Annotated in this window: 46 protein-coding genes, 2 tRNA genes and 1 pseudogene (1 of these 49 running past the window's edge); 9 read left to right on the plus strand and 40 right to left on the minus strand. The window is 60.2% G+C overall.

Annotated features, from left to right (window positions below; all coding sequences use genetic code 11):
• Positions 1-64 precede the first annotated feature (64 nt).
• The 8 genes and pseudogenes from DW029_RS01340 to DW029_RS01365 form a co-directional block, all read right to left on the minus strand.
• Positions 65-268, minus strand: coding sequence for a hypothetical protein (locus tag DW029_RS01340; protein WP_117798641.1), 204 nt, complete (start codon positions 266-268; stop codon positions 65-67).
• Positions 269-484: 216 nt separating this feature from the next.
• A pseudogene (locus tag DW029_RS11215) lies at positions 485-688 on the minus strand (hypothetical protein); the annotation flags it as partial.
• 125 nt (positions 689-813) lie between these two features.
• Positions 814-2196: a 6-phospho-alpha-glucosidase gene (locus DW029_RS01345; protein ID WP_118345088.1), complete on the minus strand. Its 1383-nt coding sequence runs from the start codon at positions 2194-2196 to the stop codon at positions 814-816.
• Between the two features lie 3 nt (positions 2197-2199).
• Positions 2200-3816 (minus strand): PTS transporter subunit EIIC, encoded by a 1617-nt coding sequence (locus DW029_RS01350; protein WP_118345089.1) that lies wholly within the window; start codon positions 3814-3816, stop codon positions 2200-2202.
• Between the two features lie 99 nt (positions 3817-3915).
• The gene (locus DW029_RS01355) at positions 3916-4581 is read right to left on the minus strand and encodes a PRD domain-containing protein (RefSeq protein ID WP_199582439.1); all 666 of its coding nucleotides are present in this window, start codon (positions 4579-4581) and stop codon (positions 3916-3918) included.
• Between the two features lie 108 nt (positions 4582-4689).
• Positions 4690-4782, minus strand: coding sequence for a CAT RNA binding domain-containing protein (locus tag DW029_RS11840; RefSeq protein ID WP_370220030.1), 93 nt, complete (start codon positions 4780-4782; stop codon positions 4690-4692).
• Positions 4783-4788: 6 nt separating this feature from the next.
• The gene (locus DW029_RS01360; RefSeq protein WP_158572586.1) at positions 4789-5301 is read right to left on the minus strand and encodes a PTS glucose transporter subunit IIA; all 513 of its coding nucleotides are present in this window, start codon (positions 5299-5301) and stop codon (positions 4789-4791) included.
• A gap of 348 nt (positions 5302-5649) precedes the next feature.
• Positions 5650-7893 (minus strand): DEAD/DEAH box helicase, encoded by a 2244-nt coding sequence (locus DW029_RS01365; RefSeq protein ID WP_118345091.1) that lies wholly within the window; start codon positions 7891-7893, stop codon positions 5650-5652.
• A 600-nt stretch (positions 7894-8493) separates the two neighbouring features.
• Between DW029_RS01365 and DW029_RS01370 the strand changes: the two genes are divergently transcribed.
• The 6 genes from DW029_RS01370 (at position 8494) to DW029_RS01395 (ending at position 15859) form a co-directional block, all read left to right on the plus strand.
• On the plus strand, positions 8494-9456 hold the full coding sequence (locus DW029_RS01370) for an FHA domain-containing protein (protein WP_118345092.1): 963 nt from the start codon (positions 8494-8496) through the stop codon (positions 9454-9456).
• Between the two features lie 187 nt (positions 9457-9643).
• Entirely contained in the window at positions 9644-11719 is a 2076-nt protein-coding gene (locus DW029_RS01375) for a DUF6273 domain-containing protein (protein ID WP_118345093.1), read from the plus strand.
• 494 nt (positions 11720-12213) lie between these two features.
• Positions 12214-14556 (plus strand): cation-translocating P-type ATPase, encoded by a 2343-nt coding sequence (locus tag DW029_RS01380; protein ID WP_118345094.1) that lies wholly within the window; start codon positions 12214-12216, stop codon positions 14554-14556.
• Between the two features lie 147 nt (positions 14557-14703).
• The gene (locus DW029_RS01385) at positions 14704-14925 is read left to right on the plus strand and encodes a heavy-metal-associated domain-containing protein (RefSeq protein WP_117794748.1); all 222 of its coding nucleotides are present in this window, start codon (positions 14704-14706) and stop codon (positions 14923-14925) included.
• 41 nt (positions 14926-14966) lie between these two features.
• A complete protein-coding gene (locus tag DW029_RS01390) occupies positions 14967-15239 on the plus strand; it encodes a metal-sensing transcriptional repressor (RefSeq protein ID WP_117763176.1) in 273 nt (90 codons plus the stop codon).
• A gap of 146 nt (positions 15240-15385) precedes the next feature.
• Positions 15386-15859 (plus strand): hypothetical protein, encoded by a 474-nt coding sequence (locus tag DW029_RS01395; protein WP_117763177.1) that lies wholly within the window; start codon positions 15386-15388, stop codon positions 15857-15859.
• Positions 15860-15992: 133 nt separating this feature from the next.
• On the opposite strand, the gene DW029_RS01400 is transcribed toward DW029_RS01395, so the two are convergent.
• The 5 genes from DW029_RS01400 to gltB form a co-directional block, all read right to left on the minus strand.
• Entirely contained in the window at positions 15993-17363 is a 1371-nt protein-coding gene (locus DW029_RS01400) for an amidohydrolase family protein (RefSeq protein WP_233543760.1), read from the minus strand.
• 249 nt (positions 17364-17612) lie between these two features.
• Positions 17613-18674, minus strand: a complete 1062-nt coding sequence (locus DW029_RS01405) for a hypothetical protein (RefSeq protein ID WP_147351855.1) — start codon at positions 18672-18674, stop codon at positions 17613-17615.
• Positions 18675-19046: 372 nt separating this feature from the next.
• Positions 19047-19754, minus strand: coding sequence for a hypothetical protein (locus tag DW029_RS01410; RefSeq protein WP_118345097.1), 708 nt, complete (start codon positions 19752-19754; stop codon positions 19047-19049).
• Between the two features lie 415 nt (positions 19755-20169).
• The gene (locus DW029_RS01415; protein WP_118345098.1) at positions 20170-21651 is read right to left on the minus strand and encodes a glutamate synthase subunit beta; all 1482 of its coding nucleotides are present in this window, start codon (positions 21649-21651) and stop codon (positions 20170-20172) included.
• A 5-nt stretch (positions 21652-21656) separates the two neighbouring features.
• Positions 21657-26354, minus strand: coding sequence for a glutamate synthase large subunit (gene gltB / locus DW029_RS01420; RefSeq protein WP_118345099.1), 4698 nt, complete (start codon positions 26352-26354; stop codon positions 21657-21659).
• Positions 26355-26876: 522 nt separating this feature from the next.
• Here gltB and DW029_RS01425 point away from each other — a divergent pair.
• Together DW029_RS01425 and DW029_RS01430 are read left to right on the plus strand one after the other, a co-directional pair.
• Positions 26877-28133 carry an Nramp family divalent metal transporter gene (locus DW029_RS01425; protein ID WP_118345100.1) on the plus strand — a complete coding sequence of 419 codons (1257 nt, stop codon included), beginning with the start codon at positions 26877-26879 and terminating at the stop codon, positions 28131-28133.
• 267 nt (positions 28134-28400) lie between these two features.
• A complete protein-coding gene (locus DW029_RS01430; RefSeq protein ID WP_158553197.1) occupies positions 28401-29483 on the plus strand; it encodes an IS1595 family transposase in 1083 nt (360 codons plus the stop codon).
• A gap of 71 nt (positions 29484-29554) precedes the next feature.
• On the opposite strand, the gene DW029_RS01435 is transcribed toward DW029_RS01430, so the two are convergent.
• The 7 genes from DW029_RS01435 to DW029_RS01465 form a co-directional block, all read right to left on the minus strand.
• Positions 29555-30049: a nucleotidyltransferase domain-containing protein gene (locus DW029_RS01435; RefSeq protein ID WP_117635919.1), complete on the minus strand. Its 495-nt coding sequence runs from the start codon at positions 30047-30049 to the stop codon at positions 29555-29557.
• Positions 30050-30439: 390 nt separating this feature from the next.
• Positions 30440-30583 carry a rubredoxin-like domain-containing protein gene (locus DW029_RS01440; protein ID WP_035137395.1) on the minus strand — a complete coding sequence of 48 codons (144 nt, stop codon included), beginning with the start codon at positions 30581-30583 and terminating at the stop codon, positions 30440-30442.
• Positions 30584-30673: 90 nt separating this feature from the next.
• A complete protein-coding gene (locus DW029_RS01445) occupies positions 30674-31177 on the minus strand; it encodes a flavin reductase family protein (protein ID WP_117743517.1) in 504 nt (167 codons plus the stop codon).
• Positions 31178-31408: 231 nt separating this feature from the next.
• Positions 31409-31879, minus strand: coding sequence for an SsrA-binding protein SmpB (gene smpB, locus DW029_RS01450; RefSeq protein ID WP_006235325.1), 471 nt, complete (start codon positions 31877-31879; stop codon positions 31409-31411).
• Complete coding sequence (locus DW029_RS01455; RefSeq protein ID WP_118345101.1) at positions 31869-32786, minus strand: hypothetical protein; 918 nt, start codon at positions 32784-32786, stop codon at positions 31869-31871. Before DW029_RS01455 ends, smpB begins: the two co-directional genes overlap by 11 nt.
• Positions 32787-32883: 97 nt before the next feature.
• A tRNA-Glu gene (locus tag DW029_RS01460) sits at positions 32884-32960 on the minus strand.
• Between the two features lie 17 nt (positions 32961-32977).
• A tRNA-Gln gene (locus DW029_RS01465) sits at positions 32978-33051 on the minus strand.
• Positions 33052-33327: 276 nt separating this feature from the next.
• Here DW029_RS01465 and DW029_RS01470 point away from each other — a divergent pair.
• Complete coding sequence (locus DW029_RS01470) at positions 33328-33738, plus strand: hypothetical protein (protein ID WP_117734388.1); 411 nt, start codon at positions 33328-33330, stop codon at positions 33736-33738.
• Positions 33739-33810: 72 nt separating this feature from the next.
• Here DW029_RS01470 and DW029_RS01475 read toward each other — a convergent pair whose 3' ends face one another.
• The 20 genes from DW029_RS01475 to DW029_RS01580 all read right to left on the minus strand — a co-directional run.
• Positions 33811-34170 (minus strand): arsenate reductase family protein, encoded by a 360-nt coding sequence (locus DW029_RS01475; RefSeq protein ID WP_006235321.1) that lies wholly within the window; start codon positions 34168-34170, stop codon positions 33811-33813.
• A gap of 92 nt (positions 34171-34262) precedes the next feature.
• Positions 34263-35315, minus strand: coding sequence for a MupG family TIM beta-alpha barrel fold protein (locus tag DW029_RS01480; protein WP_117798610.1), 1053 nt, complete (start codon positions 35313-35315; stop codon positions 34263-34265).
• A 117-nt stretch (positions 35316-35432) separates the two neighbouring features.
• Positions 35433-36863 carry a PTS transporter subunit EIIC gene (locus DW029_RS01485; protein WP_035137407.1) on the minus strand — a complete coding sequence of 477 codons (1431 nt, stop codon included), beginning with the start codon at positions 36861-36863 and terminating at the stop codon, positions 35433-35435.
• 57 nt (positions 36864-36920) lie between these two features.
• Positions 36921-37844: an N-acetylmuramic acid 6-phosphate etherase gene (gene murQ / locus DW029_RS01490; protein WP_118345205.1), complete on the minus strand. Its 924-nt coding sequence runs from the start codon at positions 37842-37844 to the stop codon at positions 36921-36923.
• A 10-nt stretch (positions 37845-37854) separates the two neighbouring features.
• Positions 37855-38706 (minus strand): MurR/RpiR family transcriptional regulator, encoded by an 852-nt coding sequence (locus tag DW029_RS01495; protein ID WP_118345102.1) that lies wholly within the window; start codon positions 38704-38706, stop codon positions 37855-37857.
• 204 nt (positions 38707-38910) lie between these two features.
• Positions 38911-39492, minus strand: coding sequence for a VanZ family protein (locus tag DW029_RS01500; RefSeq protein WP_158572587.1), 582 nt, complete (start codon positions 39490-39492; stop codon positions 38911-38913).
• 104 nt (positions 39493-39596) lie between these two features.
• Positions 39597-40202 (minus strand): recombinase family protein, encoded by a 606-nt coding sequence (locus tag DW029_RS01505; RefSeq protein ID WP_117734384.1) that lies wholly within the window; start codon positions 40200-40202, stop codon positions 39597-39599.
• Between the two features lie 177 nt (positions 40203-40379).
• The gene (locus DW029_RS01510) at positions 40380-42515 is read right to left on the minus strand and encodes a ribonuclease R family protein (protein ID WP_118345104.1); all 2136 of its coding nucleotides are present in this window, start codon (positions 42513-42515) and stop codon (positions 40380-40382) included.
• 192 nt (positions 42516-42707) lie between these two features.
• On the minus strand, positions 42708-43628 hold the full coding sequence (gene ftsX, locus DW029_RS01515; RefSeq protein WP_117734382.1) for a permease-like cell division protein FtsX: 921 nt from the start codon (positions 43626-43628) through the stop codon (positions 42708-42710).
• On the minus strand, positions 43615-44835 hold the full coding sequence (ftsE, locus tag DW029_RS01520) for a cell division ATP-binding protein FtsE (protein ID WP_117734381.1): 1221 nt from the start codon (positions 44833-44835) through the stop codon (positions 43615-43617). The genes ftsX and ftsE overlap by 14 nt, the downstream gene beginning before the upstream one ends.
• A gap of 450 nt (positions 44836-45285) precedes the next feature.
• Complete coding sequence (locus DW029_RS01525) at positions 45286-46227, minus strand: transketolase family protein (RefSeq protein WP_117763190.1); 942 nt, start codon at positions 46225-46227, stop codon at positions 45286-45288.
• A 1-nt stretch (position 46228) separates the two neighbouring features.
• Positions 46229-47059 carry a transketolase gene (locus tag DW029_RS01530; RefSeq protein WP_117734379.1) on the minus strand — a complete coding sequence of 277 codons (831 nt, stop codon included), beginning with the start codon at positions 47057-47059 and terminating at the stop codon, positions 46229-46231.
• 207 nt (positions 47060-47266) lie between these two features.
• A complete protein-coding gene (locus DW029_RS01535; RefSeq protein WP_117743527.1) occupies positions 47267-48157 on the minus strand; it encodes a YitT family protein in 891 nt (296 codons plus the stop codon).
• A gap of 141 nt (positions 48158-48298) precedes the next feature.
• Entirely contained in the window at positions 48299-49447 is a 1149-nt protein-coding gene (gene prfB, locus DW029_RS01540) for a peptide chain release factor 2 (protein ID WP_117743528.1), read from the minus strand.
• Entirely contained in the window at positions 49447-52254 is a 2808-nt protein-coding gene (gene secA / locus DW029_RS01545) for a preprotein translocase subunit SecA (RefSeq protein ID WP_117743529.1), read from the minus strand. Before secA ends, prfB begins: the two co-directional genes overlap by 1 nt.
• Positions 52255-52596: 342 nt before the next feature.
• Positions 52597-53022, minus strand: a complete 426-nt coding sequence (gene rpmE, locus DW029_RS01550; RefSeq protein ID WP_006235303.1) for a 50S ribosomal protein L31 — start codon at positions 53020-53022, stop codon at positions 52597-52599.
• 674 nt (positions 53023-53696) lie between these two features.
• Positions 53697-54122, minus strand: a complete 426-nt coding sequence (locus tag DW029_RS01560) for a hypothetical protein (protein WP_117734375.1) — start codon at positions 54120-54122, stop codon at positions 53697-53699.
• 1 nt (position 54123) lies between these two features.
• A complete protein-coding gene (locus DW029_RS01565) occupies positions 54124-54783 on the minus strand; it encodes a hypothetical protein (RefSeq protein ID WP_117734374.1) in 660 nt (219 codons plus the stop codon).
• A gap of 433 nt (positions 54784-55216) precedes the next feature.
• Positions 55217-55966 carry an ATP-binding cassette domain-containing protein gene (locus tag DW029_RS01575; RefSeq protein ID WP_117743531.1) on the minus strand — a complete coding sequence of 250 codons (750 nt, stop codon included), beginning with the start codon at positions 55964-55966 and terminating at the stop codon, positions 55217-55219.
• Positions 55963-57671, minus strand: partial view of a hypothetical protein gene (locus DW029_RS01580; protein ID WP_117743532.1) — the 3' portion only. Its footprint extends 514 nt past the window's final position; the window shows 1709 of its 2223 coding nt (coding positions 515-2223); its start codon lies beyond the right edge, outside the window; it ends in the stop codon at positions 55963-55965. Before DW029_RS01580 ends, DW029_RS01575 begins: the two co-directional genes overlap by 4 nt.

The raw sequence follows: 57671 nt of genomic DNA on the forward strand, positions 1-57671 counted from the left end.
GCCTCTTGACAATGTCCTGCTCATATTAAAAGGAACGTCCCCAAGTGCCGGCAGTTTGGGACGGTCATTGTCGATGAGAATCGGGCGCAATGCCAAAGGCCCCGTTGGGCGAAATGTCGAACGGAAAGGTGCCGCAGCGATTAAACGCGGCGATAAACATGCGGATGGCGTTGGACGGCGTGGTACCTACGAGCTGAGTTGCCGCCGCGAAGGCCGCCTTTTCCTCGGGCAAGACCTTCGCGACAACCGGGGTCATGTGTTCTGCCATGGCGCTTCCTTTTTGAAACGACGGTGGTGCGGATAGATGCGGGCCACGCGGCTGGGCGACGGGTTGTGAAGGCAACCCGATTGGCCCGCATCTGGAGTTTGTTTCTACGGCGTTGGTATTACTTGGTATTCCTAAGTATTACCCCGCAGATAGAATACCATACCCGACCCCATGGGGACGGAGAAAAAACGGATCATTTTGTTGCTGAATAAGTATTTAGAGCGTGATGATATCCGAGATATTGAGGGCCTGAGCGTCGACGGCATCGTGCGTGGCAAGCAACAGGATGCGACCGTCGAGCAAGTCGAGCACGACCTCGGCGCATGCGTCGCGCGCAGCGGTATCTAGACCGGTAAAGGGCTCGTCCAGAATCACCGCGTCGCCTGGGCACAGCAGGGCTCGGGCAATCTCGATGCGACGGCGCTGCCCACCCCCATATCAACCCTTTGCGCAAAACGGCAATGCCCCGTCCGCGCAAACACGCGAACAGGGCATTGATCAAGTTTTACGGTCAGCGGCTCTTTTGTGCCAGAGACCTTCTGTCTTTAGCGAAGCTCGGGCCAGTAACCCTTGTTGGCCTCGATCATGTCGTCGAGAACCTCCTTGGCGACCTTCATCGAAGGAACGGTCTTGTTGAGCGTAAAGGCCTTGAGCGCCTTCTCGTACGAACCCTCGATCGTAGCCTCGACGATGAGCTTCTCGGAGTTCAGCTGCTGCATCATAAGACCCTGCTGGAACAGCGGGATGTTGTCGCGGCTGATGACCTCGGGGCCGCTCTTGCCAATGTAGGCAGGCAGCTCGACCATGGCGTCGTAGGGCATGTTGGGGATAGCGCCCTTGTTCTCGCAAATGACCAGGAAGCGTTGCTTGGTATCGTTCTTCAGAGCAACAGCCAGATCGGCAATCCAGTCGCCGTGGCTGCCCGCATAGAACGTGTTCTCGTCGATCTCGCCCGTCTTCTCGTAATGGTCAATGCCGTCAAAGAGGTTCTTCTCGCGCGTCTCCTCAACCTCGTTTGCACGGGTGCGCTCGGGGTTAGAATGCTCGACGAACTCCTTCTGCTGCAGGTAGTAGTTCAGATACGTGTTGGGCAGGTACTCCGGGAAGCACTCCATGATCTCGTACTCGCCCTTCCAGACGTAGTACCAGCTGCCCTTGGTGTGGCGGTTCTGCTCGGGATGCTCGTCGGTGGCCTCCTCGGGCTTCTTGGACATCAGCGAGCTCATGCCCTTGAGGTAAGAATCGGGCAGCAGAATCTCGTGCTCCTTGATGTACTCGCGCAGCTGCGGGAGCACCTCCTCGCCCTTGTGGCGGATCGAGGTGAACCAACCAAAGTGGTTGAGGCCAAAGTAATCGTACTCGACATCCTTCTTGTCGATATCGAGCGCGGCGCAAACCACGTCGATAATCGCGATCGGCATGTCGCAGATGTTGATAATGCGAGCGTTGGGGCGCAGGACGCGGCAGCCCTCGGAGACGATGGCGGCAGGGTTGGAGTAGTTAAGAATCCAGTAGTCCTTCTTGGCATACTTCTCAACGTCGTCAATCAGCTCGACCATGGGGAAGATGGTGCGCATGCCATAGGCAAGGCCGCCGCAACCGCAGGTCTCCTGCCCCACGCAGCCGTGACGCAGCGGAATCTTCTCGTCCTGCTCGCGCATGGCATAGCCGCCCACGCGCATCTGGGCAAACACGAAGCTCGCGTCCGTAAAGGCAGTCTCCTTGTCGGTGGTCACCGTGAGCTTGATGTCCAGACCAAGGTCCTCGTGCAAAATCCAGTCCACGAGCACGCCGATCTTGCGCTGGCGCTCCTCGTTGATGTCGTACAGACGAATCTCGTCAACGTCGAGCTCGTCCTTGCGCAAAGCGATGGACTTGACGATGCCGGGGGTAAAGGTGGATCCGCCACCACACAGAGTAATGATCATTGTTTACTGCTCCTTCTCAATTGCGTTTTCGACCTTGTCACGCATCTCGGCGACTTTCATGCCAAAGATGATCTGAATGTTGTTGCCGTTGCGGTTGATGCCGCTGTTGGGCACGTGGTTGATGAGGTTCTCATCGATGAGGTCCGGGTTCTTAACGTTCACGCGGAGACGCGTAAAGCAGTTCTCGAGCTCCTCGATGTTGTCCTTGCCGCCAAGACCTGCGACCAGATCGGCGATGCCCGCATCGACGCCCTCTGCGGGAGCCGCGGCAACAGCGCCCTGCTTCACCGCGACAGACGCGGCGGCCTCGCCCTCGGCAACGGACTCGGCGAGCTCGGACTCCTCCTCGCGACCAGGCGTGTGGAGGTTGAGCTTCTTGATAAGGAAGGTAAAGAGGAAGAAGTAAAGGGCGGCGTTGAGAACTCCAAGAACAAGCATGACCGGCCAGTTGGTCTTATCAACACCAAGGACCAGGTTGGAAACCACGATGTTGATGATGCCGCCTTGAGTCGAAGCGGGCACGGAGAGAACCTTGAGCAGGACCAGGAAGATGCCGGAAAGAACCGAGTGAACGACAAAGAGCACAGGGGCAGCAAAGACAAAGAGGAAGTCCATGGGCTCGGTCACGCAGGAAAGCACGGCGGTGATGATCAGCGGGATGATGACAGCCCTGGTCTTGTCCTTGTTCTGCTTGTAGGCGGTGAAGATAAAGGCGAGACCGATGCCGATGTAGGGCCACAGGTTGTTGAAGGCGTAGCTGTTGAAATACGTGCTATCGGAGAAGGGCTGGCCCGTCATTGCCATCTCGGCGACACGGATGGGATAGGCGCCGGCGATAACCTGATCGCCCAGCGTAAGGGTGCCACCCACATCGGAGAACTGGAACGGGGTGTAGATGAGGTGGTGCAGACCGGTGGGAACGAGCAGCTTGTTGAGCATGCCGTAGATAAACAGACCGATGTTGCCCGACTCATTAATGATGCCGGCAACGGAGGAGATGGCACCCTGAACCGGAGGCCAAACGATGCAGAAGCCAGCGCCCATGATCCAGGAAATGATGATCATGATCAGGAACGGAAAGCGAACGCCCGAGAACATCGAAAGGGCAATGGGGAACTGCTTGTTCGAGTACTTGTTGAACACGGCACCGGTGATGCAACCAAGAATGATGCCACCAAACACGCCGGTATCGAGCACCTGGATGCCCATAACGGTGCTCTGGCCGGTTCCGGTAAGGCCGAGCATGCCGCTCGTTTCGGCAAGAGAACCGGTGGCGTTGAGCACGATGTTATTGGCCTGAAGGAACAGGAAGAACGACATCAGGGCGATAAGCGAAGCATGGCCCTTGTTCTTCTTTGCCATGGCGCCGGCGATGCCCACGCAGAACAGAATCGAGAGGTTGTTGATGATAAACATCAGCGACTGATAGACAACGGTGCCCACAAGCTGGAACGGGCCGGAGCCCAGCACGGGGACCACGGCGCAGATGGTCTTGTTGGTCAGAATGATGCCCACGATGAGCAGGATGCCGGCAACCGAGAGATACATCATCGGCTGAACGATCGACTTCGCGAACACCTCCAACGGCGCTTTGAAATTGAACTTCTTTTTTGCGGTCATAGCGATACTCCCCTTTCTTTTCCGCAAATTAAGACAGGTGTGCCCTGGACAAGACCATGAGCCTTGTCTTATATCAATCGATGTGCGGGCACGTTATGCCTAGAGACCAGATTCTCCAAGCAGGTTAACAATGTGATATGCGAGATAACTCTTCTCGGCATTGGTAACGACAACGTTATAGGTAGACGCTAAGCGGTCGGCAATTGACTCCGCGCACGAGAACGCCCTCGGATACACCGTTTCATCGATACGGAACAGCGCGTCGCCATTGACCTGCCCCGCCGCGGGATCGAGCGCTCGCTGCGCAAAAAACTGCAGATGGCGAACGAAACGCTCGTACGGCAACGAGGCGACGTCAAGGGTCGTGGCATAGTGCTCGGAAACAATCGCGAGCACGTCGCGAACAAGCTGGACCGAAACAATCAGACGGTCAGAGCGCTGCGGCATGGTAGCGTTGACGATATGCAAGGTGATGAAGCCCTGCTCCTCCTCGCTCATCTCGATGCCCAGGTAATCCTTGATAATCTGAAGGGCACGGCCCGCAAGCGCATACTCCTTGCGATAGAACTGCTGGATCTCGAGCAGCAACGGGTTCTCGCACGGAATGCCCTTGCGCTCGCGATCAAGGGCGAGGCTAATATGATCTGCGAGAGCAATGAGAATCTTGTCATTGATATCAACATTGAGCTCTCGACGAAGCATCTGAACAATGTCCTCGGAAATCACGAGGTTAACGGTGGGGATGGACTCCAAAAGATGTGCCAAGCGGTCAATCGTACGAGAATCCTGGGAGGTACCCTCCTGCAGCGCATAGGTCTTTTCGACCGACGCCTCGTCGATGATATCACCGGCATGGCGGCCAAAGCAGAGGCCTCAGCCGATGACGATGAGCTCGGAGCCATCGTCCGAAGTGACCATTGCGACGTTATTGTTGAAAACTCGCTTGATAACCACGGTACCCACCACAAGAATTTACTCGGAAAGCCAGACGACAGGCTCTTTAACAGCAACAGGGCCGGAAGCATGCTCACGAAGAGTCGAGTTCTCCGAGTGCTCGCACACGATAACGAAGACCGTGGGGTCGAAGCCGGCGGCGCGAACCGCGTCGAAATCGACCTCGACGAGGGGCTGGCCCACGTCGACATGGTCACCCTGAGCAACGAGCGCATGGAAGCCCTTGCCCTCAAGTTTAACAGTGTCGATTCCGATATGCAGCATCACCTGAGCAGAGCTGTCGTCGGACATGATGCCCAGCGCGTGCTCAGTCGGAAACAACGCCGCGACGGTGCCGGAAACAGGAGCGCACACCGTTCCCTCTTGGGGAACCACGGCAACGCCATCGCCCACCGCGCGGCTGCTAAAAGCAGGGTCATTGGTATTTTCTAGATGAACAAGCTCGCCGGAAACGGGAGCGAGGATTTCGAGCTCGGAAGCTGCAGTCTTCTGCTCATCCGAACCGCCCATCAGGCGAGAAAAGAAACCCATGGCGGCATGTCCCTTCATAAATATAGCCCAACCAAAATCAAGCGAATGCATCCATAGACACACACCCGTTCAAAGACTTTGGTTAGGCCCACGTCCGAGGGACTCGGTAACCTTCCGCATTTCTTTTTACGAGAGCTATTGTAGACAAGCCCAAAGCCAGAATAATCATTATGACCGGTGAACGGTATTTATTCTCCGATAAACGGTAGCTATGCGGCACTTAGGGACGTTCCTTTTCTGCCGGCACCCAGGGACACTCCTTGCTCTGACCCCTTTGCACCAAAAAGGGCCCCGAGCGTAGTTGCTCGGGGCCCTTAGCTTGTCTCACGCTAGCGTGCGATGCGTATGTTATTTGCGCTTGCCGCCGCCGTCGCCGGGACGACGGGAGCTGCCGCCACGCTTGCCGCCACGGCTGTTGCCACAGCTGCCACGGTTATCGCGACCGCCGGCGCGGCCGCCACGGGAACCGGCCTGGTTGCCGCCGCGACCACCACGGTAGCCGCCGCGACGCTCCTCGCGGGTATCGTCGTAGTTGCGCCAGTCATCGCGACGATCGCGGCTGGCACGCGGATCGCGACGCTCGCGCGACTCACCGGAACGCCCAGCGCCGCTGCGCCCACCATTGCCGCGAGCGCCCTCGCGACGCTCGCCGCCGCGGCCACCGCGCTCTTCAAAGCGCTTGCCGCCACGGGACTCACCGCTGCGGGCGCCATGCTCACCGCGACCCTCGCCGCCACGGCGCTCATCGCGCCCGCCGCGCTCGTCATTGCGACCGGAACGACGACGATCGCCCGAGCCACGCTTGCCGCCGCGCGAGCCACGGCCCTCGTCCTCGCGCTCAACACGGCGACGACCGCCGCGGTCCTCGTCCTCGCGGCGACGGCGATGCGCCTCGCCCTGGAACTGCTTGGCACGGCGCTCGGCACGGTTGCCTCGCGGGACCTGCTCGGCAGCGCCAGCACGCTCCTCGGCAGCCACCTCGCGGGCCACGCTCTCAACAGCCTCGTCCACGCGAGCCTGAACGCCCTCGCGCACGCGGATCTTGCCGCCGCGCTTGGGACGGCTCGGACGCTCGCCGTCGCCGCGACGCTCGTCGCGACCGCGGTTGGAACGACCGGCCACATCGCCGTAGTCATCGCCGTTGCGCTTGCCGTCGCGACGTGCCTGCTCAAGCTTCTTCTTGCTCTTGGACTTGCCGCGCTTGGTCTTCTTCTTCACCTTAAAGGCCGCAGGGTCGCGCTCGGGATCGACGGCGGGCGGGTTGGGGCCCACATGCAGGTCGCCGGCCTCGTAGATGTCGGCCGTCTTGTCCATGAGCTTCTCGATCTCGTAGAACTCATCGACGTCCTGCTCGGTCACAAACGTGATGGCCCAGCCTAGCTCGCCGGCGCGGCCCGTGCGGCCGATGCGGTGGATGTAGTCGGTCGGCTCGGCCGGCACGTCAAAGTTCACGACGTAGCGCACGTCGCTAATGTCGATGCCGCGGGCGAGCACGTCGGTCGCCACCAGTACGTCAACGGTGCCGTCGCGGAAGGCAGAAAGCGCGCGCTCGCGCTGGGCCTGGCTGCGGTTGCCGTGAATCGCAGCGGCCTTGATGCCCTTGCGCTCCAGACGACGGCAGCAGCTGTCGGCGCGGTGCTTGGTGCGCATAAAGACGATGGTGCGCTCCGGGCCCTCCTTCTTGAGGAACTCGGGCAGCAGGTTGTTCTTGGCCTCGATGGACACCGGGAACACAAACTGGTCGACGGTGTCGGCGGTCGACGTGGCGGGCGCGATCTCCACGCGGGCCGGGTCGCTCACCAGGTCGGTAATCTCGCCCACGGCCTCCTCGTCGAGGGTCGCCGAGAACAGCAGCGTCTGGCGCTCGGCCGGCGTCTCGCGCACAATGCGGCGGACGGCGGGCAAAAAGCCCATGTCGAGCATGCGGTCGGCCTCGTCGAGCACCAGGACCTTAACCTCGTCCAGGTGGCAGGCGCCCTGCTCGATCAGATCGACCAGACGGCCCGGCGTGGCGACCAGGATGTCGCAGCCGTACTTGAGGGCAGCGGTCTGCGGCTTGTAGCTCACGCCGCCCACGACGGTCACGGCGACATGGCCGGTGACGTCGGCGATCTTGCTCGCGACCTCGTCGATCTGCTGTGCGAGCTCGCGCGTGGGGGTGATGACGAGCATCACGGGGCCACGGCCGTTGCCCTCGGGCTTTTTAGCACCGCGACGGCGGTTGCGACCGCCGCGCTCGTGCACAGGCTTGGGAGGAGCGATGTGCTCCAGATTATTCATGGTCGGCAGCAAGAAGGCGGCCGTCTTGCCGGTGCCGGTCTGAGCGGCGGCAAGCAGGTCGCGACCCTCGAGCACTACGGGAATCGAGCCAGCCTGAACAGGCGTCGGCGCCGTGTAGCCCAGGTTCTCGATGGCACGGAGCATCTCGTCGGAAAGTCCCAGCTCGTCAAAGGCGGGCAGGTTCTCGGTCGCGGACTCGACGGCCTGGGCAGCATTGGCCTCGTCGGCAGCATCGAAGGCAGCCTGGCTCATGGCCTCGCGGGCCTCGTCCAGGATCTCGGCGTCGGTGACGTCGGATACAGAATTACGCATATGTTGTTGTTCCTTATCTGCACGCGCAATGGGCACGGCATGCGGCCGCGCGGGCGTGCTTGGTAGTGCGCTAATACATACAAAAATAGGTGCGCACAGAGAGGACGTTGCTCAGCACGCTGGCGATCGCTTTGGCAGCCCTATCACGCGCCGTCCAGACGCAGCAGCCCTAAGCGATGGAGCAGATTCGCCGCCGGTAAGTATACCCGTGCTTCGCATGCCCCCACGTAAACCACAGATGACGGGGCGGACGAGACGGGCCCGAGGCGGGCCCGGCTGATTGTCTCAATCAGTAACATCTACAGGGCAAATCTTCCTCTACGTGTTACAGATCGAGACAAACGGTCGACACGGTTCAGAAACGTCTCAATCTGTAACAGTTACGCAGCAAAATCGGTCCCAATTGTTACAGATCAAGACAGAGGGGAATTTCCGTCCAGTCCAAACCAAATCTCTCAGTCTTCCTGCAATTTCGAACATGTGGCCTATAATGTTGCTTTGGTTACGCCATATATTGCGCAGCCATTTAATACGTGGCCCACCGGGGGGGCATTAATTCCTATCGCCATATTGGCTAGGAAGCAATCAAAGGAGGTATCCGTGGCAGCAGAGACGCCTTGCTCGGTCCTCTATAACGATATTCGCTCGTTCGGCGGTCTTAAGCATCTCGAAATCGCCCGAATGCTTATCAATGGAAACTCCTATCTCGGCAGCACCTTGCTCGAGAAATGCTCTTCCAACCGCTCGTATCTCACCCGTTACATCGTCCATCGCGAGCCCGACCAGTACGCACCCGCCATCTACAGCGACTTTACCGTCACCACGCTCAACATTTCCGCGGCAATCTGCAGCAAGCTCGGCGGCGGCGAGTCCGCCTATCAGGCAATCGCCGAGCACTATCGTGGTCCGGCAGCCAACGAAATGATGTCAGCTCTCGCCAGCTACAAGCTGGACAGCCGCCTATATGCAAATGCCCTCAATCACATCGATAACTTTGACGGCAATACCGTGCGCGAGAAGAGCACGCTTTACCTTATGCTCTTTGTGGCAACGGGGGCGCTCGCTGACCCCATCCAAGGCGTGGCCACCGTCGAGCGCTTTTGCGACAGCAAGACAGGCGGGCACTTTGGCACCACCGAAACTACCGTCGGACGTGGCTTTATGAGCAGCCTGGAGCAGCCGCGCACTGTCGCCCCCAACCTCGGTCTGCTCAGAACCCATGCCGACAACTGCGCCGACATGCAAATCCATCCCCTCACACGCGATCCGCGCGGCACGGTAATTGGGTCCTTGCCCAAAACCTCGCCCAGCATCACCGATGTAGGCGCTGATGCATCGCGCGAGCATCTCCGCATTTGGCTCGAGGGCGGGCACTGGTACGCCCAGGGCCTTGGGTCGACCAACGGCACAGTGCTCGAATCGGGCGCGGGCGACGGCGATATTGTGATTGAGCCGCCCCGCGACCAACGAGAGCCCGGCAAAGTCTATCCCCCGGTGGAAATCGAAAACAGCGACAGGCTCCATCTGGGCCTCTACACGACATTCCTTGTCATTGTGGACTAGCGCGGAAAGGCGGACGGCGACCAATCGTCCTCCGCCTTTCCGCCGTTTGCGTCGTGCTGCACGCAATAATTGCGACAATGAACATTCACTTTTCATCAGAGCCGTCTATCATAGGTTCTATCGATGTCCGTACTTTTAGTATGAGCATACGGCCAACCCCTATAAACAAAGGAACGTTGTGAACACTATGGATCCCGTTCGTGGCAGCAAACTCATCCGTCTCGACACATTCGACACCGCCGTGGCGGTCAATCCGAGCGCGGAAGACGATGCCAAGCGCCGTTTCATGACGCTTATCCTCCAAACGCCCTATCGCAGCGACGGCAATATCGGACAGGTACTGCGCGCGACCAACACGAGCGGCGAGGTCTTTGCCGTCAAGCTGCTCAAGGACAACGCCATCCTTTCCGACCAGATGCCCGATCGCTCCGCCGAGCAAGCAGCTGCGCACCTGGCCAACACCGCCGCGCTGTTCGAGGAGTACCGTCATCTGTGTACCGTCTCGCACCTGCGCGGATTTCCGCGCGTCTATGGCTATGGATCGTGCGAGGACGACCCGCTCATCCTCATGGAGTGGGTCGAGGGCACCTCGCTCAAGCAGGCGCTGCCTTTGCTTCCGCACGATGCCTCGGGCGGGCTAACCACCCAGATGGTGGCTGCCGTTGGAAACGCCGTGCTTCGCGCACTCCTGATGACCCAAGGGCTCGTTACCCCGGTCGTCCATCGCGACCTGTCGCCCGCCAATATCATGTTCCGCACCACCAGTCGAACGCTCGAGCAACAGATCGCCGATTGCTCCTTTGACCCCTGTCTCATCGACATGGGCTCCGCGACCATGGCCCTCGGCGACGACACGATCACCCGGCGCGCCGACATCTGGCGCTTTGCCACGCCCGCATACGCCGCGCCCGAGATGCTCACGCAGGATATCGAAGGCATCGCGGCCCTTCGCCGCTCGCCGGCGATTGACGTCTATGCGCTATCGAGCATTCTGTACCAGCTCTACAGCGGTCGCAAGCCGTTCGATGTCGAGTCGACGGGTGCCGCGGCAACCGGCTCGTTCTACCTCATAAAGACCAAGACCAAGCCAGCGCCGCTCGAGCCGCGATGCAATGACGACGAAGCGCTCGTCCAGATCATCATGAAAGGCATCTCAGTCGAGCAGTGCGATCGTCCCACCGAGCAGCAGATGCTCGAGGTGCTCTCGTCCTACCTCCCCACCGCCGAATCCAAAGACAGCGAAGGCATGGGCAACGAGACCGCGGTCGATATCGATACCGGCACCCATCTTACAGTCGACGTCGCCGCTGAACGCGCACAAGAAATCCTGGAGCAGGCTCAACGCGACACCATGACCCGCCGGCGCTTTATCATCGGCGGCGTTGCCGCTGCCGTCGCGGGACTCGGCGTCATCGGCGCCGCCACTCATGGCTTTGGCATTCCCGACTACCTCGACGGCATCCGCAGCTCACTTGACGACTACACCTGGGATCAGCTGCAGGAGATTTCGCTCAAGATTAAGGCAGCGGAGTCCCGTAGCGAGGCACGCGAGATTGCCAAGCGCTATCATCTGCTCGACGACGACGGGCATATCCCCTATCCGTGTACCAAGCGTGTCACGCTCACCAACGGACTGCAGGTTGGCGCGCAGCTTGTGGGCATCCGCCACGATGAGCTTCTGGACGGGACGGGCAAGGCCGGGTTAACGTTTATGTTCGACGCAGGTATTGCCGAGCGCGATGCCGCAACGCAGGCATTGAACGCCGGCTGGGCAGATTGCGAACTGCGAGAATGGCTCGACAGCGACGGCCTCAAGCTGCTGCCAAGCGAGCTGCGCGCACTTATTAAAGAGGTTAAGAAGATCTCGAACAACGTCGGCGCCGCCAACAGTGCATCGTGTCTGAGCGAGTTGCCCGCAACCCTTTGGCTGCCCGCCATGGTCGAGCTCTACGGCAATCAGCCACCCGAGTCATTTACCGAGGACTTTCACTACCTGGCAGATATCTACAACGGCGAGGGCAAGGAATACCAACTCTTCCGCGAGCTCAAGGTAAGTCCGTATACCACGAACGAGACGATGGTCCGCCAGTGGAAGGGCAAGGACACCTGTTGGTGGGAGCGCACGGTGAGCCCCGACACATCGGAGAGCGAAGGCACACTCTATATGAACCGCGTGGGGCACGACGGCGACGTCTTTACGTACGCAACGCCTGCGGAAAAGCCAAACAAGCGAACCTGCGTGATTCCCGGATTCTGTATCTAGGGAGCGGGCGTCTTGCCGTGACGGGACCCCTCCCCGGCAATTGTCTCGATCTGTAACATTAGCTCGGCAGATACAGGTCTAGATGTTACAGAACGAGACAAACCCCAGCCCCGCGAGACAACATCTCAATCTGTAACAGTAAGGGGTCAAAAACCTCTCTTGATGTTACAGGTCAAGACATTTGAGTTGGCCGCGGGCGATCTGTCTCGATCTGTAACATCTATCAGGAAAAACGGTCCTTAGGTGTTACAGATTGAGACGTTAAGTTGTGGCTCGATGCAATGTCTCGATCTGTAACAGTTACTCGACAAAAACGGGTCTAGTTGTTACAGATTGAGACATTAGACCGGCTACGGTCCGCCGACCTGGCTATCACCTCGACCAATAATCAGAATGTCATACATTTCAATCTCCACTGGACACCCCCAGGGGGTATGGGTGTATAGTATCAGCTGGTTAACATTTCCGACGCTACGTCACAGAAAGGAGAAGCCATGGCTCAAGATAAGTTCGACGTGGGCGGCATGACATGCGCCGCCTGCCAGGCGCACGTGGACCGCGCCGTGAGCAAGCTCGACGGCATCCAGAGCGTCGCGGTCAATCTGCTCGCCGGCTCCATGTTGGTCGACTACGACCCCGCGCAGGTCACCCCCGACGATATCTGCACCGCTGTCGATCGCGCAGGGTACTCTGCCTCGCCCATCGATGCGGGCACCGGTGCCGTCGGCTTAAACGGCAGCGCGCAAGCCCAATCCGGCGCCACCCATATGGAGCCGCCCACCAAAAAGCTGGAGGCCGCCGCCTCCGCCATGCGCACCCGCCTCATCGCCTCGATCGTCTTCCTCATCCCATTGTTCTATATAGGCATGGGGCATATGCTCGGCTGGCCGCTGCCTGGCGTCTTCACCGACCACACCCACAGCATGACGCTCGCGCTCACCGAGCTCGTCCTGCTCATCCCCATCGTCTACGTCAACGACGCATACTTTATCAACGGGTTTAAATCGCTCGCGCACGGCGCGCCAACCATGGATGCCCTTATCGCCGTTGGCGCCACCGCGGCCATCGCCTGGTCGCTCTACGCCATGTTCATCATGGCCGACCAACTAGCCGCGGGGCAGGTCCACGAGGCCATGATGACGGGCATGGACAACCTGTATTTTGAGAGTGCGGGCACAATCCTATCGCTCGTCACCGTGGGTAAATACCTCGAGACGCGCAGCAAATCCAAAACCGGCGGCGCCATCGAGGCACTCATCGACTTGGCGCCCAAAACCGCGACTGTCGTTGCCGATGACGGCACCGAAACCACCGTCGACGTCGACAGCATCCTTCCCGGCCAGGTCCTGCGCGTGCGCCCCGGCGAGTCCATCCCCATCGACGGCGTGGTGCTCGAGGGCAGCTCGGCCGTGGACGAGAGCGCGCTCACCGGCGAGTCCATCCCCGTGGAGAAGACCGCCGGCGACACCGTCAACGCCGCCACCGTCAACCGCACGGGCTCGTTTACCTTCCGCGCCACGCGTGTGGGCGCCGACACGTCGCTCGCCAAGATCATCAAGCTCGTCGAGGACGCCAATGCCACCAAGGCGCCCATCGCCCGCATGGCCGATAAGGTCGCTGGCGTGTTCGTGCCCGTGGTGTTTGTGATCTCGGCAGCGACCTTTGCGGCGTGGATGGCACTGACCGGCAGTATGAACGAAGCGCTCACCTCCGCCGTGGCCGTGCTGGTGATCAGCTGTCCGTGCGCACTGGGTCTGGCCACGCCCGTCGCCATTATGGTGGGCACCGGCAAGGGCGCTGAAATGGGCATTCTATTTAAGAGCGCCGAGGCACTGGAGAACCTGCGCAGCGTGGGCACCGTCGTGCTCGACAAGACAGGCACCGTCACCCGCGGCAAACCTTGCGTGACGGACATTGTGGTGGCGACGCGCGCCGACGGCTCTCCCACGATGAGCGAGAAGGCGCTACTGAAGCTTGCCGCTGCGCTGGAACGCCAGAGCGAGCACCCGCTGGCAGAGTCGATTATGGCCGAGTGCGAGACACGCGGCATTGTCGCTCGCGCGGTTGAGGACTTTACCGCTGCGCCCGGTCGCGGCGTTACGGCACGCGAGGGGCAAAACGCCATCGCCGCCGGCAACGCGCGCCTGATGGACGAGCTGGGCGTGGAGGTGCCCGCTGACCTTGCCGAGCAGTTCGCTGCCGAGGGCAAAACGCCGTTGTTCTTTGCCAAAAACGGCGAGCTTGTCGGTACCATTGCCGTGGCGGACGAGGTCAAAGAAACGAGTGCCGAGGCCATCGCCGCGCTCCGCAAGCTCGGCGTCGACGTGCGCATGCTCACCGGCGACAACCGCGTGACGGCCGAGGCCATCGCCCGCCGCGTGGGGCTGAGCAGCGAACAGGTCATCGCCGACATCCTTCCCGCCGACAAGGAGCGCCATGTGCGCGAGTTGCAGGACGCAGGCAGCATGGTGGCCATGGTGGGCGACGGCATCAACGACTCCCCCGCCCTGGCGCGCGCCGACGTGGGCCTTGCCATCGGCACCGGTGCCGACATCGCCAAGGAGGGCGCCGACGTGGTACTCATGCGCAGCGACCTCATGGACGTCGCCCGTGCCATCGAGCTTTCGCGCGCCACGATCCGCAACATCAAGCAGGACCTGTTCTGGGCACTGTTCTACAACGGCATCGGCATTCCGCTGGCGGCGGGCGTGTTCTTCCCGCTCACCGGGTGGCAGCTCTCGCCGATGTTTGGCGCCGCGGCCATGAGCCTGTCGAGCGTATGTGTCGTAAGCAACGCCCTGCGTCTAAAATCCTTTAAGCCCAAAGTGGCAAAATAGGATCACTATTACGTCCATTTAGAACGGGTTTTCCGGGTGCCCGAGATTGACCTGAAAGAGGAGCGACGCGTACTTTGGTACGCGAGCGACGGCTTGAAGGTCAAGGTCGGGTGCCTGGGAAAGCCGACACAACAGAGAGGAATATCCATGCGTTACAAAATTAAGACTTCCGGCCTCATGTGCGGCCACTGCGATGCTACTGTCGAGACGGCACTGCTCAACGTGGCAGGCGTGACCGACGCCGACGCCGACCACGAGACTCAGACCGTACAGGTGGAGTGCGCCGACACCGTGACCGCCGAGCAGCTCGCTGCCGCCGTCGAGGGCGCCGGCGAGAAGTTCCACGCCCTTTCGGTGACCGCCGCGTAACGACCCGCACGTACCCCCCCGACCAGAAACGAGGACCCGCCATGATGGCAGACCATAAATCGGTGACCCGCATGCTCAAGACGGCGCGCGGCCAGATTGATGGCATCCTGCGGATGGTCGAGGAGGACCGCTATTGCGTCGATATCTCCACGCAGCTCATGGCCACACAGGCGCTCCTCGCGCGCATTAACGCCGACGTGCTCAAGGCGCATATTGAGGGCTGCGTGACTTCGGCAATCGAATCGGGCGACGAAGACCTCAAAGCCGCTAAGCTCGCCGAGATCGAACGCGTCGTCGACAAGCTCGCCAAGTAACTGATGCAAAGGGGACAGGTTGCATTACACCATCATGGTGCATCAGGGACGGGTACGTCTACGCCACATTGGCGCAGATTAACCTGTCCCCCTTGCTCTAAATCGGGTATAAAGGCGTGCAGCATATCGAACGAAAGGCAATTTACATGAATGACTTTATGAAGGGTCGCAATGGTGCTGACGAGCTCACCATCGTGATGGGTTTTGCCGGCATCGTCATCGCGATGATCGGATCGATGGCCCGCATCCAGTGGCTCAGCTGGATCGCCATCGCCGTGATCGTGCTCGGCGTGCTGCGCGGCCTGTCCAAAAACATCGACGCGCGCCGCAAGGAGAACGCGGCCTTTGTCGCCGTGACCGCAAACGTCCCCGGCCTAGGCAAGTTCGTCGCCAGTTTGGGCGGCGGCACCTCAGCGACAGGCGCCTCGCGTGCAGCCGGAACGAGCAAGGAAGACTTTGAGCGCGCCAAGCGCACGGCCAAGAAGATGTGGAAGGGTCGCAAGACCACGGCATACCTCAAGTGCCCCAACTGCGGCCAGATGCTCTCCGTCCCCAAGGGCAAGGGCAAAATCCGCGTCACCTGCCCCAAGTGCCACGCCAAGATGGAAACGCGCTCCTAGCGCCCGCACGCGGGACAAATTAATCAGGTTTGTTTGTCCCAAATCTTAAGTATTTGTTCGATAAAAAAGCCGAGGCCTCGTGTTGAGACCTCGGCTTTTTGCATGCGGTAATGGAGTCGTCCCTTTGTCACATCTACGCCACGCCGTCGCGAGTCAACTCCTCGGCCAGCGCCTCGGCCGGCATGGCCATAATCGCGTCGAGCTCGGCATCCACCTCGGGGATGCGCTTCACCTTCAGCTTGCGCACCAGATCGCCGCGGCACATTACGTGTACCGGCTCACGCAAGGCACACGGATCATCCAGAGGATTCTCGCGCGTCACCAGGATATCGGCGGCCTTGCCGCACTCGATCGTACCGGTCTCGCCGCCCAGCCCCAGCAGCTCGGCATTGACCTGCGTGGCCGTATGCAACGCAAAGGCATTGCTCACGCCGACATACTTGGCAAAATAGGCCACCTCACGCCACATGTCGTACTGCGTCACAAACGGGCAGCTCGAGTCCGTGCCCAGGCCTACCTTGATACCGGCCGCCAGCGCCGCACGAGCGCTCTCGATAATACCCGAGCACACGATATCGCCGTTCTTCTTTTGCGTATCGGTCGAATGGGTCTTCTCCGGGTCGAGCAGCACAAACGGCAGCGCCGGGCTGATAGTGCAGGTGACGCTGGGTGCACGATCCTCAAGCTGTGTGCCCGCGGCGCCGCGGTATAGTTCCAAGATCTCGGGCGTCATCGGGGCACCGTGCTCGATCGTATCGACCCCGGCCTGAAGCGCAGCCTTCACGCCCTCGGTGCTCTCGACATGAGCCATAACCGGCAGGCCCACCTCGTGCGCCGCCTTGCACGCCGCCGCGGCAACCTCGACCGGCATGCGCAGCACGCCAGGCTCGCCCACCTCGGTAGCGTCGAACACGCCGCCCGTCACGAACAGCTTGATGACATCGGCACCGCGCGCATACAGGTCTCGCACCTGCTCGGCTGCCTCGACGGGGCTGTTGGCCACCTGCGCGAACAAGCCCGCACCGTGGCCGCCCGGCACCGTGACGCCCGTTCCCGGCGCTACCAGGCGCGGACCCTGATATCTGCCGGCGTCGATAGCGTCGCGCACGGCGAGATCGGCAAACAACGGATCGCCCGCGCCGCGCACCGTGGTCACGCCGCTTGCCAGCTGCTGCTGGGAACTGCCCTTGAGGATGCGGCGGACGATGGCACGGCCCACGGGATTATCGAGTTTCTTCATCAGCGCTCCCGCATCGCCGGCCGAGACAGGCTTGCCCGAACCGCACAGGTGCACGTGCATATTGATGAGACCGGGCATGAGATACGCACCACCCAGGTCGATGACCTCGGCACCCGCGGGCGCCTGCGCCACAGCACTCGGCCCCATCCAGGTGATGACGCCGCGCTCAACAGTCACGGCCATATCGGGTTGCGACTCCATATGTTCCGAACCATCCAGGACGGTCGCATTGATAAACAACGTGGAACGATCGGCAGACGCCATATCGAGCTCCTCCCTCACGATTAACTTGAACATTTGTCCATTATCGCCCAAGGCGACGGAGATGCAGTCGATGTATCGGTTAACGGAGAAAAGGGAGGATGCGAGGATAGAGAGGCCAGCGCGGCGATGTCCCAGCCGTGTGTGCCGAACGTCTCGATCTGCAACAGTAAACCCGGTTTTTGGGCCACTAGATGTTACAGATCGAGACAAACTCGGCAGGAACAACCACATTCGCGTCAGTTGCACCCCTTAGCACCCATACCACTGGCGTCTCCATTCCTCAGCCAGATCGGCCCGCTGTTGAATTCCCGCCAGTCTCATCTTTTCATCCAGTTTCCCCGGGTTCTTGAGTTCATCAAACGTAAACCGAAGCACCTTGTGCCCGAGCATCGTCAGATGAGACTCTCGCTGACGTTCTGCCACGAATGGGTCGACCGACTCCCGATCCCCACCATCCTGCAGGGTATACTTTCCCTTCCCGTCGAGCTCGCCGATGACACATGTCCCGTCCTCGAGCTTCCAGAAATAATCAACCCGAAACACCTGGCTCGGATCGAGCGGGTCGCGAAACTCCACCTGCAGCTCCGGAACCGGAAAGCCGTACGCAATAAAGAACGCTCGGAACCGCGACTCGCCGCCGTTTTCGGACAGCCCATCCGCATACGACGCGATCACCTGTGCCCTGCGATACCCTCGCCTGCCCTCGCAATCGGCGCGGAGGCGCTCGCACAAATCCCCACGTGATACACCTTTCGCCCGCAGTGCAGAATCGGCAATCGCCAACCCGTAGGAGAACGGCGCACGCAGCAAGCAATCCTCCACCGTGCTCCAAAACGACGTCACCCGCACGCCATCAACACGCTCGAGCGTGCCCGCCACCTGTGGACGCAACAACCTGCACCCGCTGCTCAACGTCACCGAGCAACCCGTCTTAACAAGATATCGTGGCCCAAGCAGATCATTCGGCACCTCCAAACCCCACAAAAGTGCCGCGTCATAACCCCAAAACGCCCAATCGGGATGAAACTCTGCAAACCCTTTGATGGTACGCAGCGCTCGCTCCGCCGGTGTCAACGTATCCCAATCATGTTGAAAACAGAACAGATACGACTCGGGCTCCGCGATATCGTCGGTTCCAACATGGCGTCGCAGCCACATGAGCTCGGCATTGTCATGCGTTGCGAGCAGTGCACCTTGCTCGGTCGCCTCCGTGAGCCGCGCGAGCATCCTGTTCCGTGCCAACGTGTTGCGAGTCGTATGCTTGTGTTTGAAAACGGTATTAGACACTTCCATCACCACCACGTCAGACAAATGGACCATTGTCACCGTTGCCTCCGCTGACAAATGTCTTGATCTGTAACAGGAAGACAGTCTTTGAGCCTCTAGTTGTTACAGATCGAGATTTTCAGTCGTGCGTCCAGCCTTTGTCTCAATCTGTAACAGTAAGGTCGACTTTCAGCCTGTAGATGTTACAGATTGAGACATTCCCCCAACCAGGTGCCAAACGTCTCGATCTGTAACAGTTAGACGTTCTCCAGGCCCCTAAACGTTACAGATTTAGACAAATCAGCAGCGCCCAAGCATTCGTCTCGATCTGTAACAGGTAGACCGGTTTTTTGTCCCTAAACGTTACTGATCGAGACATAAAGACAGAGGGCAAGGCAGGCGACAGCTGCCCATCCCCTACTCCCACTCTTGCTCGTAGATGTTGAGGGACTTTACGTACCGCCCCTGGGCGCCCATGACGTCGCGGACCAGACGCAAGAAGAAGCTGATGAACGAGGTGTCAAAGCCGTCCTGCAGATCCTCGGGATGCACCGCACCCGGCCCGTCGACCGCCGTGTCGTTCAGGCGCGCGATGTCATATAGGTAGAGCTGTCCCACCGCAAGCCAGACATCGTCAACGCACGCGATGCGCACCGCGATCGCGCCGTCATTCCAATGCTCCTTTTGCACGATATGGGGATTGTAGACATCAAAGCGATGATCGGTGCGTGTGTCCTTCAGCGCGACCATGCCGGACGCAGGATCCTTATCCAAAATGCCAAAGCGAGAGAAGTACTGCGTGTCGCGCACCTGCTCGAGCCGCTTGAGCGAGGCTGGCAAAATCGATGCTGGCGGCTCATCCACATATAGCTCGAGCAGCGTCTCGCCATGGCGATAGGGGCGCTCAAACAGCAGCCAATCGGTAAACGCCATGTTGTAGGCCATGATTTCGTTTTGAGAAGGTTCGGTGCAATAGCTGAGCCACGGATCGACAATGATCTCGAACTGTTCGCGCGCCGACTCCAAAAACTGAAACTTCCGCAGCATCCAAAAGTGAGCCATGTCGGCAATATCGTTGCCGACGGCTTCGGCCAGCTCTGCTCGGTCAAAAACTTGGTCAGTCATGGCATCCTCCTCAAACTGATGGACCTCAATTTGAGCTTACGAGGAGGGCGAGCAACCGAGGCAAGCGCGGGCAAAATAGGCCTCCGGCTGCAAACCAGATGCTGACCAAACACTTGACGAAAAGATTGACCGAATGAGCGCACCGCAAAGAAACCGCAGGTAGACATAGACAGCCAACTCGCCCTTTTGAGCCAGATGCCCGCAGCCACCACAGAAACAACAGGTGACCACAGCCCAAAAAGTCGACAAATGAACACCCGTACGTCGACAAACGAGCAAATCGCTCGCAAATCCGCAAGGAGTGTCCCCGAATGCCGACAGAAAAGGAACGTCCCCAACTGTCGGCACTTAGGGACGTTCCTTTTGTGCCGGCAGTTGGGGACAGCCCTTGTTGATTCGATTGTGGGCGACTACCTTACAGCTCCAGCGCGTCTGCGACTTCGGTAGCACAGGCCAGGGCGTCGGCCATGGCGTTCACCACGAGCGAGCTGCCGTTGCGGGCGTCGCCGGCAACAAACACCGGCGCGGCATCCGCAGCAACGCCATCCACGCGAGCTGCACGATGCGAACCCTCGGCAACCATTACGGGCAGAGGTCGCCCGGCCGTGGCAACAGGCACGCCGACAGCTTCGAACACGCTGTGCTCCGGACCCGTAAAGCCGCAGGCGATGAGCACCAGCTGCGCCGGCACCTCGTGCTCGGAGCCCGCGATGTGCTCGGGCTTTCCCGCCGACCAATCCAGATCGACCACGCGCAGGCCCGCAGCCGCACCCTTCTTGTCCAGCAGCACCTCGAGCGTATCCACGCCCCAGGCACGCATCTCGCCACCCATCGCAGCGATAGCCTCCTGCTGGCCGTAGTCGGTCTTCTTAACGTTGGGCCACTGCGGCCAGGGGTTGCTCGCCGCGCGCTTATCGGGCGCGGCCGGCAAAAACTCAAACTGGCGCACACTGCGCGCACCCTGGCGCACGGCGGTACCCACGCAGTCGTTGCCGGTATCGCCGCCGCCAATGACCACGACGTCCAGGCCGCGAGCGTCCACCGCGAGCTCGCCACCATCGAGCAGCGAGACGGTCGAAGCCGTCAGGTAGTCCACGGCATACACCACGCCGGGCGCTTCGATGTTCGCAGCCGAAAGCCCGCGCGGGGCACGAGCACCAGCAGCCACCACGACAGCGTCAAAGCCATCGAGCTTGGCTGCCACCGCAGGGTCCGTCACATCGGCGCTCAGCTCAAACACAATGCCCAACTCACGCATGAGCGCCACGCGACGCTCGACCACGGACTTCTCGAGCTTCATGTTGGGAATGCCATACATGAGCAGACCGCCCGGGCGGTCATCGCGCTCAAACACCGTCACACGGGCGCCGCGACGCGCAAGCTCCCATGCAGCCACCAGACCAGCCGGTCCAGAACCAACCACGGCGACCGTGGGCGCATCCTCCCCCGCCGGCTCAAAGCGGCGCGGACCGCCGTTGGCCCACTCATGGTCGCTAATCGCGCGCTCGTTATCGTGAATCGTCGTGGGCTGGCCGTCGACCGAACCCAGGTTGCACGCGGCCTCGCACAGCGCCGGACACACGCGGCTCGTAAACTCGGGCATGGGCGAGGTGAGCGACAGGCGCTCGGCCGCCTCGTCCCAGCGGCCGCGGTACACCAGCTCGTTCCACTCGGGAATCAGGTTATGCAGCGGGCAGCCGCTCGGGCGTGCCTTGCCAAAGCTCGCGCCCATCTGGCAAAACGCCACACCGCACATCATGCAGCGGCTCGCTTGGGCGCGACGCGCATCGTCGTCGAGCTCCACGTACAGCGGATCGAAATCATGGCTGCGCTCCTCCACGGGGCGAAGCTCATGGGTCACGCGATCGATATCAAGAAAAGCACCGGGCTTACCCATGGCACTTACGCCTCCTTCTTGGTCGAAGCAACAGAGCTGGCAGCCACGGACGCAGCGCCCGCAGCATCGCCCGCAGCATCGAAGCGAGCAACATCCGCGGCACTCGCGCGACCGGTCACGATGTCAAACGCCAGCTCCTCGGCCTGAGCATGCGTCTTCCCGGCAGCCTCGCCCGCGGCGACAATCGCCAGCACGCGCTCGTACTCGGTCGGAATGACCTTCACAAAGTGCTTGCTCATCGTCTCAAAGCTGTAGAGCAGCTTGATGCCGCGCGGACTCTGCGTCGCGTCCACGTGCTCCTGGATGAGCGCACGAATCTGCGCCAGTTCGTCGGCCGTCGGGGCCTTGAGCTCAACGCTCTCGTGGTTCACACGGGCATCGAGTGTGCCGTACTGGTCAAAGACATAGGCCACGCCACCTGTCATGCCGGCGGCGAAGTTCTGCCCGACCTCGCCCAGGATGAGCGCCAGGCCGCCCGTCATGTACTCGCAGCCGTGGTTGCCGCAACCCTCGACCACCACGGTAGCACCGGAGTTGCGCACGCCAAAGCGCTGGCCGGCCAGACCGTTAATGAAGCCGCGGCCGCTCGTAGCGCCAAAGAACGCAACGTTGCCCACGATGATGTTCTCGTCGAACTTGAAGGTCGCATGCGGGTTGGGGCGCACCGACACCTCACCGCCCGAAAGGCCCTTGCCAAAGTAGTCATTGGCGTCACCGCACACGTTGAGCGTAATGCCGCGCGGCAGGAACGCGCCAAAGCTCTGACCAGCCGATCCATCGCAATCGATGGTGATGGAGCCGGCGGGCAGGCCCTCGGGATGCGCCTTGGTCACCGCGTTGCCCAGAATGGTGCCAACGCAGCGGTTGACGTTTGCGATATCGGCGCGGAAGCGAATCGGACGCAGGTGCGCACGAGCATCGGCCGTGTAGGGCACAAACAGCGTGGAGTCGAGCGTCTTGTCGAGCTCACTGTCGGCAGCCATCTGCGGCAGGAAGTGACGACCGTCGGCACCCGGAATGTGGGCACCGAACTCGCAGGTCGCGCTCGCCAGCACGGGCGACAGATCGAGCAGGTTGGCCTTGCGGTTGCCCGGGACCTCGATCTGGCGCAGGCACTCGGGATGGCCGACCATCTCGTCGACGGTGCGGAAGCCCAGGCTCGCCATGACCTCGCGCAGCTGCTCGGCAACAAAGAGCATAAAGTGCTCGACGTGCTCGGGCTTGCCGCGGAAGCCACGACGCAGGCGGCAGTTTTGCGTGGCGATGCCGGCCGGGCAGGTATCCTGCTGGCAGTCGCGCTGCATGAGGCAGCCCATCGAGATGAGCGGCATGGTCGCAAAACCAAACTCCTCGGCACCCAGCAAGCAGGCGACGGCGACATCGGTGCCGTCCATGAGTTTGCCGTCGGCCTCGAGCACCACGCGCGAGCGCAGGCCGTTTTGCAGCAGCGTCTGCTGGGCCTCGGCAAGGCCGAGCTCCAGCGGCAGACCCGCATGCCAGATAGAGTCGCGCGCAGCGGCACCCGAGCCGCCATTGTGGCCGCTGATCAAGATCTTGTCGGCAGCACCCTTGGCCACACCGGTGGCGATGGTACCGACGCCGGCCTCGCTGACCAGCTTGACCGACACGCGCGCGCCGGGGTTGGCGTTCTTAAGGTCAAAGATCAGCTCTGCCAGATCCTCGATGGAGTAAATATCGTGGTGTGGCGGAGGCGAGATCAGGCCGATGCCGGGCGTGGACTGACGGACCTCGGCGATCCAGGGGTAGACCTTCTTACCGGGCAGGTGGCCACCCTCGCCGGGCTTGGCGCCCTGGGCCATCTTGATCTGAATCTCGAAGGCGCTGCACAGGTAACGGCTCGTCACGCCAAAGCGCGCGCTTGCCACCTGCTTGATGGCGGAGTTCTTGGAGTCGCCGTTGGCCAGCGGGGTCTCGCGACGCGGGTCCTCGCCGCCCTCACCCGAGTTGGAACGTCCATGCAGGCGATTCATGGCGATGGCCATGCACTCGTGCGCCTCTTTGCTGATGGAGCCGTACGACATGGCGCCGGTGTTAAAGCGGCGGACGATGTTGAGCGCGGGCTCGACCTCGTCGAGTGCCACCGGAGTGCGGCCGCTGGCATTAAAGTCCAGCAGGTCGCGCAGGCGCACGGCACGACCGGTGCGGTGCAGGCGGGCGCTGTACTCCTTAAAGGTGTCGTAGCTGTCCTCGCGACAGGCAGTCTGCAGCAGGTAGACAGTCTGGGGGTCGATCAGGTGATCCTCGCCGCCGAGCGGGCGCCACTTGGTCAGGCCCAGTGTGGGCAGCTGATCGGGAGCCGGGCTCTTAAGGATAGCGAGCGCGGCGTCGTATCGCTCGTTTTGCTCGCGCTCAACGTCCTCGACACCCATACCGCCCACACGGCTCACCGTGCCGGCAAAGTACGCGTTGACGAACTCCGGCGTAAAGCCCACGGCCTCGAAGATTTGCGCGGAATGATAGCTCTGCACCGTGGAGATGCCCATCTTGGACATGATGGAGACGATGCCGGCGGTCGCAGCCTTGTTGTAATTGGCGATGCCCTGCTCGGCCGTCACGTCCAGATCGCCGCGCGCAGCCAGATCTCGGATGCACGCATGCGCGTTATACGGATAGATGCCGCTCGCGGAGTAGCCCACCAGTGCCGCAAAGTCGTGCGAGGACACCGCGTCGCCGCACTCCACCACGATATCGGCAAAGGTGCGCACACCGGCGCGGATCAGATGGTTGTGCACACAGCCCACGGCAAGCAGCGAGGGCACGGGCACCTCGCCCGCTCCGGCGCGGTCGCTCAGCACCACGATGTTCACGCCGTCGCGGACCGCAGCCTCAACGTCCTCGGCAAGCTGCTTGAGCGCAGCCTGCAGCGCGCCCTCGCCGGCATCGCGGCGGTAGACGGCACGGAAACGACGGGTCTTAAAGCCAACACGGTCGATGGCACAGATGTGGTCGAGCTCTTCCTCGTTGAGCAACGGGCGCTCCAAGCGCACCAGCTGACAGGCCGTGCGGGAATCCTCGAGCAGGTTGCCGTGGTTACCCAGGTAGAGCGTGGTCGAGGTGACCATGTGCTCGCGCAGGGCATCGATCGGCGGATTCGTGACCTGGGCGAATAACTGATAGAAGTAGTCAAAGAACGAACGCGTCTTCTTGGACAGGCAGGCCAGCGGCGCATCGATACCCATCGAGGCGAGCGGGGGCTTGCCCTGCTGGGCCATGGGGCGCACGACCTCGTCAACATCATCCCAGTGATAGCCAAGCTTGGCCATACGCACGGCGGCAGGTACCTCGGCGTCCTCGGCGGGTGTTGCCGCAACGGGCTCATCGAGCGCGTCGACGGTCAGCGTCTCCTCGGCAATCCAATCACGGTAGGGCTTTTCCTTGGCGTAACGGGCGCGCAGCTCGTCGTTGTAGATCACGCGGCCGCGGGCAAAATCGACCTCGAGCATCTGACCCGGTCCCAGGCAGCCGCTCGTCAGGATGTTCTCGGGGCGCACCTCGATGGTGCCCACCTCGCTCGCCAGCATAAAGCGGCCGTCGCGCGTCACGTAGTAGCGAGCCGGGCGCAGGCCGTTACGGTCGAGGGCGGCACCCAGGGTACGGCCGTCGGTAAAGGCGATGGCCGCCGGACCATCCCAAGGCTCCATGAGCATAGACTGGTAGGCGTCGTAGGCGCGACGCTCCTCACTCAGACTATCGTTGTGGTCCCACGGCTCGGGCAGCAGCATGGATGCGGCACGCGTAAGCGGACGACCGTTCATAACCAAAAACTCGAGAACGTTGTCCAGAATCGCGGAGTCGGAACCCTCGCGGTTGATGATGGGCATCACGCGCTCAAGATCGTGCTGCAGCACGGGACTGTACAGGTTGGGCTCGCGGGCGCGAATCCAGTTGACGTTGCCCTTAAGGGTGTTGATCTCGCCGTTGTGAATGATAAAACGGTTGGGGTGCGCACGCTCCCAGCTGGGCGTGGTGTTGGTGGAGTAGCGCGAGTGGACGAGCGCCACAGCCGTCTTGACGGCGGCGTCGTTAAGATCAATGAAGAAGCGGCGCATCTGCGTGGCGACCAGCATGCCCTTGTACACGATGGTGCGCGAGCTCATGGAGCACACGTAGAAGATCTTGTCACGCAGAGCGAACTCAGCGTCGGCCTTCTTCTCGATGGTACGGCGGCACACGTACAGGCGGCGCTCGAAGGCATCACCGGCGGGCGTGTCGTCCGGACGGCCCAGGAAGGCCTGCAAGATAGTAGGCATGCAGGCGCGGGCCGTCTCGCCCAGGTCGTGCGGATCGACCGGCACCTCGCGCCAAAAGAGCAGCGGCACGCCGGCCTCGGCGCAGCCTTCCTCAAACACGCGACGGGCATCCTCTACGCCCTTATCGTCCTGCGGAAAGAACAGCATGGCCACGCCATAGTCGCCCTCCGCCGGCAGAATCTGACCGCACTTTTGAGCCTCTTTTCGAAAAAAGTGATGCGGAACCTGGAACAGGATGCCGGCACCGTCGCCGGTGTTCTTCTCGAGTCCCGTGCCGCCGCGGTGCTCCAAGTTAACCAAAATGGACAGCGCGTCGTCCAGAATCTGGTGATGGCGCTCGCCGTTGATATCGGCAAGCGCGCCGATGCCACATGCATCGTGGTCGAATTCGGGGCGATAAAGGCCCTGCTGCTGAGCGGAATCTGCCTGCATCGCGATCCTCCCCTAGATATAAGACAGTCAGTTGAATAGGCATACTAGGAGCATCGCCGGCCCGCTGTGTTTCCCGCCCGTTTCGAAACAATCGCGTAACGCACGCTCTACGAGTGGACACCGCCGACCTCAAGGGCGACAACAAGGGCCCCAAGTTCGGCCTGTAAGCTCACCGCTTCAAACATCTCAATCTGTAACAGGAAGACCCAATTTCGACGACTTACTGTTACAGATTGAGATGTTTTCGAGAGACAATTCCGAATGTCTCAATCTGTAACACGAAGGGCCGGCTTTGGCGGTCAGCTGTTACAGAACGAGATTTTCCATAGGACCATTTCTTCCTGTCTCGATCTGTAACACCTAGGCCCAATTTCCATCCCCAGTTGTTACAGATCAAGACATTTCGGCAGCCCCCTTTCACCATCCCATTCAAATACGGCAATTTTATTAGTCTTGGTTAACTTTCGAGCCTAAAACGGGTATCCTTTGTGGCGTCAAACAAACGGCACGCAGGAGCGCGCCATGATCAACCATCTCAAACATCACTTTGACTCCCCGCGCACCGGTGGTCACGGAGGCCTAGACATTGCGCGGCATATCGGTCCCGGGCTGCTCGTCACCGTCGGCTTTATCGACCCGGGCAACTGGGCCTCCAATATGGCCGCGGGCTCGCAGTTTGGCTACGCGCTGCTGTGGATCGTCACGCTGTCCACGATTATGCTCATTGTGCTGCAGCACAACGCGGCACACCTGGGTATCGCCACGGGCGCCTGTCTTGCCGAGGCCACGACACGCTACCTCCCCCGCATCGTGGGACGCGCGGTGCTCGGCAGCGCCTACCTCGCGACCATCGCCACCGCCATGGCCGAGGTCCTGGGCGGTGCGATCGCACTTCAAATGCTCTTTGGCCTGCCCGTACGTGCCGGCTGCATCATCGTGGCGGCGGCATCGATTGCCATGCTCATGACAAGCTCCTACAAACGCGCCGAACGCTGGATCATCGCCTTCGTGGGCGTGGTGGGACTTTCGTTTTTAGCCGAGCTTGCGCTGGTCAAGGTCGACTGGCCGCAAGCCGCCACAAGCTGGATTACACCCAGTATGCCCACCGGCTCAGTCGCGATTATCGTAAGTGTCCTAGGCGCGGTCGTTATGCCCCACAATCTCTTCCTGCACTCCGAGGTCATCCAATCCATGCACTTCGAAGGCCAAGGCGAGCAGGTTATCGAAGAACGCCTGCGCTACGAGCTCTTCGACACGCTCTTTTCGATGGGTGTGGGCTGGGCAATCAACTCGGCCATGGTCATCCTGGCCGCAACGACCTTCTTTGCGCACGGCATTGTCGTAGACGACCTCGCCGTCGCAGCGGCCACGCTCTCCCCCATTCTGGGCCCGGCAAGCTCGACCATCTTTGCGGTGGCACTGCTGTTTGCGGGCATATCGAGTAGCGTGACGGCGGGCATGGCGGCGGGCACCATCACCGCGGGCATATTCGACGAGGAATACGACATCCACGACCGACATTCCTCGATCGGAGTGGCGGCCTGTTTCGTCGGCGCAGTGGCGGCGTGCCTGGTCGTCCCGAATCCTTTTGAGGGTCTCATTTGGAGTCAGGCACTGTTGTCGCTTCAGCTGCCGATTACGGTCTTTGTGCTCATACGACTCACCAGCTCGCCCCGCGTCATGGGCAAATACGCCAACTCGCGCCCGCTCAACGCGTTGCTCGTAGGGATCGGTGTCATCGTGACGATTCTCGACATCGTGCTGCTAACGGGGATGTAATGGGATGGCGTGACTGTCCAGATAAAACGTCTCAATCTGTAACAAGTGAGGCCGCTTGGAGCCCTTAGATGTTACAGATTGAGATTTTCTGAGAGATAGTTTCAGTTTGTCTCGATCTGTAACAAGTGGACCCAATTTCCTCGCCCAGATGTTACAGATCGAGATATTTCGTTGTGTTAGACCACTTTGGATAAGTGTCCTGCACGCAGTACACGCGACGGGGCCCCGGTTGTGACAATTCCATCATCAGGAGAGATGGAGGTTGCAATGGAAGACGTGCTCACCCAGCTGACGAGGCAGTTCCTCCCGCAGATGACGGCTGCCGAGAAGAGCAGGGTCCTGAGATCGCTCAAGGCGCTGATAGACGCGGAGCTTTTCGAACTCGCGGCAAGCGAGGGGGCGGAAGACGATCCCGACAGAGCCTGCCCCTGGTGCGGCTCCCCGCATTACGTGAAGAGGGGGCGAGACGGGCGCGGCCGTCAGCGGTTCCTCTGCCGAGGGTGCGCCAGGACCTTCACCGACGCCACCATGCGCATCTTCTCCACCACCAAGCTCGACAGGTCGGCCTGGATGAGGTTCGCGGAGTGCCACGTGGACATGCTCCCGCTGCGCGAGTCGGCGGAAAAGTGCGGCGTGTGCCTCAAGACGGCGTTCTTCATGCGCCACAGGCTGCTCGAGGCCATGGCCAAGCGCATGCCCGCCTTCCGCGTGGAGGCCGGCGGCGGGGCCGAGCTCGACGAGTGCTTCTTCAGGGAGAGCTTCAAGGGAAACCGCTCCAGGTCGGAGTCCGGCATGCCCAGGAAGCCCCGCACAAGGTCGCAGGGAACCGACGGGCACGAGAAGATATGCGTGCTCACCGGCATCAACGACGCCGGCGACATCTTCTACGAGATCGCGGGGAGGGGCGGCCTCGACGAGGCGGCAGCCAGGGAGCTGCTCGCCGACAAGCTCGCGGTCGGCGCGATAATCTCGACGGACCGTGCGCACGTGTACCGCCGCGTCCTGCCCGCCCTCGGCGTCGGCGCGCACATCGCCAGCAAGAGGGAGGAGCACGCCATCAACAGGGTGAACAGCCTCCACTCCCAGATGAGGCACTTCATCGGCAGGTTCCGGGGTGTCTCCACGAGACGCCTCGAGAACTACCTCGCCTGGTTCAAGTGGACATGGTGCTTCAAGGTCCGCAGGAGCGCGGACGAGCTCGCCGAGCTCATAGTGAGGCAGGCAGCCCGCGGCACGTACGAGAAGACCTGGCGCCAGTACAAGGTGACCCCCTATCCGTTCTACGAGTACTGGATCAAGCAGGCGAAATGGGACTCGCGTGCGCGGAGGGCCATATACGGCGTGGCGTGATGTCCAGGGCGGTCTGGCGCAGCGCATCTGCGGCAAGCGCTGAAGTCGTGCCCCGATGCAAATAGCAACAGCTAGCGATATTCTTCGGGAACGTCGAAACCGTACTCACGGCATAGGAGCATGACATCGTGGGCGTCGTGCTCGTCATGCTGATAGCCCAAGTGAAACAACAGCTGGCTTTCGGGGTCGATGCACGACACCTCCACCTCGCCGATGCGCCCCCTCCCCGAAAAGACCTCCCCGGGAAAACGATCTCCCTGATACAGAATATCGCCATTCTCGGCGAAATCGAAGCAATGCAGGTCGACGATGCGCCCCGCCTCGTCTTGCCACACCGTGTGATCTTCGGTGGTGAAAGATGCAGCCACCTCGGAAAACCCCTCATCAGCAATTAGATCCACGAACCTTTGGTAATCCCCGCGCTGAACGAACAGGTCGATGTCGTTATGAGCCCTGGTCTCACGCCCGACAAGCGCATCGACGCCCCAGCCGCCATCAAGGTATACGCCAATGCCCGCACCTGCGGAAAGGCCGATTATCCAACACGCATCATCCTTGGTGACCATAGGAGCTCCTTCGCTTTCGCCTGCTATCTAAGCAAGAAAGATTATAGGAAAAGTCCCAGTATCCAAAGCGGTCTAACACAACGAGATATTTCTTCAGCCCCAACCTTTTGTCTCGATCTGTAACAAGTAGAGGGGGTTTACGTGCCTAAATGTTATAGATTGAGATTTTGAGAATGATGGTTTTGGTTTGTCTCGTTCTGTAACAGGAAGACCCGTTTTGAGCCGTTAGATGTTGCAGGTTAAGACAAAAGGTCGGCCGGACTCACAACAGACAGGATCGGCTATAGCAGCCGTGATCCCTTGGGGACGGAGGAAAAGGGCCCCGGCCGGGATATCCGACCGGGGCCCTTGGACAGAGCTATATGTTGCTGCAAGTCGTGTGTCTACGAGCTACTCCTCGACGAGCTCAAACTGATCGGGACCGACGCCACACACCGGGCACACGTAATCCTCGGGCAGTTCGGGCGTGTCGACCTCTACCTCGTAACCGCAAACGGTGCACACGAACTTGTACGTCTTCTTTTCCTCGGCCATGATGTTCTCCTCTCGAACGTGGCTGCTGATGTACTTTGCTTAATTAGTATATATTCTTAATAATATAATGCAAGAAGTTTTACCGCATTTCTACCCTTGGTACGAAGACGCCTTGGGCGGCGTCTTGCCCTTCAGGACCTTATGGTAGTAATCGTAGGTGAGCGGCGTCTCGTCGCTCAGGCGCTCGGCATCCTCGACCTCGCCGATAAACAGTAGATGCGTGCCCACATCCACTGTGTCGATCAAACGGCAGCTAAACAAGGCTGCCGCATGCTCGGGAACATAGGGCATGCCCAGTGCGGTCTCGCGCGTCTCGTACTTGGCAAATTTGTCATAGTTGCTGCTGGTACGGAATCCAAAGTTACCAATGTAGGGCATATCGGCCGTCTGATCGATCACGGTCAGCGCAAAGGCCTTGGCAGACGAGATAACGCTAGACGTGACATTTTCCTTGTTCACGGCAACCGAAATGCGCGGCGGCGTGGACGTCACCTGCACCGCGGTGTTGATAATGCAGCCGGCGCGCGACCCATCTGCCGCGGCACTCACCACATACAGCCCGCACGGCATCGTAAAGAACGCAGTTTTATCCAAAACGACCACTCCCCTAACTCGGAATTGAGCCTTGCAGATGTATATACCCCCAATGAGACATATGTGTCAGAACGGTAAGAAAAATGAGACACACGCAGCTGCGGTGAAAAGTCCCTGTTTAAGCCTGGATACCCAACAAACAGGAACTATTCCACCGCAACTTGCGAGGAGCAGACCGGGAGTACGACAACAGTGATGGATGAATATCCCTCCCCGCCCGGATATCAACTCTTAGCGATTACGCTCCTTAAGCGCGCGATCGATTTCGCGCTGAACGTCACGTTTGGCCATGTCCTCGCGTTTGTCGTAGAGCTTTTTGCCACGGCCCAGGCCCAACAGCAGCTTAACGCGACCATCGGTATTAAAGTAGAGCTCGAGCGGCACCAGTGCATAACCGCGGTTGCGTAGTTTGCCGTCAAGAAAATCAATCTCCTTGCGATGCAGCAGCAGACGGCGCCGGCGATCGGGATCACGGTTCCACACGCCACCGTGACTATAGGGATGGATGTGCAAACCCACCAGCCAGCACTCGCCGCCGCGAATCAGCGCAAAAGTATCGGTAATCTGACAGGCGCGCTCGCGAATCGACTTGACCTCGGTACCGCTCAACTCAATGCCGCATTCGAACGTCTCGTCGATAAAGTATTCGTGATGCGCCGAACGATTCTTGGAGATGAGCTTGCGCTCGCGCTTACTGGGCATCGCCGGCCTCCTCGGCGTCATCGGCTTTCCCGCTCGCGGCCTCGCGTTTGGCCTTGCGCTCGGCGTTGAGCTCGGCATCGCTTTCGCGCACCAGCTTAATGATCGCCGCACATGCCTCCTCGCCCACCAGGTCGCGGGCACGGACCGTCAGGCGCGTAGCCTCCTGCTTGTCACCGTCGCTCGCAGCGTCGGTCGCACACATAATCAGACAAATGGCAATCTCGGCCGAAGGCGAGGTCGGTACGCCCTGCAGGGCGAGCTCACCCATCACGTGGTCGTCGCTCTCATCGGCGGCATCCGGATAGGTGGTATGGATCTTATTGAGCAGGCGCGTCGTATGCGCATCATTGGGCGCCAGGCGCAGCGCCAGACGCGCGCAGCCCACGGCAGCCGAAATGTTCTCGGTCTCGGGCTCCAAGAAGTACTGACCCAAGTTGGTGTAGGCGCGTGCGGCGCACTTACCGTCGCTCGCGCGCTCCAGCACCGAGAACGAGAGCGATGCCCACTCCTGCTTGTCCTCGAGCGCACGGAACAGCTCGGCCAAGTCCAAGCGATAGTTGCAGTTCATGGGATCCCAACGCACGGCCTGCATCAGGGCATTCCGAGCACTCACATAATCCTGCTGGCGGATGTAGGCAAACGCCATGTCGGAGTACAGGCGGTCAAAGGGAACCTCGACCTGCACCAGCTCGCGCGGATCCTTCTCCACGCGGCGATAGGCCAGACGCTCAAACTTACTATCGAAGCTAAAGTACTGGCGCTTCTCCTCCGTCTTGCACTCAGCGTCGATATACTCCTCGGCGAGCTCAACCAGACGCTCCAGCAGCGGCGTCGCCGTAGCCAGGTCGCCCTGCGCCAGATAGTTCTCGGCATACGTGATGTCTTCCAAGCTGATAGGCAGGTCCATGACAACTCCTCGGTCCGGGCGGCAGACTCAACGCGCGCCTTAAATATCGGTCAATACGCAAAACCCGGGTCTCTTACGAGGCCCGGGCGTTCAATTTTGGTAGCCCGTACCAGATTCGAACTGGTGATCTCCGCCTTGAGAGGGCGGCGTCCTAAACCGCTAGACGAACGGGCCATATGTAGCAAATGCAATGGCTGGGATGGAGGGAGTCGAACCCCCATTGACGGAACCAGAATCCGCTGTCCTGCCATTAGACGACATCCCAATGACTGCATCGCTGCGCTCGGCTGTGCCTTTGCGCAAGAAAGAAATATACGGGAAGTACCGCCGTGACGCAAGCCCCAATTTTGACTTTTTTGAAATTCAGTCAAATTGGCCTAATTTAGTCCAGCCCGTGAAGGACCTGTGAAGCCGACCGCTGCACACGAAGGGCAAAACGCCGCGAGCGGTAGCCGTCAACCGTTGGCAGATTCTACCGCGAAAACGATAGCACCAGGCAACACAATCGAAGTATCAATGATCGCGTAGATATCGAGGCGCCGTGGACGAAGAGCTTGATTACCTATGGGAGACCCTGGGCCTCGAGATCACTGCTGACCTTTGGCCCGAACGGGACAAGATCCATCCCACACTGCGCCCCGCCATCACGGTGATGCAGGCAAACTACCGCCGCGCCTCATTTTTGATCATGCGGATGTCATGGCACGCGGGACTCCCCGACCTTAAGCGAATCCAGGCAAGCCTCGTCGAGCTGTCCGGTATGCCGACCGTCATATCCGAGGCGCACCTGGAGCAGCGCCAGCGCGAGCGACTGCAACAGCAGCGGATTCCCTTTATCTGCCCCGGCGTTCAGGCATATCTGCCCTTTATGGACGAGGAGTACTGGAGCGGCAAGCCCAACAAGCACGTAAAGGTCTACGATCCGCACGAATGGACACAGCTCGAGGATTGAGCCGAGCGAGCCCGCCGATGGAAAACACGTCCCGCCCCGAGCGCTCAAAACGGGTCGCACTTTCCGCAGCCGCTACAGCAACGCCTCGGCCCAAGCCGCTTCCCTAAAGCCGGGAATCGCAAAGTCGTCGCCCACCAGCAGCGGACGCTTGACCAGCATGCCGTCGGTCGCCAGCAGCTCGTAGCACTCCCGATCCGTCATGCCCGCATCCAGACGCGCCTTCAGGCCCAGCTCTCGATATTTCATGCCCGACGAATTAAAGAAGCGCCGCACCGGCAGCCCCGAACGAGCAATCCAGGTCGCAAGCTCATCAGCCGTGGGATTGTCCAAAACGATATCGCGGTCGATATACTCTACCCCGTGTTCGTCCAGCCATGCCTTAGCCTTCTTACAGGTCGAGCACTTGGGATATTCAACAAACAGTACAGTCATGGGAATCCTCCGAATATAGATCGGCCAACGCAGGCACACGCCACACGAGGCGCCTTCGCACGATGGCCCAATTGTAGCCCACGGGTCACACGCTAAACGAACCGTACCCCGAATCCGCGTTTGATGAACGGCAGCAGTTCCATTGCCTCGGGCGTGATATGGCCCGCAACGTTCATGCGCTCGTCACCGGGAAGATCGACCCGAGCAATCTCAAGCTCGCCTTCGTAGCGCCCATAGCCGCTATTGCTCACAGCGATCGACCCCGCCTTTCGCGGCAGGCCGGCTCCGGCATCCGTCGGCACGGAATCCGGCTTATGCGTCGTGCGCGACTCCTGAGACCTAAAGATGAGGACGCTCGAATCGGGCCGGTCGTGATGAATCTGCCCACGTACGTAGGCATAACTGGACTCAAGCTCGCATTGCAAGTCCACGTATCCGGCGGAAACTTGAGCAAACTGCGCCCAGCCCGCATCGGAAAGATCGGGGTCGCCGACCAACACAATGTCGCAATCGGCGCCATGTGCGAGCTCAAGCATGTTGAGGGCAACCTTTGACGCGCGACCGCGCTGCGTCTCAACCGTCGGCAGCCCCTCGAATACCGGCCCGCGAACGTTAGCATCACCCGGCACAAAAGCCATGATTTCGAATCCAAGCGCCGCAAGACGAAGATTCACCCGAGCAATGTCCTCCAGAGCTAAGCCGGTATAAGGCTTGGGGTAAAAATTGTGGCAGGCGGCAAAACGAGTCACATCGGCACCGGCCTCACGCCACGATGCGATTTCATCAGAACTCACCGTCGATGCATTGACCACAATGCGAAATACACCGGACAGCTCCGCGACCCGCTGGGCGCTAAAGCCATAGTCCAAACGAAGGTATTCCAACCCCAGATCGCGCAGGTCCTCGATGCGCTCAAGCCCGAGCAAATCGCACGTGCGCGGCCCCACATCGGCAATGAGCGCAATGCCGCGGGCGGAAAGCAGCGACAGCACATGACGGACCTTATCGGCATACGCCGCTCCCCCATCCTCGGGAATATGCAGTGAGGTAAACGCATAGCGCGCACCCGCCGCAGCACCGCGCTCAATCGTCCGCTCAATATCCTGCAGAGGGCTGGAAAGATAAATCGAAATACCCGTTTTCACGCTTCAACGCTCCTTTAAAAAAGGCCGGCGGAGCAGTTAGCCCCGCCGGCACAACCATAGCATCAAGAAATCTGCCGCGCGCCGCGAGCTCTGAGCAACACGGCTCGCGATATCAAACTACTCGCCAAAGAACTCGTTGATCTTCTGCTCGTCGACGCCAAAGAACCACGTCAGGACAAAGCCGGCGGCATAGGCAAGCAGCATAGCGGCAACGTAGCCGAGCTGCTGGCCCGGAACGACGATCAGCAGGCCAAACAGACCGGAAACGCCCTGAGAAACCGTGCCGATGTGAAGCAGCGCCGCGAGCGCGCCACCAAATCCGGCACCCAGGCAGGCCGTCACAAACGGGCGAACGAGCGGCAGCGTAACAGCATACATCAGAGGCTCGCCCACACCCAGGATTCCAACGGGAATGGACTCGGCGACGTACTTCTTGAGTTTGGCGTTCTTGGTCTTAAAGTACAGCGCCAGACCGGCACCGACCTGGCCGCCGCCAGCCATCATAAGGATGGGCAGCAGGTAATTGATACCCTTGGTAGCGCCGTCGGGATCGTTGAGCATAGCGTGGATCGGCGTGAGCGCCTGATGCAGGCCGACGGACACCAGCGGCAAGAAACCCGCCGACAGGATATAGCCGCCCAGGACGCCCAGCTTCTCGAAGATAAAGGTCAAAACGCTAAAGATGGCAGTCGTCAGCCATGCGCCAACCGGCTGGATGACGAGCATCAGAGCAAAGGCGCCGATGATGAGCACCAGCAACGGGGACAGGAACGTGTCGAGTGCGTTGGGCATAACCTTGCGAATCTGACGCTCCATCCAGGCAAAAAATGCACCAGCGATGAGAGCCGCGATCATGCCGCCCGCTGCGGGGTTGTACTGCGCATTGGTAAGCGGCAGCAGAATGGCAGTGGCAGGATCAGCCGCGCCAGGCGCAAGCAGGGGCATGGCACTGTTGGCGATACACATCATGCCGGCGATGCCGCCCAGCGCAGCGGAGCCACCAAACTCACGTGCCGCGTTATAGCCCACCAAGATGGGCAGATAGGCAAACAGGGCCCAGCCCATGGAACGAATGCCCTGGTACCACCACTCGCCTGCAAGCGCGCCTGCCGTCGAGACGTTAATGACGTTGCAGATACCGTTGATGAGACCAGCCGCAATGATGCCGGGAAGCAGGGCGACGAAGACATTGGAAATCTTCTTGAGGAAGGCCTGAACCGGCTTGGACTCGTACTTGGCCTTCTGCGCGGCCTTGTTTGTGGCCGCAGCGTCAACCACGCTCTCGTCAGCAACGCCTTTCGCAAGGCCGGTGAGCTTGGAGAACTCCTCGAGCACCTTATTCACCTTGCCCGGACCCAGCACGATCTGCATCGTGTCGTCCTCGACCAGGCCCATCACGCCGTCGAGTGCCTTAATACCCTCCGTGTCGACGTTGCCCGTGTCTTTGACGGTCACGCGCAGGCGCGTCATGCACGCCGCGTTTGCGAGCACGTTGTCTTTACCGCCCAAAAGGTCCAGCAGCTTTTGAGCCAGCTCTTTGTTCGTCATAACTCCTCCTTGTATTGGGTATCTCGTTTGGATGTCATATCAGCTCACGCCGCGCACCTATTGGGCATCGGCATTGCTCTTCTCATGGCCACTCACCGCAGCACGGACATTGCCGCGCGCCCGCTCAAGAGCTACCGCAGCCTGCTCGGCATCGCAGTCCAGCAGTACCGAGACAATAGCGGTTTTTACGTGGCCGTCGGCATCTGCAAGCGCCTGAACAGCGCGCTCGCGCGTGCAGCCGGTCGCCTCCATCACGATGTTCTGTCCGCGCACCACCAACTTCTCGTTCGTCTGCTGCACGTCGACCATCAGGTTTTGGTATACCTTGCCGATCTTGACCATGGCACCGGTCGAAATCATGTTGAGGATGAGCTTTTGAACCGTTCCCGCCTTGAGCCTCGTTGAGCCGGTCAGCACCTCGGGACCAGGCACGGGCTCAATGGCAAGATCTGCGCTCTCCCCGATCTTCGACCCTTGGTTGCAGGCAATTGCAATGGTCTTGCACCCAATTGCCTTGGCGTACACAAGGCCGCCCACCACATAAGGAGTACGGCCGCTTGCTGCCAGGCCAACGACAAAATCCTTGTCCGAGAGTCCACGCTCTCGCAGGTCGTTCGCGCCAAGCTCCTCGCTGTCTTCGGCACCTTCGACAGCCTTGATAAACGCCGTCTCGCCTCCGGCAATGAGCCCGACAATCAGATCGGGTGACACGCCAAACGTGGGTGGACACTCCGAAGCGTCGAGTACGCCCAGACGACCGCTGGTGCCTGCGCCCATGTAAAAGACGCGCCCGCCGCGCTCGAGCGCCTCGGCAGCCCAGTCGATTGCCGTGGCAACCTGGGGCAGCACTTTCGTGACTGACTGGACGGCACGAAGATCCTCATCGTTCATCGTCGTGACGATTTGCAGCGATGTCATCGTATCGAGGTCCATTGACCTTTGATTACGCTGTTCGGTCGTGAATTTTGTTAAATCGAGCATTTCATTCACCTCATCTTTCCTGTTTCTCGATGTAGTTTTGCTTAATGACATGCGTCGCCCGTTCGTAGTCGCTGGCAACGTAAGCAGCGTACAGGGCATCGACAACCATAAGCTGGGCCATACGCGAAGCCATGGCACCGCTGCGGACCAAGGGTTCACTCGCAGCGACGCCGAGCACGGCATCGGCCATGGTGGCAAGCTTGGATGATCCATCTACTTTGGTAACGGCCACAACGGGACAGTTGTGGCGTTGAGCCTCGGCGGTGCAGTCCAGCACCTCTTGCGTCAAGCCCGAGTAGCTAAAGGCGATTGCCATATCGCCCTCATGCATGTTCTTGGCACATAAGAGCTGATCATGCCAGTCGTCGTACAGATGGCACTCTTTGTCGACACGCATGAGCTTTTGCGCCAGGTCGTGCGCGACCAAACGAGAGGCACCAATACCGAACAGATTGACCGCGCGTGCCCGCTTAAGACGGGCCGCGCATCGCTCCAAGACGGTGTAATCGAGCGTTCGCGCCGTCGCCTCGATCGTGCGCACGTTGCTTTTCATCACCTTCCCCACGATACGTTCGACGCTGTCATCCATGGAGATGTCCTCGAGGGCTATGTCTTTCTTGTCACCTAAGAGCGCCAGCTCGGCAATCAGTTCGCGCTGGAGCTCCTTGTAGCCCGCAAAACCCAAACGCTTGCAAAAGCGCAAAATGCTCGAGGGCGAGGAGAACGTGACATCGGCAAGACCGCGGACGGACAGCCCGACCACCTCGTGCGGATGAGCGCTTACATATGCGATGACATTGCGTTCCGCCGGGCTCGCGCTGAGCTCACGCTCGCGAAGCCGCAAAAGCAATCCGTTTGCCATCTCAAACACCTCCGTTGAGAAGAATTAAAGACCAACGAACGATTCGTACCGGATACAAACAGCTTTTGCGGTACATTGTGCCGCATCGTGGCGCACAAAGGGCGAGCGTTCTACCGCTCGCCCCTCAAATCCGACCGCTCGGAAATACGCGCGACACAAAATAATTCAACGAGGTTGCATTATCAGAAACGGGTTTGTTACCGGCTAGCGCCTCGCATGGGCGCCGATCGGCCGAGTCGCATGGCGCACCAACGCCGCTGCCAGCAATACCAACAGCATGGCGGTGACATAGCCCGCAGCATCGAATCCTAAATCGATAACGTCGAAATGCCTGCCGGGAACAAAGATCTTATGCACCTGATCGCCAACGGAGCAGGCGGCGCAAAAGAGCAATACGGGCACGCAACGGGAGCATACGCTCCACGGACGCCTGGAAAGACAAACCACGACCACGGAGGCGAATAATCCGACGAAGAAAAACTCTACGGTATGGGCAACGCGACGGACGTTTGTGCCCACCCACATGCGAATGGAAGCAAGTCGGCCAGACCGGACATTCGAGGCAGCCGAATCGGAGCGCCCGGTCATTCCGTTCTCTGTCTGGGCTTCACCCGTGGCATCGGCAGCCTGAACGCCCGTAGCCTGACCCTCCACCACACGCGCGGTGGACTCGCTCAGCAACGACGTCTCCACCGCATTTTGCTCCGTCAGCACCCAGATGCCCGCCAGCGTTGCAACGAACAGAACAATCGCGGTCCATCCGATTATTTGTTTTACGCGCGCCAAGGGCCAACCTCCTTTTTTGAATATCAGCGAGTGTAGCCCCAAATGGCATCGTCACCGTATCAAAATTTGAATCGCAACAGGAAGCGACAAAGCGACGCAAACCCCTACCCCGACTCGCGCATCCAGCGATCGAACGTCCCCACGCACACGCCCAGGCGCTTTGCCGCCTGGCTGCGGGTAATATCGCCTGCCTCATAGCTATCGCGCACCAGCTCAAACTGAGGAGGGCACGGCTTGCGAGGTCGACCGAAACGGACCCCTCGCGCCCGCGCCGCTGCAATTCCCTCCGCCTGGCGCCGATGGATATTCTCGCGCTCCACCTGCGCCACGTAGCTCAGCAGTTGCAGCACTATATCGGCAATCAGGGTGTTGGTCACATCCGGCGCGCCGCTGGCCCTGGCGCGCGTGTCAAGCAATGGCATGTCCAACACCACAATGGCAACTCCGAGCTCCTTGGTAATGCGTCGCCATTCCTCAAGAATCTCGGAGTAATTACGACCAAGTCGGTCGATAGAAAGCACCACCAGCACGTCCCCGTCTCCCAGGACGTGCAGCAGCTCGCGATAACGCGGTCGATCGAAGTCCTTGCCGCTCGCATGGTCGGCATAAATATTCGCCGAGCCCACGCCATAGGCGCCCAGCGCATCCAGCTGCCGATTAAGATTCTGATCGCGCGAACTCACCCGCGCATAACCGTACACCGTCGCCATCTCATCCCCGCTTTCTTGTAAACCTGCCAAAAAGGGACAGGTTTATTTTGGTAGGTTTTACCTCTCAAATAGCAGGTAAGCGGGCGGCCGAGCAGACGGCAAGGTAGCCACGATTCAAATGCGGAGGGCGGCCCCGAAAGACCGCCCTCCACTCTCCCGCCACGAGTCGGGATTTAGCTAATGGATAAGCTTAAAGTCCAAGTGCCCGCGCGTGGTATTGACGCGCGAGACCTCGATGATCACGCGCTGCCCCAGCTCGTAACGAGTGCCCGTGTCGGCGCCCGTCAGCGTAAGCGTATCCTCGTCGAACTCGAACCACTCGTTGCCCAGGCTCTTGATCGAAACCAAGCCTTCGACCTGCGTCAGGTCCAAGCGCACAAAGAGGCCCATGCTGCTAACCCACGAGACCGTTCCGGCATAGCGCTCGCCCAGGCGATCCTCGTAGTACTGGGCAATCTTGATCTTTTGCGTCGCGTGGCTGGCGGCGTCGGCCGCGCGCTCGGCATCGCTGCACGCACGGCAAATTTGCGGCAGAATGCGCGGAAGCGACTCCCGGCCTTTTCCGATCAGCCTGGGCGTACGCACTAAGGCGTCTTTTCCACCCAGCTGTTCGTATGCCAACTGCAGTTTGAGCACGCGGTGCACCACCAGATCGGGGTAGCGACGGATGGGACTCGTAAAGTGACAGTAGCACGGCGCGGCGAGCGCAAAGTGGCCCTCGTTACGCGGTTTGTACAGCGCGCGCTGCATGCTGCGCAGAAGCAGCGTGTTGACGAGCGGTGCGTTGGCCGTACCGGCGGCAGCATCAACTGCAGCCTGTAGTTCATCGGGACTCCCCAGGGCAATACCGGCAGCACGGCGATCGTCGATGATGCCGAGCTGCGCCAGCGCAACGGCGGCACCGTGCAGGCTATCGGGGCTCGGATCCTCATGCACGCGATAGCAGGCCTCGATATCACGGTCTGCCAGCCACTCTGCAATGCACTCGTTGGCGAGCAGCATGGCTTCCTCGATAAGCGACGTAGCACACGAACGCTCACGCGCGACAATCTGCATGGGTACTCCGTCCTCATCCAATAGAGCGCGGATCTCGGCCGTGTCAAAATCGACTGAGCCGCGGGCGCGACGAATGCGACGGCGAAGTTCGGCGAGTTCGTTGGCGGCGACAAGGAAATCGCCGAGATCGACGTTGCAGCCGCGAGCGGCCTCCTCGCACGCAAGACCGCGCTCAAGCGCTTCCTCGCGCGAGGTCTCGGCAGCCGCAACATCCTCGGCCGCACCCTCCAGCACCGAATACTCAACCGCGCCGGCACGCACCAGCAGCGCCTCGGCGCCGTCATAATCCATGCGCACACGCGAACGAATCACGCTGGGGTACGGATCGTAATGGCGAACGCGGCCCTGCGCATCGAGCTCAATGTCAACGGTAAACGCCAGACGGTCCTCGTCAGGGCGAAGCGAGCACAGGTCACAGGACAGGCGTTCGGGCAGCATGGGAAGCACGCGATCGGCCAGATACACCGATGTCGTACGATGGCGAGCCTCAAGATCGATATGCCCGTTCCAAGCCACATAGTGAGAAACGTCAGCGATATGCACACCCAGTTTGTAGCCGCCCCCGGGTGTGCGCTCCAGCGAAATGGCATCGTCAAAGTCACGCGCGTCGACCGGGTCGATCGTGATGACAAAGCGGTCGCGCAGGTCGCGGCGAAGCGGATCTTTAAGCGCCGCGGTCACATCGAGCGAAAGTTCCTCGGCGTCGTCCAGCGCGGCCTCGGGATAGCTATCGGTATAGCCGTAACGCGCCATCACATATTGAACGCCCAAATCGGGCGCGTCATCTCCGCCAATGCGGCGCTCGATCGTCACGGTGCCCGATTCCAGGCGCGTCGGGTAGGTCAAAATGCGCGCGACAACGGCATCACCCGGGTGGACGCCCAGACAATCCGCCGAGGTATCCTCGGGCAGAATGAAGAAGTCGGCCTTCAGACGCGAATCGAGCGGCTCGATCACACCAAGCGGACCGGCGGTCTGGTACGTGCCCACCACGCTTATGGCTGCGCGCTCAACCACGCCTTCGATCACGGCGCGCCGTTCACCGTGTGGGCTGTTCTTAATGCTCACGGCAACGGTATCTCCATCCATGATCTCGCGCTTACCGCGACCCATGACCTTGTAGTCGCCGTTTTCGGTTACAACGTAGGCGCTATGCTCATGGAGCTGCACGCGTCCGGTCAGGCTCGGACGGCGTTCGCTGCGCACCGGCCCGCGCTTATTGCGAGCTCCACGCTTATGCTTATTATTGCGCCCCATGGCGCCTCCTAACTATCGATGGTCGTTTACACCCCAAGAGTCTACCCAAATGGTCCTTAGGGGGCGGAGGAAAACGGATCACATAGATAGACCAGCGCCACGATGATCCGCAATCCTGCCGTTCCCTAGGGATCAAAAAACGGGTCGCCCCATAAGAGACGACCCGTTGGAAGGGGTGAATTCCAGGCATGCCTACACGCGCAGGTAGCGGCGCATGGCGATGGCAGAACCAAAGAGACCGATAATCACGCCGACCAGAATCAGCGCAGCATAGGTCACCAGGTAGTACTGCATCGGCAGGGCAAACGACATCCAGCCGATGCTCTCCTGCAGACGCGGAATCATCAGATTACGCAGCAGCTCCAGAACGCCGATGGAAAGCAGCGAGCCCAAAATGGCCTGCAGTACGCCCTCGGTGATAAACGGGCCACGAATGAAGCCGTTGCTGGCGCCGACCAGACGCATAATCGCAATCTCACGACGACGCGCCGTGATGGACAGGCGAATCGTGTTGTTGATGAAGATGAATGCGATAAAGGTCAGAAGGCCAACGAGCACCACGGCGGCGATGCGGATGTAGTTGGTCACCTGGAACAGGCGGCTCACTTCCTCCTGGCCGTACAGCACGCTCGCGTTGACGTCGCCGTCATCCGCGATCTTCTGGAAATCGGCATTCTTCTTGAGCTTCTTGGCCGTGCTTTCGACCTGAGACGGATCGTCCATCTCAATCGCGAACGAGGCCGGAAGCGGGTTCTGGCCGTCGAGCGCACTCATGGTGGCATCGGCGTTGCCCGACATCTTGCTCGTATACTCGGCCAGCGCGTCGTCCTTATCCTTATAGGTCACGGACTTGACGTTACTCCACGTCTTGAGCTCGGCCTCAAAGGCCTGGACGTCCGCCTGGTCGGCATCATCGCTGATGAATGCGTTGATAACAACCTGATCCTCGACGGTGCCGATCACGGAGTTCAGCATCGCGGAGCCCATAATGAACAGACCGATGATAAACAGCGAAAGGAAAATCGTGATGACGGCGCCGAGCGAGGTAGTCCAGTTACGGAAGAAGTGGCTGATTGCCTCTTTGAAGGAGTAGCCCACGTTAGTTGGTGCCATAGTTGCCGTAACCTCCCCTCTCCTGGTCGCGGATAACGTGGCCGCCCTCGAGGGCGATCACGCGACGGTGCATGCTATCGACCATCTCGCGGTCGTGCGTGGCGACGATCACGGTGGTGCCGGTGCGGTTAATACGCTCGAGCAGCTTCATGATGCCCAGCGAGATCGCCGGGTCGAGGTTGCCCGTCGGCTCGTCGCAGATCAGCAGCGGCGGACGGTTGACCATAGCGCGGGCGACGGCAACGCGCTGCTGCTCGCCACCGGAAAGCTGGTCGGGCAGCGAGTCCATCTGATCGGCCAGACCGACCAGGCGCAGCACCTCGGGCACCTGACTGCGAATGACGCCCTTGGGCTTGCCGATGCACTGCAGGGCAAACGCCACGTTTTCGTAGGCGGTCTTTTGCGGCAGAAGCTTAAAGTCCTGGAACACGGCGCCAATCTGGCGGCGCAGGAACGGAACCTTGCGGTTCTTGATCTTCATGAGGTCCTGACCGGCAACCAGGATGCGGCCACTCGTCGGCTTGACGTCGCGGTTGAGCGTCGATAGCAGCGTGGTCTTACCCGAGCCGGAGTGACCGACCAGGAAGACGAACTCGCCCGGATAGATCTCGATGTTGATATCGTCGAGCGCGGGCTTGTTGGGCTGTGCCGGATAGATCTTGGTGACATGCTCCATAAGGATGACGGGCTCGACACCGGCCTGCTTGGCCATCTTCTTGCGGCTGGCCTGCGGATCGATGGGCGCAAACACCGACGTAAAATCGGGATTGTTGAGCGCGTTATCGAGGCTTGCGACCTCGGCTGCCTGATCGCTCTTGACCACCGGGGCAGCAGGCTGCGTGGGGTCGGGAATAGCGGCAAAGAGGCCGGACTGCGCAGGCTGAGGAACCGGCGTCGCAGGGGCCATGGGGTCGGGAATGCCGGCCATGGTAGGCTGCGGCGTGGCGGCGCCAGCCTGAGGCTGCTCCACGCGAGCGGTCACGGCCTGAACGGGCTCAAAACCCGCCGTGCCGGAAAGCGCGACATCGCTGGTGGGATTGTAGGCAAAGGGATCGGATGCCGGCTGTGCCTGATCTGCCGGCTGAGCGGGGGCCTGAGCAACAGGCTGGCCCTCTGAATCCGGAGTGGCGAAACGACTGCCCTGGACGCCTGTCTGCGTCTTGGGGGCATCATCGCCCGCACCGGAGGTACGGAAGTGGTTACCCACTGGTGCTCCTTATCGTCGTGCGTTTAAACTACATGAGCGCTTTGTATTTTAGCAGCATTAGCTTTGCTGCACATAAGAAGCATGGCGGGGTTTGGTCTCACCGGCCGCGCGTAGGGTTACCTCCCAAATCGTCCTCGGACATGTCGGAGCCCCCGCTGCGCACTACGTGCGGCGGGGCTCCTCCGTCCTGCGGAAAGATTTGGGAGGTAACCCTACGCGCGGCCTGCGGCTACTAAGGGGCCGCCGCGTTTATCTTACGGTGCTGCATATACAAAGTTGGAAGGGTCTGAATTGCACTTTGCTGGTCTGGGCCCGTTTCCCGGAGAAAGCCCTTGCTTGGTGCGGGCCTAATTTGTTTGTTGCCGACAAAAAACAGGGGCGTCCTCTTTGAGGACGCCCCTGCTATGGATTGCATACGGTTGCTGAAGCGATACTTTGCCTCGCCTTGCCTTATGCCAAGAACTCCTTGGTGGTCGCCACGATGTTGGCGGCGTCCAGGCCGTACTTGTGCAGGAGCTCTGCACCCGGGCCGGACTCGCCAAAGGTGTCGTTAACGCCAATCTTCTTGAGCGGCGTCGGGCACTGCTCGCACAGGACATCGGCAACGGCGCTGCCCAGACCACCGATCACGGAGTGCTCCTCGACGGTCACGACGTGGCCGGTCTTGGTGGCGCTCTTGACGATCAGGTCGGCGTCGATGGGCTTGATGGTGTGCATGTTGATGACCTCGGCGTCGATACCCTCGGCAGCAAGCTGCTCGGCGGCCTCGAGGGCCTCGCCGACCATCAGACCACAGGCAATGATGGTAACGTCGGCGCCCTCGCGCATAACGATGCCCTTGCCCAACTCGAACTTATAGTTCTCGGGGTCGTTGATAACCGGCGAGGCCAGACGGGCAAAGCGCATGTACACAGGGCCGTCGCACTCGTAGGCGGCGCGCGTCACGGCGCGGGCCTCGACGTCGTCGGCGGGAACGATAACGGTCATGCCAGGGATAACGCGCATGAGGGCGATATCCTCGCAGCACTGGTGCGTGGCGCCGTCCTCGCCCACCGAGATACCGGCATGCGTGGCGCCAATCTTAACGTTGAGATGCGGATAGCCGATGGAGTTGCGGACCTGCTCAAAGGCGCGGCCGGCGGCGAACATGGCAAAGGTGCTCGCAAAGGCAACGCGGCCGGTGGTCGCGATACCGGCGGCAACACCCATCAGGTTGCTCTCGGCGATACCCACATCGAAGAAACGATCGGGGCAGGCGGCCTTAAACTTGCCGGTCTGCGTGGCGGCGGCCAGGTCGGCGTCGAGGACCACAAAGTCGTCGTGCTCGTTGGCGAGCTCGACGAGGGCCTCGCCGTAGCTTACGCGCGTGGCGATTTTCTTGACGTCTGCCATCCTAGAGCTCCTCTCCGGCGGCCGTGAGCTCTGCCATGGCCTGCTCAAACTGTTCATCGTTGGGGGCCTTGCCGTGCCAACCCACCTGGTTCTCCATAAAGGAAACGCCCTTGCCCTTCATGGTCTCGGCGATAATGGCGGTCGGCTGGCCCTTGGTGGCGCGGGCCTCGGCAAAGGCGGCGCGGATCTGATCGAAATCGTTGCCGTCGGCAAGCTCCACCACGTGGAACTTAAAGGCGCGGAACTTGTCTGCCAGCGGCATGGGGTCGTTGACCTCCTCGACGGGACCATCGATTTGCAGGCCGTTGTGGTCAACGATCACGCAAAGGTTATCGAGCTGCTGGTTGCCGGCAAACATGGCGGCCTCCCAGACCTGGCCTTCCTCGCTCTCGCCATCACCCAGCAGGGCGTAGGTGCGATAGTCATCGCCCCAGTGCTTGGCGGCAACCGCCATGCCCACGGCGGCGGAGATGCCCTGGCCCAGCGAGCCGGTGGACATATCGACGCCCGGGGTGTCGTTCATGTTGGGGTGGCCCTGCAGGTGGCTACCGATATGGCGCAGCGTCTCGAGATCCTCCTTGGGGAAGAACCCACGCTCGGCGAGCACGGCGTACAGACCCGGAGCACAGTGGCCCTTGGAGAGCACAAAGCGATCGCGGTCGGCCTTGTGGGGATCAGCCGGGTCGACGTTCATTTCCTCAAAGTACAGATAGGTCATGATGTCGGCAGCGCCGAGCGAACCGCCCGGATGGCCGGACTTGGCAGCGTGCACGCCGGTGACGATGCCCTTCCTAACCTCGTTGGCAACCTTTTTGAGCTCTTCGTCGCTCATTGTGCCTTCCTTTCATCCTCATTAGACAAAATGCGCACGGCACAGAAGGTAATCCCAACACAGCCGCAATGCACGTACGTCATTCATTATGCTGGAAACTGATGGCTTTACCAGACTTTTTATCATTATTTGAGCAATTTAGCAGGCAGACCCACTGATGAAACGGTTTATCAATGTGAACGTCTTTTGGATGGGGCGCAGCCTGCCCTACGCGTTAATGTCCTTGAATCCCTCGCCAAAGGTTTCCGTAACATCGGCAACCGTCACAATGGCGTGAGGATCGCGCTCGCGCACGATCGTCTTCAGGGTGTTGAGCTCTCGACGGCTCACGATGACCATAATCACCGGCTTCTCGGCGCCCGAATACATACCGGTCGCCTTTAACTTGGTGCAGCCGCGGCCCAGGCCATACATGATGTCGGCCGCGATATCGGGGAAGTTGTCCGAGATGATGAGCACCATACGACGCTTGTTGCCGCCATCGACCACAGCATCGATCACGTAGCCGCTGATCACCATCGAAAGACCTGCATACAGCGCGTTTTCGACCGAAAAGACCGGGGCCGACAGCGCGCACACGGCAACATCGATCGCCATGACGGTGGAGCCCACCGGTAGCGACGTATTGCGCGAGATGATCTGGCCGATCGTGTCGGAGCCGCCGGTGTTGGCACCGGCGCGCAGCACCATGCCGTAGCCGATGCCCGTGATAATGCCGCCCCACATAGCGGGCAGCATCAGATCGGCATGTGCCAACGGCGCCACAAACGGAGCGAACAGGTCGGTGAAAAAGCCCAGCAGCACAAAGCCCGTCGCGGTCTGCACCACATAGAACATGCCGCCCTCGCGCATAACGACCAGCAGCAGCAAGGCATTCATCACGATGGTCTGGATACCGACGGGAAGCGATATGCCATGCGAGGCGCCGACCGCCTGGATAATGGTGGCAAGGCCCGTAACGCCACCGGCAGCAAGGCCGTTGGGAATCAAAAACAGGTCGGTCGCAATAGCGGCCAGAGCGCACCCCAACATAATCTGGGGCAGATCGCGAAAGAAGTTCATCGAAAGAATGCGCTTGATGTCCAGACGATATGCCATGCTGCCTCCCTCAAAAAAGCGCACCCAAACGGATGCGCTTTGAGCTTCTTCTTGTATTCGATTTTACCGATTCGCCGACCAAATACCACCCCCGCTCAGGGTCCGTATTGGCCACATCTGCCCAAAGCCAACCCTATGGGTTTAGACAGACGGGGCCTCCGCATCGGCGTTGCCGGTTGCCCAGCGATGGTAGCCGATCACAAACGGATCCAGATCGCCATCGTCGAGAACGGCCTCGACGTTGCTGGTCTCCACACCCGAGCGCAGGTCCTTGACCATCTGATACGGGTAGAGCACGTAGCTGCGAATCTGGTTACCAAAACCGATCGTGGTCTTGGGTCCACGAATCTCGTCGAGCGCCTCGGCGCGCTTCTCGAGCTCGATCTCGTACAGACGGGCCTTGAGAATCTGCATGCACGCGGCCTTGTTTTGAATCTGGCTGCGCTCGTTTTGGCAAGTGACAACGATGCCGCTGGGAAAATGCGTCACGCGTACGGCGGAGTCGGTGGTGTTGACGCCCTGTCCGCCCGGGCCGCTCGCGTGATACACGTCCACGCGGATATCGTCGGGACTGATCTCGATGTCGATATCGTCAGGCAGCACGGGGATGACCTCGACGCCGGCAAACGTGGTCTGGCGGCGCTTCTTGTCGTCGGTGGGGCTAATGCGCACCAGACGGTGGACGCCGGCCTCGGCGCGCAGCATGCCAAACGCGTCCTTGCCCTCGACAGTAAAGGTCGCACGGTCGATGCCGATGACCTCGGCTGCGGGGCAGTCGTTAATGGTGACCTTCCAGCCGCGACGCTGGCAGTACTTCATGTACATCTTGAAGAGCATGAAGGTCCAGTCCTGCGCCTCCAGGCCGCCCTGTCCGGGTTTGATGGTCACAATCGCGTCGCCGTGATCGAACTCACCGGTAAACCAGCTCGAAAGCTCGAGCTCGTCGATAGCGCGGGCCAGGCGTTCTGCCGTAGCGGCAGCCTCCTCGCGCAATGCGGCGGCATCGGGGTCGTCGCCCATCTCCTCGGCAAGCTCCAGCGCCGCGCGGGCGTCAGATAGCTCGCCGCGCGCGGTATCCACGGCAGCGATATCTTCCTTGGCGCGAGCGATCTCCTCCATGGTGGCGCGAGCGGCGTCGGCGTCATCCCAAAAGCCGGGGGCCACGCTTTTGGTCTCGAGCTCGGTCACGCGCGTGCGCTTCTCGTCCAAATGAAGATACGACTCGACCTCGCCGAGCCGGTCCGCAAACGCGTCCAGCTCGGCGGGCGTTACCTCTAAAGCCTCGGCCATTAACGATTCCTGCCGTGGCAGTACTTGAACTTCTTGCCGCTGCCGCAGGGGCACAGGTCGTTGCGGCCCACGTTGACATAAGGGTCATCGCTCTCGGACTTGCGGTAGGTGGTCACCTTGCCACCGTTGTTGACGGCAGCCGGGCCTCCCTGGACGACCGTACGGGCTTGCACCTGTGCCTGCTTGCGCAGCACCGAGTTGCCGTTGTCGCCATCGACATCGGCGGGGCCGGAGAAGTGTGCACCCTCGAGCGCAGGGTCCTCCTTGTGCTCCACGGCGTGCGGGGCGGCCTTGATCTCGATGCGCAGGACGGTGCGCAGGTAATCCTCGTACATGGTGTCGACGAGCATCTGGAAGGCACCATAAGCCTCGGTCTTGTACTCGACCAGCGGGTCGCGCTGACCAAAGCCGCGCAGTCCGATACCGGTCTTGAGGTAGTCCATCTCCTGCAGGTAGTTCATCCAGCGGGTATCGATGACGCGCAGCATGACCTGGGTGTTGAGCTCGCGCATGAGGTCCTCACCCAGGCGCTCGGCCTTCATGTTGTAGCACTTCTCGACGTAGGCCAGGACATCGGCAGCCAGGGCCTCAAAGTCCTCGTCGGGGAACTTGGGCGTATCGATATGCCCGGTGAGCTCCACGACCCACTTGCGCAGGCCCTCGAGATCGCGCTCGCCATCGTGGCTGTCCTTGGTGCAGAACTCCTGCACGCAGCGGTACACGGTGTCGTGCATGACCTCGGTGATGTGGTCGGTCAGATCCTTGCCGTCCAGAATCTTGTTGCGCTCGGCGTAGATGACCTGGCGCTGCTTGTTCATGACGTCATCGTACTCGAGGACGCTCTTGCGCATGGAGAAGTTGATGCTCTCGACCTTGTGCTGGGCGCTCTCGACGGCCTTGGAGATGATCTTGTGCTGGATGGGCATGTCGTCGCCCATGTCGGCCGTGACCATCATCTTGGAGACGCGGTCCATCTTGTCGCCACCGAACAGGCGCATGAGGTCGTCCTCGAGCGACAGGTAGAACTGGGTCTCGCCCGGATCGCCCTGACGGCCGGAGCGGCCGCGCAGCTGGTTGTCGATACGACGGGACTCATGGCGCTCGGTGCCGATGACGGTCAGACCGCCGGCGGCAAGCACGCGCTCGCGCTCGGCCTTGCAGGTCTCCTTGGCCTCGGCGTTAAACTGCTCGAGCTGCTCGGGTGTCACGTCCTCCATGGTCAGGCCCTCGTACTCAAGGCGCTCGCGCACCAGCTCGTCGGGGTTGCCGCCCAGCAGGATGTCGGTACCACGACCGGCCATGTTAGTAGCGATGGTCACGGCGCCGTAGCGTCCGGCCTGCGCAACGATATGGGCCTCGCGCTCGTGGTGCTTAGCGTTGAGGACCTCGTGCGCGATGCCGCGCTTGGTAAGGGCGGCTGACAGCTTCTCGGAGCTCTCGATGGAGACGGTACCCACCAGGACCGGCTGGCCCTTAGCGTGGCGCTGCTCAACGTCGTCGGCAACGGCGTTGTACTTAGCCTGAATGGTGCGGTAGACCAGGTCCTCGTGGTCCACGCGCTGCACGGGTCTGTTGGAAGGAATGACCTCAACGGGCAGCTTGTAGATCTCGCGGAACTCGGCGTCCTCGGTGAGTGCCGTACCGGTCATACCGGAGAGCTTGTCATACAGGCGGAAGTAGTTCTGCAGGGTGATGGTCGCCAGCGTCTGGTTCTCCTCGCGCACGAGCACGCCCTCTTTGGCCTCGATGGCCTGGTGCAGGCCCTCGGAGTAACGGCGGCCTTCCATAATGCGGCCGGTGAACTCGTCGACGATCTTGACCTCGCCGTTGGTGACCACGTACTGCTTATCGCGGTGGAACATGTACTGGGCCTTCAGCGCCTGCTGCAGGTGGTTGACCAGCTGGCCCGAGAGATCGGCGTAGATGTCCTCGATGCCTAGGCGGCGCTCGATTTTCTTAAGGCCACGCTCGGTGGCGGCAATGGTGTGCTTGGCCTCGTCCATGACATAGTCGCCCGTGGGCTCGACGTCCTCGGTGGCGGTGAGCATGTCGTGCGACACGTCCTCGCCGCGCTCAAGGCCACGCACGGCACGCGCGAAGTCCTTGTAGGTACTGGCGGACTTGGTACCAGCGCCCGAGATGATCAGCGGGGTGCGGGCCTCATCGATCAGGATGGAGTCAACCTCGTCGACGATGGCGTAGTTGTGGCCGCGTTGCACGCGCTGCTCGGGACGGGTAACCATGTTGTCACGCAGGTAATCAAAGCCGAACTCGGAGTTGGTGCCGTAGGTGATGTCGGCCTGATAGGCCGGGCGCTTGAGCTCGAGCGGCATGTTGTTCTGGAGCAGACCGACGGTCATGCCCAGGTACTTATAGATGCGGCCCATCCACTCGGAGTCGCGCTTGGCAAGGTAATCATTGACAGTAACGACGTGCACGCCCTTGCCGGCAATAGCGTTGAGATAGCCAGCCAACGTGGAGACGAGGGTCTTACCTTCGCCGGTCTTCATCTCGGCGATGTGGCCCTCGTGCAGTGCCATGGCGCCAATAAGCTGCACGTCAAAGTGGCGCATACCCATGGTGCGCTTGGAAGCCTCACGCACGGTGGCAAAGGCCTCGGGGAGCATGTCGTCGAGCGACTCGCCGTTGGCGTAACGCTCGCGGAACTTATCGGTCTGGCCGCGGAGTTCCTCCTCGGTCATCTTCTCAAACTGGGGCTCAAGACCGTTGATCTGGTCGACGATCTTGTAGTAGCGCTTGAGGTCCTTATCGGATCCAAAGGACAGCAGCTTTGACATGAATCCCATGTGGTTTTCCTTTTTGGCCATCGCCCGTGGCATAAAACCTTGGACGAGTTAAACACAGATATTTGTACTTTAGCCAAACAAGGCGCCGCCTATGCGGTCGACACGCTCGACCACGTAATAACTACGACAGCCTGCCAAAAAGGGACTGGTTTATTTTGGCGGCTTTTATCTGGGAAACCGCTGCCTCTCTCTGCCATTTGGTGCAAGCTAGCCCGTCCCCTTCGCACCAACCTGGCGCAATGGGGACGGGCTAGCTTGCACCAATAAAAAGAAAAGGGCCGCGCACCCAAACGGATGCGCGGCCCTTATGCCATGAATGCGAGTGTTTCCGCGGCGAGCTACTTACTCAGCAGCCTCGGTGGTCTCGGCCTCGGCAGCGGCCTCCTCGACGGGAGCCTCTGCGGGAGCCTCGGCGGCCTGCTTGGCAGCCTCCTCGGCAAACTTAGCGGCACGCTTAGCCTTCTCGGCAGCCTTAGCCTCAGCGGCGGCCTTGCGAGCGGCCTCGGCCTCAGCAGCCTTGGCGGCCTTGGCAGCCTTGGCCTCCTCGGCCTTCTTGAGCTGAGCGGCAGCGGCGCCACCGAACTTGTCGGCGAAGCGCTGGACGCGTCCACCGGTGTCGACGAACTTCTGCTGGCCGGTGTAGAACGGGTGGCACTCGTTGCAAAGCTCGACCTTCATCTCGGACACGGTAGCGTGCGTCTTGAAGGTGTTGCCGCAGGAGCACGTCACCGTGCACTCGACATACTGGGGATGGATACCCTGCTTCATGGTAGGACTCCTTATTGGTCAGGCGCTGGTTACCGATCAGCGCATAAGGCGTCTTGGTTTCCGACCAAGACAACAAACTCGGCTATGGTACCACGGCGCCGCGTGTCCCACAAAAGGTTCACGGTCTTTTCGGCACAACGCGAGGAAAAATGACCCACGGATTACCGACAAATGGTCCCATGAATTACCTTCAAAACGACCCACGCACTGGTAGAACGTTGCAAATTTCAACGTTCTGGAATCGTGGGTGCTGACGGTTTGCCATTGCGAGAGGCATGGCGGCTCGACCATCAGGATAATCTCGGCGAGAAAATCGACGAGGACAGAGGGACGGCAGTATTGGAGCTATCGAAACGAATGGCAAGGACGAGATTATGGAGATGCCCGCCGAGGTCGACTTCTCCGACAGCGTTCCGAACCCCTACATCGGGAAGGTGCGCCGCCGCGTCACTATGAACATCGACGGCTAGAACATCGACTACTTCAAGGCGGAGTCCGCCCGTACAGTGGTGCCGTATCAAGTCATCATCAGCATGTACCTGGCCGAGTGCCGCGGGCGGAGGAAGCGTCTGACGTTCGCGAACTGCAGTGGTGAGCATTCCCGCTTGGGCAGTAAAAGGAAGAGGGGGCTGGCAAGGCCAGTCCCCTCTTCTCTCATGACACTCGATTTGCATTTACGGCACGACGAAAGCCGGGCCGCTGGTTACCTTGTCAAATTCGAGCACCGACGTTCCGGTGTTCAAATAAAGGCTTCCTTGGTTTCCGTCTGCGGAGGCGTAAGCCAGGTGGACAAATCCGTAATCATCTCCTGATTGGTCGGCCAACATGAAGATGTTCGGATCGCCGGTTGTCTCAAATGAACCGTCGGTCACATTTCCATTGCTGTCGACGATTTGCCACCTGTTTTCGTCTTCCCCAAGGAAGGAGAGCTGGGTTAAGCCGGTCTCGTGGTCTCGGTACACTCCGTCTAGGCGGAACCCTTCGGAAATGCCATGTTTCAAGGTGTTCGCATCTTTTATGGATACGGCAGAGACTGCGATTGCGGCTATCGCGACCAATAACGCCAGCGCAATGGGTATTTTGGCGGAGCCGGTCTTCATGTCAGCCTACTTTGCGCTTGCCGAGAGCCATGCTGTAGAACGTGTTGGTGGCCATCTTTGCGTAGACCCTGCGTACCCCGTTCGTCGTCTCATAGACGACGTAGGGTTGAATCTTGTGGGTCACGTTCGCCGTCGCCTTGTAGAAGCCCGATCCGGAAATGTTGACCGCGTACCCCGTCACGCTGAGGGAGCGATTTGCCTTCGGGATGGAAACGCTCACGCTGCCAACTCCTCCGGGAAGGGATACCGACACACCGACCGATCCGCCGCCGGAAGGTGATACGAAGATAGAGCCACCTCCCGATATCTGCACGCCGCCCGCCGGCTGTCCGGCGACGTCATGCCATCCAGTGCTCTTGTTTACCACGCTGCCGTATACCGTGTCGTAGGTCGGACGTCCCCCGGCTCGTGCGTCGCCATCGTACCCGGCGAGGGCTTGCTCGATGATTTGCGCAGCTTCTTCCTCCGCGCGTTCGCGGAGCATCGCGTCAAACTGGTTTTCAGTGAGGTCGGGGCGAACGAAGTAGTCGATTCGATTCTGATCAAGTGTTTGAAATTCCGCCGCTAACACCCCTTTTGGCATCAGTAGGGAGATTCCTCCAACCGCCGCTGCGGCGATAGCGGCTCGCCTGGTGATCCCGGTTTCGACGATTTTCTTCATTGTGTCCTCCTAACGGACGTCTTGGATAGAAAACATCTCCTTTCTCAAAATTGCCCCTGATAACGTGATGATTCCTCGCTCGTTCATATTGCCGTTGGCTTGGGTTGCGCGCGTATTGAATGCGTCGACAAAGCTCTGCATGCCCTGCTTCATAAAGAAGGGGCCGAAGATGGGTGAATTGAACGCGATGGGGACGGAGAAGGCTGCGGCAAGAACGAGCGTAGAGATCCATACGGCCCTGTCTCTTAGGATTAGTTTGAGAAGAAGTCGACAGTACATTTAGAAGCACCTACATTTCTCAAAGCATCGTTAGTTTAATTAATGACAGACCGAATGAAGATACGTGCGACGGGGGCGAGGCAAATGGCTGAGCGGTATTGATACGCGGGTTCAACGGTATCATATTGACCACATAGATTTTTAACTTGCATTTCTACCCGCCCTTTTCGTAGAGTCGCCGATACGTGCTTAGCGCACCCTCGGCGCGTCCGGCAGGCTTTGCGAAATGGGATCCACGAGACTTCGGCGCAGTATCATCTTGCGGGATGCTTCTAATGAGCCTCCCATCCTTCAAAAACAGAATCTCATCGCACTGCCTATCGACCGAATCCAAGATGTGGGATGACATGATGATGCACGTACCAGAATCGGCCAGCTTCCTGAGGATCTCTGAATGCAAGTCCACCCTGCTGGGGTCGAGCGCGTTCATGGGCTCATCTAATAGAAGGTACCGCGCACCCGTCGCATACGCAATCGCCAGGGTAAGCTGCTGCTTCATGCCCTGGCTCAGAGTACGGATCCTCATCTTCGCGAACTCGCCTATCTGCGTTTGTTCCACTATCACTTCGATATCGCGAGCATGTGGCCACATATCGCAAACCATCTTGAGGTGATCTTCCGCACGCAATCCGGGATACAGCAGCGTCCCCTCACCAGGTGCGTAGAAGATCATAGAACGGACCTCTCTTGTACCCGTGCCCTGCGCCTCATCCAGAACGATGCTCCCGTCCACGCGAGGACCCGGCAAACCTGCCATCGCCCGCAGCAACGTCGTCTTTCCATGCCCGTTCGGAGCGACGAGACCGTAGACCGTACCCGGGGCAAACTCAGCGTCCACCGAATCTACGAGTACCTTCTTTCCATAAGAGATCGTCAGCGTTTGAAGGCCAATCATCGAGATCATCCCCTTTCGATCTTTGGAACACTCAGGCGCACCATCAACGGAGATACGGCGCCCAAGACCACCAGCAGAGCGACCGATGCGCCGACGACCTCTCCAAAAGGCATCGCGTTCGTCCCTCGCCCAAGGAACCCAATCGTCCCCACCTGGGAAGCGGGATCAAACGAGGCGAATGGAGCCAGCAGCGCGACGCCCATGCCCGCGCTTTCAACATGAGCGCTCAACGAACCCAACACCAAGAGAACCGCGCAAACCACTCCGGTGACAACGGGGTTGCGGCTAATCGCTGCTGTCAACGCAGCGACGACGGAAATCACGCCGTATGCCATGACCAGCAACGGAATGCTGCACAACACCGCCTCCCCCACCATGGACGTTGTCGAAGCTCCCGCCCGAATGAGAGCGACGGGATACTCCGATCCACCCGCACCGTTCTTAATCAAGGACACAACCGCAGCGGGAACCATCGACACCAAAAGCAGCGCCAAGCCAAGCAGGAGAGACAGCGCAACAGCCGTCAGAAAACGCACATGCGCTGTTGCGGGGACTTGGAAAACCAGAAGGGAACGGCACCGCAGGTAGGTGCACGCAAGCGATGTGACAACCACGGGCAACAGCCAAAACAAGGAAGGAAGCGCTGCCTGGAGATAGGAAAGGAGGATTAATGGGGGCATCTTCGTACTTAACTCGTAAACCTTGGGGTCCGGCAAGCTCGCGATCGACTCGAGCAGAAGGGCGCGCGCCTCCGCACGAGAAGGAGTCTCCGGCTCGATTCCGATCGATTGCAGGAGGGTCGCATCTGCCGCGCCCAGCTCGCCTCGAGCGCGCTCGTACGTCGCAAGGCTTCGAAACCCCTCCGCAGGCGTGGGCGCGTACACGAAACCCGAAAGAGCATCTCGCATGCCTTCCAGGGCCGCTTTGCCCTCGACGTCCATATTCGCAACGTCCTGCTCTAGATACCGATCTATTGAACGGAGCTCCCCATCCCTATACCGAACAGCGGAAACGTCACCAGCGTCAGGAAACACCTCGACCAGAGCCGGGGCCAGCATCGCCGTCGACATTGCAATCGCGCATACGGCGAGGGCAGGAGAATGCAGGAGCAGCTTCCCCATCGTTCTTACGTATGCAACGGCGGAGGTACAAGCGCTCGAACGGGCTGTCGTTCTCGATGCGGTGAAGGAACCTCTCTCAAGACAAATCGGGGACATCGGGCGCGCGCAGCCGCTCTTTCCAGCAACGCAAAGCAGGCTAATTGCCAGCACCTCGATCCCGATTGCGCATACGAGGGTAATCGCGCCACGCTCGAAGCAAAGTCCAGGCAGATTCACTATCTGCGTTGTCGGGTACGGGCTATAGGCGCCGACGGTCAACTCAGTGTTCGCATACGTAAGGGGATTCAACAGGGCGAACTCACGTAAAGCGATGGATCTTCCGTAATACCCGGGAACCATCGTCGCCCCCATCAGGGCACATACGAACACGATTCCAAGCGTAGGGTTATTGGCAATCTTCACGGCAAGGTGAACGACGAGCGAGATGAACGCCGCCACCAAGAATTGCAAGATGGCCGTCTGTGCGAACACCAGCCAAGCCGGTTTGATAACCGGAGTCGCATATTGAACGTAGCCTATCGGATAGAACAGCGAGCCCGGGCCATTCTTCACAAGTGCGGCGATTATCCCTGGAAGATTGACGGCGAAGACGG

This window comes from Collinsella sp. AF38-3AC, assembly GCF_003474365.1.
GTDB lineage: Bacteria > Actinomycetota > Coriobacteriia > Coriobacteriales > Coriobacteriaceae > Collinsella.

Bases quoted from the DNA above. Each gene is read 5' to 3' on its own strand.
- DW029_RS01340 (WP_117798641.1), bottom strand. From the start codon at position 268: ATGGCAGAACACATGACCCCGGTTGTCGCGAAGGTCTTGCCCGAGGAA.
- DW029_RS01345 (WP_118345088.1), bottom strand. From the start codon at position 2,196: ATGATCATTACTCTGTGTGGTGGCGGATCCACCTTTACCCCCGGCATC.
- DW029_RS01350 (WP_118345089.1), bottom strand. From the start codon at position 3,816: ATGACCGCAAAAAAGAAGTTCAATTTCAAAGCGCCGTTGGAGGTGTTC.
- DW029_RS01360 (WP_158572586.1), bottom strand. From the start codon at position 5,301: ATGGGTTTCTTTTCTCGCCTGATGGGCGGTTCGGATGAGCAGAAGACT.
- DW029_RS01365 (WP_118345091.1), bottom strand. From the start codon at position 7,893: ATGCGTAATTCTGTATCCGACGTCACCGACGCCGAGATCCTGGACGAG.
- DW029_RS01375 (WP_118345093.1), top strand. From the start codon at position 9,644: ATGGATCCCGTTCGTGGCAGCAAACTCATCCGTCTCGACACATTCGAC.
- DW029_RS01380 (WP_118345094.1), top strand. From the start codon at position 12,214: ATGGCTCAAGATAAGTTCGACGTGGGCGGCATGACATGCGCCGCCTGC.
- DW029_RS01385 (WP_117794748.1), top strand. From the start codon at position 14,704: ATGCGTTACAAAATTAAGACTTCCGGCCTCATGTGCGGCCACTGCGAT.
- DW029_RS01390 (WP_117763176.1), top strand. From the start codon at position 14,967: ATGATGGCAGACCATAAATCGGTGACCCGCATGCTCAAGACGGCGCGC.
- DW029_RS01395 (WP_117763177.1), top strand. From the start codon at position 15,386: ATGAATGACTTTATGAAGGGTCGCAATGGTGCTGACGAGCTCACCATC.
- DW029_RS01400 (WP_233543760.1), bottom strand. From the start codon at position 17,363: ATGGCGTCTGCCGATCGTTCCACGTTGTTTATCAATGCGACCGTCCTG.
- DW029_RS01410 (WP_118345097.1), bottom strand. From the start codon at position 19,754: ATGACTGACCAAGTTTTTGACCGAGCAGAGCTGGCCGAAGCCGTCGGC.
- DW029_RS01415 (WP_118345098.1), bottom strand. From the start codon at position 21,651: ATGGGTAAGCCCGGTGCTTTTCTTGATATCGATCGCGTGACCCATGAG.
- gltB (WP_118345099.1), bottom strand. From the start codon at position 26,354: ATGCAGGCAGATTCCGCTCAGCAGCAGGGCCTTTATCGCCCCGAATTC.
- DW029_RS01425 (WP_118345100.1), top strand. From the start codon at position 26,877: ATGATCAACCATCTCAAACATCACTTTGACTCCCCGCGCACCGGTGGT.
- DW029_RS01430 (WP_158553197.1), top strand. From the start codon at position 28,401: ATGGAAGACGTGCTCACCCAGCTGACGAGGCAGTTCCTCCCGCAGATG.
- DW029_RS01435 (WP_117635919.1), bottom strand. From the start codon at position 30,049: ATGGTCACCAAGGATGATGCGTGTTGGATAATCGGCCTTTCCGCAGGT.
- DW029_RS01440 (WP_035137395.1), bottom strand. From the start codon at position 30,583: ATGGCCGAGGAAAAGAAGACGTACAAGTTCGTGTGCACCGTTTGCGGT.
- smpB (WP_006235325.1), bottom strand. From the start codon at position 31,879: ATGCCCAGTAAGCGCGAGCGCAAGCTCATCTCCAAGAATCGTTCGGCG.
- DW029_RS01455 (WP_118345101.1), bottom strand. From the start codon at position 32,786: ATGGACCTGCCTATCAGCTTGGAAGACATCACGTATGCCGAGAACTAT.
- DW029_RS01475 (WP_006235321.1), bottom strand. From the start codon at position 34,170: ATGACTGTACTGTTTGTTGAATATCCCAAGTGCTCGACCTGTAAGAAG.
- DW029_RS01485 (WP_035137407.1), bottom strand. From the start codon at position 36,863: ATGACGAACAAAGAGCTGGCTCAAAAGCTGCTGGACCTTTTGGGCGGT.
- murQ (WP_118345205.1), bottom strand. From the start codon at position 37,844: ATGCTCGATTTAACAAAATTCACGACCGAACAGCGTAATCAAAGGTCA.
- DW029_RS01495 (WP_118345102.1), bottom strand. From the start codon at position 38,706: ATGGCAAACGGATTGCTTTTGCGGCTTCGCGAGCGTGAGCTCAGCGCG.
- DW029_RS01505 (WP_117734384.1), bottom strand. From the start codon at position 40,202: ATGGCGACGGTGTACGGTTATGCGCGGGTGAGTTCGCGCGATCAGAAT.
- DW029_RS01510 (WP_118345104.1), bottom strand. From the start codon at position 42,515: ATGGGGCGCAATAATAAGCATAAGCGTGGAGCTCGCAATAAGCGCGGG.
- ftsX (WP_117734382.1), bottom strand. From the start codon at position 43,628: ATGGCACCAACTAACGTGGGCTACTCCTTCAAAGAGGCAATCAGCCAC.
- DW029_RS01525 (WP_117763190.1), bottom strand. From the start codon at position 46,227: ATGGCAGACGTCAAGAAAATCGCCACGCGCGTAAGCTACGGCGAGGCC.
- DW029_RS01530 (WP_117734379.1), bottom strand. From the start codon at position 47,059: ATGAGCGACGAAGAGCTCAAAAAGGTTGCCAACGAGGTTAGGAAGGGC.
- DW029_RS01535 (WP_117743527.1), bottom strand. From the start codon at position 48,157: ATGGCATATCGTCTGGACATCAAGCGCATTCTTTCGATGAACTTCTTT.
- prfB (WP_117743528.1), bottom strand. From the start codon at position 49,447: ATGGCCGAGGCTTTAGAGGTAACGCCCGCCGAGCTGGACGCGTTTGCG.
- secA (WP_117743529.1), bottom strand. From the start codon at position 52,254: ATGGGATTCATGTCAAAGCTGCTGTCCTTTGGATCCGATAAGGACCTC.
- rpmE (WP_006235303.1), bottom strand. From the start codon at position 53,022: ATGAAGCAGGGTATCCATCCCCAGTATGTCGAGTGCACGGTGACGTGC.
- DW029_RS01560 (WP_117734375.1), bottom strand. From the start codon at position 54,122: ATGAAGACCGGCTCCGCCAAAATACCCATTGCGCTGGCGTTATTGGTC.
- DW029_RS01565 (WP_117734374.1), bottom strand. From the start codon at position 54,783: ATGAAGAAAATCGTCGAAACCGGGATCACCAGGCGAGCCGCTATCGCC.
- DW029_RS01575 (WP_117743531.1), bottom strand. From the start codon at position 55,966: ATGATCTCGATGATTGGCCTTCAAACGCTGACGATCTCTTATGGAAAG.